The following is a 56,403-nucleotide window of genomic DNA, read 5'->3' on the forward strand; positions in this document are numbered from 1 at the left end:
CCGAGGGCGTCGAACGGCCCGAGCAGCTCGAGCTCCTCCGCGAGATGGGCTGCCCCCGGGGCCAGGGCTATCTCGTGTCGCGGCCGATGGCGCCGGGCGGCATCGAGGCGCTCATCCAGCTGAACCCGCGCGGCGAGGCGTCCATCCCGCTCCACGGCTCGGTGATCTCCGCCAGCTGACCGCACCTCACCTGCGAACCGCGCCGTGACCCGGGACGTACGGGTGACGTTCGCCGCCCGTACGTCCCGGCGCGTCGAGGTAGAAAATCTCTGTGCTGTCTCGAATGATCGAAAGTCATTGACGCCACCCCGCGGCTTCGGCACTCTGACCGCGTCCCCCAGTACGGAGGCTGCCGATGCCCGTGCGACGACGTACCCTCGTCGCGGCGATCGTGGCCCTGGCCGGTCTGACCACCGGACAGGCTTACGCCGCCCAGCAATCCAGTCCGGTCCCCACTCCCCGGCAACAGGCCTTCGCCGACGCGGCGAAGGCCTACCACGTTCCCGAGAAACTGCTGCTCGCCGTCTCCTACCTGGAGTCGCGGTGGGACGCCAACCAGGGCCGGCCGAGCGTCGGCGCGGGCTATGGCCCCATGCACCTGACCGACGGCACCCTGACCTCCGCCGGAGAGCACTTCTCCGGCGGCGGCGAGGACCCCCGTGGCGACGCCGCCCGCCCGGCGCTGCACCCGAAGGCGACCGCCGCCTCCGCCGCGAGCCCGGACGGGCAGACCCTCCAGCAGGCCGCCGGGCTCACCGGGACCGGCGCGAACACCCTGCGCACCGACCCCACCGCCAACATTCGCGGCGGCGCCGCGCTTCTCGCCCGCTACCAGCACGACCTCGGCAAGCCGCTCAGCGCCGACCCCGCCGCCTGGTACCAGGCGACGGTCCGCTACGGCGGCACGGCCTGGTTCGCGGGCCAGGTCTACGACGTGATGCGCACCGGCGAGTCCCGTACGACCGACGACGGCCAGCGGGTCACGCTCGCCGCCACGCCCGGGGTCAAGCCCGCCGGGGCGGGTGCCAACGCCCCGGAGACCGAGTGCCCGCCCGGCCTCGGCTGTGAGTGGGTGCCGGCGCCGTACCAGCAGCTCGACCCCAGCGACCCCACGAGCTACGGCAACCACGACCTGGGCGACCGGCCCAAGAGCCAGCGGATCCGCTACATCGTGATCCACGACACCGAGGGCTCCTGGGCGACGACGCTCAAGCTCGCCCAAGACCCGACGTACCTCGCGTGGCACTACACCGTACGGTCCGACGACGGGCACATCGCCCAGCACGTCAAGAACAAGGACGTCGGCTGGCACGCGGGCAACTGGGACGTCAACGCCCGCTCGATCGGCATCGAGCACGAGGGCTTCCTCGCCCAGGGCGGCAGCTGGTACACCGAGGCGATGTACCGCAGTTCCGCGGCGCTGGTCCGGTACCTGACCGGGAAGTACGACATCCCGGTCGACCGGGCGCACATCCTCGGCCACGACAACGTCCCCGGTATCACGCCCGCCAACGTGCAGGGCATGCACGAGGACCCGGGGCCGTACTGGGACTGGGCGCACTACTTCAGGCTGCTGGGCCACCCGCTCCACGCCACCGCGGGGCCGCGCTCGGGCATGGTCACGATCCTGCCGGACTATGACAAGAACGTCGTGCCGTACACCGGCTGCGACGACAGCGCGCCGAGCGCCCCGTGCCCGGCGCACGGCGGCGGATCGATCATGCTCCGCACCGCGCCCAGCGACGACGCGCCGCTCGTGAAGGACATCGGCAAGCACCCGCCGAACGGCGACGCGACGATGAGCGTGTACGACCACAGCGCACGCGCCGCGACCGGCCAGACCTACGCCGTGGCGGGCCGTCAGGGCGACTGGACGGCGATCTGGTACCTCGGCCAGAAGGCGTGGTTCCACAACCCGAAGAAGCAGCCGACCGCCGTCGGGGCCCACGGCTTCGTCGTCACGCCCAAGCCGGGCGCCGCGTCGGTGCCGATCTACGGGCGCGCCTACCCGGAGGCGGAGGCCTACCCGGCGAACATCCCGGCGCAGAGCCTGGTGCCGATGCAGTACACCTTCGCCGCCGGCCAGCGCTACGCCGTGGCCGACACGGTGCGCGGGGAGTACGACTACTCCACGACCTTCGACGTGTCCACGCATGCCATCGTGCGCGGCAAGCTGAAGTACTACGAGATCCAGTTCGGTCACCGCGTCTACTTCGTGAAGACCGGCGACGTCGTGCTCAAGCGCGTGTCCTGAGTGCCCTGCCGCCCGCCGTGATCGCTCGATCACGGCGGGCGGTCTCGTATGGTGAGATTTGTCGTCCACTAATTTGACGTGGGGCGGCAAGTTCGCCATGGTTGGGAGCGTGAAACGCAACCTGATTCTCGTACTTGGTCGGCGCGCAGGCTGACCAAGTTCGACCGCTTGCGCGCTCCCCTCGATCGCCACCCGGCGCGGGGGGTTTTTTGTTGGCCATGACCCCTGGGCTCGTGACACGTCGTCAGCACGCGATCACCGAGCCCGAGCCCTCAGGAGCACAAGGACTTGCGATGACCGAACGGATGACCGGAGCCCAGGCGCTCGTCAGAGCCCTGGAGCAGGTCGGTGTCGACACTGTGTTCGGAATCCCGGGAGGCACGATCCTCCCGGCGTACGACCCCCTCTTCGACTCCCGGCAGGTACGCCACATCCTTGTCCGCCACGAGCAGGGCGCAGGCCACGCCGCGCAAGGATACGCCCAGGCCACCGGCAAGGTCGGCGTGTGCATGGCGACGAGCGGTCCGGGCGCGACGAACCTCGTCACCCCGATCGCGGACGCGTACATGGACTCGGTGCCGATCGTCGCGATCACCGGGCAGGTGACGAGAGGCGCGATCGGCACGGACGCCTTCCAGGAGGCCGACATCGGCGGCATCACGATGCCGATCACCAAGCACAACTTCCTGGTCACCGACCCCGCGGACATCGGGCGTACCATCGCCGAGGCGTTCCACATCGCTTCGACGGGGCGGCCCGGCCCGGTGCTGGTCGACATCCCCAAGGACGTGTTGCAGGACGAGGTCGACTTCGTCTGGCCGCAGCCGATGCAGCTCCCGGGCTACCGGCCGGCGATCCGCCCGCACGCCAAGCAGATCCGCGAGGCCGCGCGGCTGCTGACCTCGGCGAAGCGGCCGGTCCTGTACGTCGGCGGCGGTGTGATCAAGGCCAGGGCCGCCGACGAGCTGCGCACGCTCGCCGAGCTGACCGGAGCCCCGGTCGTCACGACCCTGATGGCCAAGGGCGCCCTGCCCGACAGCCATCCGCTGCACATGGGCATGCCGGGCATGCACGGCAGCGTCGGCGCGGTCGGGGCCCTCCAGCAGTCCGACCTGCTCGTCGCGCTGGGCGCGCGTTTCGACGACCGGGTGACCGGCCGGATCGACACCTTCGCCCCCGACGCGAAGGTCGTGCACGCCGACATCGACCCGGCGGAGATCTCCAAGAACCGCCACGCCGACGTGCCCATCGTCGGCGACTGCCGCGACGTGCTCACCGACCTGATCACCGCGGTGCGCAACGAGCACGCCGCCGGCCGCAAGGGCGACCACGAGGACTGGTGGCGCCAGCTCAGCGCGTGGCGCGAGACGTACCCGCTGGGTTACGAGACGCCGGCCGACGGGTCGCTGGCACCGCAGCAGGTCATCCAGCGCATCGGGCAGATCGCCGGCCCGGACGCTTTGTACGTCGCGGGCGTGGGCCAGCACCAGATGTGGACCGCCCAGTTCATCGGCTACGAGCGGCCGGGCGCGTTCATCAACTCCGGCGGACTGGGCACCATGGGCTTCGCGGTGCCGGCCGCGATGGGCGTCAAGCAGGGCCGGCCGGACACCACGGTCTGGGCGATCGACGGCGACGGCTGCTTCCAGATGACCAACCAGGAGCTCGCCACCTGTGCCATCGAGGGCATCCCGATCAAGGTCGCCGTGATCAACAACGGTAACCTCGGGATGATCCGGCAGTGGCAGACGTTGTTCTACAACGAGCGATACTCCAACTCCGACCTGCAGTCCCGGCGGATCCCGGACTTCGTCAGGCTGGCTGAGGCGTACGGCTGCGTCGGGCTGCGCTGCGACAACGCGGCCGACGTGGACGCCACGATCAACAAGGCCATGGAGATCAACGACGTGCCGGTTGTGATCGACTTCATCGTGCACCACGACGCGATGGTCTGGCCGATGGTCGCCGCGGGCACGAGCAACGACGACATCAAGATCGCCCGAGACCTGGCGCCGGACTGGGGGAGCGATGACTGAGCGCCGCGGAGAGGATGAAAGATGAGCAGGCACACGCTTTCGGTGCTGGTGGAGAACACGCCGGGCATCCTGGCGCGCGTGGCGTCGCTGTTCTCCCGCCGTAGCTTCAACATCGACTCGCTGACCGTCGGTACGACCGAGCACCCGGAGATCTCCCGGATGACGATCGTCGTCAACGTCGAGGATCGTCCGCTCGAACAGGTGACCAAGCAGCTCAACAAGCTGATCAACGTCATCAAGATCGTCGAGCTCGACCCGGCCGCATCGGTCCAGCGCGAGCTCGTCCTGATCAAGGTCCGCGCCGACCACGAGACCCGTTCCCAGGTGCTGGAGACCGTCGAGCTGTTCCGTGCCCGGGTCGTCGACGTGGCCCCGGACGCGGTGACGATCGAGGCGACTGGTAGCAAGGACAAGCTCGAAGCCCTGATCCGGGTGCTGGAGCCCTTCGGCATCAAGGAACTCGTGCAGTCGGGCATGGTCGCCATCGGCCGGGGCGCCCGTTCCATCACCGACCGCTCGCTGCGCGCCATCGAGCGCAGTGCGTGAGCGATCCGTTTTTTCAGAGAGGTAAGGCAATTGGCTGAGATCTTCTACGACAAGGACGCCGACCTGAGCGTCATCCAGGACCGCCACGTGGCGGTGCTCGGATACGGCAGCCAGGGGCACGCGCACGCGCTCTCGCTGCGCGACTCCGGCGTCGACGTCCGCGTCGGCCTGCCGAAGGACTCCAAGAGCCGCGAGAAGGCCGAGAACGACGGCCTGCGCGTGGTCACGCCGGAAGAGGCGTGTGAGGAGGCCAACGTCACGATGGTGCTCATCCCCGACCACCTGCAGCGCGAGCTGTACGCCTCGGCGATCGCGCCGTCGCTGGTCGAGGGCGACGCGCTGTTCTTCGGCCACGGCCTCAACATCCGCTACGGCCTCATCGAGCCGCCCGAGGGCGTCGACATCTGCATGGTCGCCCCGAAGGGCCCGGGCCACCTGGTCCGCCGCCAGTACAACGAGGGCCGCGGCGTACCGGTGCTCGTCGCCGTCGAGCGCGACGCCAGCGGCAACGCCTGGCCGCTCACCCTCTCCTACGCCAAGGCCATCGGCGGCACCCGTCCGGGCGCCCTCAAGACGACCTTCACCGAGGAGACCGAGACCGACCTGTTCGGCGAGCAGGCCGTGCTCTGCGGCGGCGTGTCCGAGCTGATCAAGGCCGGGTTCCAGACGCTCGTCGAGGCCGGCTACCAGCCGGAGGCGGCCTACTTCGAGTGCCTGCACGAGATGAAGCTGATCGTCGACCTGATGTACGAGGGCGGCCTGTCCAAGATGCGCTGGTCGATCTCGGACACCGCCGAGTTCGGCGACTACACCCGCGGCCCGCGCATCGTCACCGACGCCACCCGCGAGGAGATGCGCAAGATCCTCGGCGAGATCAAGGACGGCACCTTCGCGAAGGAGCTCGTGGAGGAGTTCGACGGCGGCCGCAAGAACTTCCTCAAGCGCCGCGAGGAGGAGCAGAACTCGCCGATCGAGCAGACCGGCGCCAAGCTCCGCCCGATGATGTCCTGGCTCCAGGACGACTGATCTCTTCCTAAGAGATCAAACGCTGAGAGCCGCCACGGGCCCGTCAGGCGATCCCTCGACGGGCCCCGGTGCGGCCTCACGGGCCCCCGTCTCGCCGGTTGTGACGCCGGGCCAGGAGCAGGACGCAGGTGACGGCGGCGAGCGCCATGGTGGCCAGTCCTGAGCCGCCGAGCGTCGCCCGCGGGCCGATCGTCGTGACGAGCGGTCCGCCGATCGCCGTGCCGAGCGGCGATGCGGTGAGCAGCGCCGCGCTGCGGGTCGCGAGCATCGTGGCCAGGTGCTGCGGCGGCGACTTCGCCTGCATGAGTGTCACCGAGAGCGCTACGAACGGTCCGTAGATGGCGCCGCCGAGCGTGAAACACGCGACCGTGACGGCCGTCGGCGCGTCGAACCCGAACGGCAGCAGCGACAGCCCCCAGCCGGCGACGATGGCGACCGTCACCGGCCAGAGCGGCAGCCGCCGCAGCGCGCCCGCCGTGAGTCCGCCGAGCAGCGCGCTCGCGCCGAACAGCGTCCAGTACAGGCCGAGCAGCGTGCCCGGTGCGTGCAGGTCGTCGGTGACGTGGAGCGGCAGCGCGACCTCGACCGGGCCGTACAGCAGGTTGAAGAACCAGGTGAGCGTCAGCAGCCCGAGCAGCTCGGGATGGGACCGCAGCAACGCCGGCCCTCCGCGTGCGGCCGCCCGGTCGACGGGGGAGACCTCCCCTGACTGCGGCAGCCGGGTACGCGCGACCAGCACCGCGAGGAACAGGTAGGTGAGCGCGTCCAGGCCGATCACGAGCGCCGAGCCGACGTATGTCACCAGCACACCGGCGATCGCCGGCCCGGCGATCGTGGCGGCGAAGTTCAGCGAGCTGACCAGGGTGTTCGCGGCGAGTCGCTGCTCGGCGGGCAGCAGTTCGGCCAGCAGCGTGTACTTGCCCGCGCTGCCCCACGCGTGCAGCAGCGACGACACCGCGAGCAGCACGACGTACAGCGGCGGCGTGAGCAGCCCGGCGAGCCAGGCGAGCGGCACGCCGCCGAGGAACACGGCGCGCACGACGTTGTCCGCGAGCAGCAGTCGCCTGGCCGGCACCCGGCGCAGGCGGGGGCCGAACACCAGCGCGCCGACCACCCCGGGCAACGTGTACGCGGCCACCGCGCCGGCGAGCCACAGTCCCGCCGTCGCCCGCGGCGCGAGTTCGATGGCGAGCCACGCCACCGCGACGAAGCTCATCCCGTCCCCGAGGTAGGACACCGCGAAGCCGAGGAGCAGCCGCCGCAGGACCCTGTTGCCGAGAACCGGCCGGTAGGCGGAGGGCACGATGCGCCGGAGCGCCGACGGCACCTCCCGGCGATGCGTCCGAGCCGGTGACCGGCGACCATGGACGTGATCCGTCACCACGGGGTGAGCCGGATCACCGGAGATCTCCGGCCGGTTTCGGTTCGATGCCCGGCGTGGCGGGGCCGGGCGGCGGTTACGCGATGCCACGCCTGTTACGGCCGGTGCTGGAGGGTGATGTCCATGGTGGTCACACTATTTGCGGATCGATGACCGGCGCTTCTCGATTCCTGTCCGGGCCTGGGCCGAGCAGGTCCCACCGGTTACCGGCGACGTCGAGGAACACGGCGACCCGTCCGTACGGCTCGGTGCGTGGCGAGGTCACGAACTCCACCCCGGCGGCGACCATCCGCCCGTACATGGCGTCGAAGTCGTCCACGCGGAGGAAGAACCCCACCCGGCCGGCGACCTGGTTCCCGACGGCCAGGGACTGCCGTTCGCCGTCCGCGCGCGCCAGCAGGATGCCCGTCTCGGCCCCTGGCGGCCGGACGACGACCCACCGTTTCGGACGGCCGTCGTTCGTCAGCGACGGTGAGTCCTCGACCAGCTCGAAGCCGAGCAGGTCGACGAAGAACTCGATGGCCGGGTCGTAGTCGTCCACGACCAACGCGACAAGATCGACTCGCACGCTGCCCGAGCATACGAACCGGCCCACGGACGCGCGAGTCTCCGCTTCCCGCCGGCCCCGGTCACGAGCCGGCCGGGAGGGCGGTCAGAACGGCCATGTCCAGGGTGAGGGGCGGCCGCCGGTCTCGGCCGGGTCCTGTGAAGGGCACCCTCACCAGCCTCCTGCCGGTTCAAGGTGACCCTCACAATCCGCAGGCCCCGCACGGCCTGGGCCGGCGCGGCTCAGTGGCCGAGGAAGATGGGGTTGGTGAGGGCGGCCATGGAGCCGTCCGGGTGGCGGACCTCGGCGCGGACGTACGGTGACACGCGGGGCGTCGTGTGCCAGGTGGCCGTGCCGACCGGGCCCTCGAACACCTGGCCCTCGTCGGTGAACAGGCGGATCACGCCCGCCGCCACGCCCTCCGACCGTACGGACACCTCGACCTGGTCGCCCGGTGCGGCGTCGAGACGCTCGCCGACGCCCGCCGTGCGCGACCCGGCGGTGGCCGTGAACGACAGCGAGACCGCCGACGACTCCGTGACGTACAGCCGCCCGGCCTTCACCGCGGACAGGATCGCGCCGCGTTCGAGGTCGTCGGCGAGGACGACGTTCTGCGGCAGGCCGATGACCTGGCCCTCCTTGTGGGAGTCGCTGTCGCCGACCGCCGGGATCCAGCGGTGCCCCGCCACCAGCAGGCCGTTCCACATCTGCAGCGCGGCCTCGTCGTCGAGCGTCCACGGACCGTTCCAGACCTCGATCGCGTCCACCTGGTCGTAGCCGAACTTCCACTGGCAGCCGACGAACGGGCAGAACGGGTGGGCGGCCACGGCCAGCGCGCCGTGCCGGTGGATCTCCTTGAGGAAACGCGGGATCACGCCGTCGACCGCGCGGTACCGCCAGTCGATCCAGGTGCCCGGCGGCAGCCCGAGCGCCGTGTAGTGGCCGTTGCGGGTGGTGATCTCCTCGCCGTCGATGATGAGCAGGTCGTCGCGTGCGTGGTGACCCCAGATGCCGGCCGCGCTGGAGGTGTTGTGCTCGGTGGAGACGATGAAGTCCAGTCCGGCCGTACGGGCACCGGCCACGATCTGCTCGGGCAGCCAGGCGCCGTCGGAGTGCACGGAGTGCAGGTGCATGTCGCCGCGGTACCAGGCGCGGCCCCGGCCGGCCGCACGCGTCGGGGCGTGCGAGGGCACGAACGCCGGCCCCGGCTCGCCGAACCGCAGCGTCACCGTCACCGTCCAGTTCATGCCCTGAGGGGCGACCGTGTACGGCCCGAGGGCCACGCGCCACTCGCCGGGGCGTACGCGACCGGGGAGGTAGCCGGGCGTCGCCTCGGAACGGCTGATCGCGAACGAGTCGCGCGCCCCGCCGGACCAGCCGCGAAAGCCCGTCTCGTCGAACGCTCCGAGGTCCAGGGCGTTGCCGGGCACGCCCGCGGGCGGCTCGGGCCGGTCGTAGGTGTAGGACACCGCGATCTCGCGGACCCCGGGCGGCACCCGTACCGGGACGTACACCCAGTCGGGCGCTCCCGGCTCGAACCGGCCCGAGATCGTACGGGTCTGCTCCGCACCGGCCTCGGCGCCGGCGAAGTGCACCGGATCCAGCGTCATGGCCGCTCCCGTGGCCCCGGTGACCAGCAGGAACCTTCTCCGGTTCAGCTCGGCGGACATGAGATCTCCCCTCGGCCGACAGAGTCGATCTTCATTGCCCGGCGCGGCGCCGAGAAGGCGAGCGGCCGGGATCGGCCACCCGCCGGCGCCAAGAGAGACCGGCCCGGCGAACGCCGCGCCGCGTACGGGGCCGGTGATCAGGCAGCCGGCGCCGAGCACGCGCTCGGCCACGAGCGCCGGCCCCACCGCGCCCCACGGCCGCGTTGATCAGGCCCCTACGACGCGCTCAACGCCGTACGACGGTGGCGTTCATCTCGGTGAGGAAGCCCTCGGTCTCCTCGTCGCCGATGTGGGCGAAGACCGGGATGTTGCTCGGCGGCAGGTCCTCCATCGTCGACTGGAGCAGCTCGTTGGCCAGCTGCGGGTCGGCGCCCTCCTCGACCATGACGTGGAGCATGATCCCCTCGACACCGCTGGGCATGCGTACGTCGGAGATCCACACCCGCTCGACCGCGGGGAAGTCGCCGAGCCGCGCGGCGATGCCCTCCTGGAGGCTGGGCACCAGCTCGTGCTCGCTCGGACGGAACGCCACCTCGACGTCCTCTTCCACGCTCATGCCCTGGGCGATCAGGTACCCCTGCACGTCGCTGAACGGAATGAGCGCCGCGTCCTCGCCCTCCGGGTCGACCACGAGGGCCTCGACGTCGCCCGTACGGGCGATCTCCAGAAGCAACGCGGCGTCGGCCTGCTGGAACGTCTCGGTCTCGGGCTTTTCTGAGTACTTGTCGGGAGAGGTGAACGCGGCCAGCACCACGCTCTCGTCCTCGAGCTGCCCGACCAGGACCGAGCCGTCGGGGTTGGTCACGATGAGCACCCCGCCGTCGACCAGCGCGCGCAGGATCTCCTCGGGTTCTCCGCGCTGCGCGAGGACGTCGGCCAGCTTCGGGTTTCCATTCGCCATGCGCCCGACATTAGTGCGTACGCGGCACCTCCCGCGGCCATACGGGCACGGGTTCCGGACGCACCCTTACCCGGCCGTGGAAACGGCGCCGTCGGCCGCTTGTGGTTACGCGCATTGCGCTCTTGACGCCCGCCGTCGGAGAGTCGGTAATCGACCCCCGTCGCCGGGGAGAGCACCGTCCGTCCCGAAGATCATCGTCCGTCACCTGCAGCACCGTTCGTCACGTACAGCGTTCGTCACGCACAAAGGGGGGCCCACCTTGAGCAAGCCCGTCGTCCTCGTCGCCGAGGAGCTGTCACCCGCCGGCATCGCCCTGCTCGAGCCCGACTTCGAGGTCCGCCGCACCGACGGCGCCGATCGCGAACGGCTGCTGGCGGCCGTCGCGGACGTCGACGCGGTCATCGTGCGGAGCGCGAGCCGCATCGACGCGGAGGTGCTCGCGGCGGCGCGGCGGCTGCGGGTGGTCGCGCGGGCGGGCGTCGGCCTGGACAACGTCGACGTCGAGGCGGCGACCCAGGCCGGTGTCATGGTCGTCAACGCTCCGACCTCGAACATCGTCACGGCCGCCGAGCACGCGATCGCGCTGCTGCTGGCCACGGCCCGCAACGTCCCGCAGGCGCACGCCTCGCTGAAGCGGGGGGAGTGGCAGCGCTCGCGGTACACCGGCGTCGAGCTGCGGGACAAGACGCTCGGCGTGCTCGGCCTCGGCCGCATCGGCGTGCTCGTCGCCCAGCGGCTCGCCGCGTTCGACATGAACGTCATCGCCTACGACCCGTACATCCAGGCGCCACGTGCCGCCCAGCTCGGCGTACGGCTCGTGTCGCTGGAGGAGCTCCTGCGCGACAGCGACTTCATCACCGTTCACCTGCCCAGGACGCAGGAGACGGTCGGGCTGATCGGCGACCGCGAGCTGCGGATGGTCAAGCCGTCCGTACGCATCGTCAACGCCGCACGCGGTGGCATCGTCGACGAGGACGCCCTCGACCTGGCGCTCAAGGAGAAGCGGGTCGCGGGGGCGGGCATCGATGTGTTCCGCGACGAGCCGTGCACCGACAGCCCGCTGTTCCACCACGACAACGTCGTGGTCACCCCGCATCTGGGCGCGAGCACGCACGAGGCGCAGGAGCGGGCCGGCACCCAGGTCGCCCGGTCGGTACGCCTGGCGCTGTCGGGGGAGTTCGTGCCGGACGCGGTCAACGTACGCGGCGGCGTCGTGGCCGAGGAGGTCAAGCCGGGCCTGCCCCTCACCGAGAAGCTCGGCCGCGTCTTCACCGCGCTCGCGGGCGGCGTGCCGGCGCGGCTGGAGGTCGAGGTGCGCGGCGAGATCGCCCGGTACGACGTGAAGGTGCTGGAGCTGGCGGCGCTCAAGGGCGCGTTCACCGACATCGTCGAGGACTCGGTGACGTACGTGAACGCGCCGCTGCTGTCGCGCGACCGTGGCGTGGAGGTGACGCTCACCGCCGGCGAGGACAGCCCCGACTGGCGGAACCTCATCACGGTCCGGGGCACGATGGCCGACGGCGCGGTCGTCTCGGTGTCCGGCACGCTGACCGGGCCCAAGCACGCCGAACGCCTCGTGGCGGTGAACGGCTACGCGATGGAGATCGCGCCGACCGCGCACATGGGCTTCTTCACCTATACCGACCGTCCCGGCATCGTCGGCGTGGTGGGCCGGCTGCTGGGCGACGCGGGCATCAACATCGCGGGCATGCAGGTCGGCCGGAACGCCAAGGGCGGCAAGGCGCTCATCGCGCTGTCCGTCGACTCGGCGCTCGGCCCGGATCTGACCGAGGCGATCGCGGCCGAGATCGGCGCCGACCAGGGACGCCGGGTCGACCTCGACGCATAAGCCTCCTACCAGGCATTTTGCGTCCCTCGTCTCGCATAGTGGGATTTCTGACCGTGAGTCGAGACTTCCCCGCGGACCGCGGGTAACGTGATAGTGACCATGCGGCACTACGTGTTCATCCTTCGCGGCCGCGGCGGGGTCTGATCTTGTCGATGGGCCGGCGACCCGCCGCGGAGACAGCCGCTGGTCAGCAGCCCTGTCCGCACTGGTGCCGACATCCACGAAAGACGCATTCATGGACTCCATGTACGTGCTGAAGCCTGCCGAAGACGCCGCCGAAGAGGCCGCCCGCGCGATCCAGATCGCCCTGGATCGCCGTGACAACGGCGGCGCGGCCGCCAAGTAACCACCGAACGGCGCTCCGCCGGCACGACGCCGGTGGGGTGCCGTTCGCGCGCCCCGGTCAGCCCTGAACGCCCGGGGCGGACGCGAGCCTGCGCGCGGCCTCGATCACGGTTTGGCGGCGGCGTGCCAAGGCGTCCTGGTCGGTCTGCTCGTCCAGGACGATGCGGCACGTCCTGGGCACCGCGAAGTTCCAGGCGATCAGTCCCATGACGGTGAAGAGCAGGTCCTGGGCGGCGCGGACGCGTGTCTCCTCGGGAAGGTGGCGGACCGCCCCTCCCTCCGCGAGGTGGTGGACCTTCTCGCGGAAGCCGGCGCGGAACTCCTGCTCGCTCTCGGGTTCGTCGCCCGCCTCCAGCGCCTCCCAGAGCAGCAGCCTGATCAGCTCCGGGTGTTCCCGGTACCAGTCGAAGATCTGCCCGACCGACTCGGCCATCGCGTCGGGATCGATGGAGATGGAGACGCGGATTTCCTCCAGCTTCGCCCGCAGGATGGCGGCGAAGAGCTTCTCCTTGCTCCCGTAGTACAGGTAGATGGCCTGCTTGTTGGCCTTGGCGGCGGCCGCGATCCGATCGACCCTCGCCCCCGCGAGCCCGTGCTCGGCGAACTCGGCGGTGGCGGCTTCGAAGATGCGCCGCCTGGTGTCCTCCGCGTCGTAGGCCATGAACGAAATTAAACCATCCGGTTGACTCCTCGCCGTCCAGGAGGCAGTATCGGGGCTCAGCAATAAAACAACCAGATGGTTTATTCAGGAAGGTCCTCCTGTGAGCACTGCGACTCCCATCCCCGTTCGTTCGCCGCTGACGAGCGCCCTGTCCGGCACGACCGCCGTCCTCGTCGGCGGAAGCTCGGGCATCGGCCTGGCGGCGGGCCTCCTGCTGCGTTCGGTCGGCGCCCGCGTCGTGCTCGTCGGACGCGACCCCGACCGGCTGGAGGCCGCCGTCTCCCGGGTACGCGGCGCCGGCCCGGCCGAAGGCTCCGACGACTCCGTGCTGGGCGTTCGCGGCGACGGGGGAGACGAGCGGACCCTCGCCGAGGCCTTCGACAGGGCGGGGCACGTCGACCACATGTTCATCACGGCGGGCGGCATCGGCGGCGCCGGTCCTCTGGCCGGGCTGTCGGCCGATGACGTCCGTACGACCCTCGGCTCCCGCGGCTGGGCGCCCTTCGCCGCCGCCCGCGCGGCGGCGGCCGGGCTTCCCGCGGGCGGCTCGCTCACGTTCAGCTCGGGGATCCTCGTGGTCCGCCCCGGGCCCGGAATGGCCGTTCCGCTGTCGCTCGCCGGTGCCGTGGAGACCCTCACCAAGGCCTTCGCCGTGGAGCTCGCCCCCGCGCGGCTACGCGTGAACGCCGTCCGCTACGGCCGGATCGACACCCCGCTCCTGCGCTTGCTGCCGGGGCTGGACTCCGACGACGCGGTCGCCGCCGCCGGAGCGACCGTGCCCCTCGGCCGCTTCGGCGCCGCCGAGGAGGCCGCCGCCACGGCCCTGTTCCTCATGGCCAACAACCACATCACCGGTCAGGTCATCACCGTCGACGGCGGCGAGACCCTCGTCTGACCCCGACGGCGGTCGCGCCTGGAGAGGCGCCGTACGGTCGCTGTCCGAAAACGCGCGCATGTTGGCGTTTCCGACACTCGTCGCCCGCCGTCGCCGTCGACAGCATGGTCGGCATGCACGGCACAGCGCGCGTCATCTCCGTCTCCCGGCGTCCGGCGTCACACCGCGCGTGGTGGCCGGCCGGCCTCGCCGTCGTGGCGGCCGGCTGGGGAGCGCAGCAGTTCACTCCGCTCCTGCTGATGTACCAGGCCCGCCTGCACCTCAGCGCCACCACCGTCCAGGCCGTCTTTGGGCTCTACGTCGCGGGCCTGATCCCCGGGCTGCTGCTGGGCGGTCCCGTCTCGGACCGGTTCGGCCGCCGGCGCGTCATGGCTCCCGTCCTCGGCCTGTCCGTCGTCGCCACGGCGCTGCTCGTGCTGGGCGGGGGATCGGTCGGCCCGCTGTACGCCGGGCGCCTGCTCACCGGAGTGGCCGGCGGTGCGGCGTTCAGCGCCGGCGCGGCCTGGATCAAGGAACTGTCGGCCCTCGGGCCGTCCGGCGGCGCCGGTCACGCCCCCCGGCGTCTCACCGTCGCGATGAGCGCCGGTTTCGGGCTCGGGCCGCTGGTCGCGGGCGTCCTGGCGCAGTGGGCGCCCGCGCCGGCCGCCCTGCCGTACGTGCCGCATCTGGCCCTGGCCGCCGCGGCCCTCGTGGCGGTGCTGCGCGCGGCCGAGACGCGGCCCGGAGACCGGAGCCCGGCGTCACGAGGGCTGTCAGGTCCACGAGGGCCGCGCCTGCCTGAGCTGCGCGAACGCCGGTTTCGTCTCGTGGTGGTGCCGCTGGCGCCGTGGGTGTTCGGTTCCGCGTCCGTGGCGCTGGCGTACCTCCCGGAGGTGGTCCGGCCCCGGCTCGGCGGGCACGCGCTCGTGTTCAGCGCCGTGGTGATCCTGCTGACCGCCTTCGCGGGCATCCTCGCCCAGCCGCCGGCGCGCCGCATGGACGGCGCCTCCGTACGCCTGCTCGCCACCTCGCTCTCCCTGGTCGTCGGCGGCCTGCTCGTGGCGGCCCTGGCCGCCGCCGTCGTACGGCCGTCGCTCGTGGTCGTGGCCGCGCTCGTGCTCGGCGCCGGGTACGGCTGCTGCCAGGTGTACGGCCTCAGCGAGGTGCAGCGCATGGCCCGCCCCGAGCACCTCGCCGGGCTCACGGCGGCGTACCAGGCGGTCTCCTACATCGGCCTGGCGCTGCCGTTCCCGCTCGCCGCCGCCGGACGCCTCGCGTCGCCGGGCGTGCTGCTGCTGGTCGTGGCGGGGCTCGCCGCCCTCACGCTGGCGTGGACGGCCCCGCGAGCCCGTCCCGGAACGTCCGCCGATAGGCGTCGGGCGGGACGCCGACCGCGCGGTTGAAGTGGCGCCGCAGCGTGGCCGCCGTGCCCATCCCGGTGCGGGCGGCGATCGACTCGACGCTGTCGTCGGTGGTCTCCAGGAGCTCCTGGGCGCGGTGGATCCGCTGGGTGAGCAGCCACCGCAGCGGCGTGGTACCGGTGGCGGCGTTGAAGTGCCGGGCCAGGTTGCGCGAGCTCATGTTCGCCTCGCGGGCCAGGTCCTCGACGGTCAGCGGCCGGTCCAGCCGCGCGAGCACCCACGGCAGCAGGTTCGCCAGCGGACGGCCGCGCCCGCCCGTGTCGACCGGAGCGCGAATGAACTGGGCCTGCCCGCCGGCCCGGTGCGGGGGAACGACGAGCCGCCGGGCCAGGTCGTTGGCGACCGCGACGCCGTGGTCGAGCCGGACCAGGTGCAGGCACAGGTCCATCCCGGCGGCCTTTCCCGCGGAGGTGAGGACGTCGCCCTCGTCGACGTAGAGGACGTTCGGGTCGACCGTCACGTGGGGATACCGGGCGGCGAGCAGTTCGGCGTGCAGCCAATGCGTCGTCGCCCGGCGCCCGTCGAGCAGGCCGGCCGCCGCCAGCACGAACGCTCCCGTGCAGATGGAGACGATCCGCGCGCCCGCGTCGTGGGCCGCCCGTACCGCGGCGACGAGGTCGGCGGGCGGGTCGCCGGAGACGTCACGGCACGCGGGCACGATCACCGTGTCGGCGGCGGCGAGCCCGTCCAGCCCCTGCGACGCCTCGGCCCGGAACCAGCCGCCGAACCGCACGTCGCCCGCGCCGCAGACCGTGAAGTCGTACCAGCGGCCGGTGATCCCGCGGTCGACGCCGAAGACCTCGCAGACCGCGGCCACCTCGAACATCGTGATGCCGTCGTGGACCGCGAGCGCGACCGAACTCATGTCCGAAAGTGTACGCACCGCACCGAAACCGACGCAGCGCTCGACGGTCGCGCTCGCCTCACGTACCCATGGTCGCGCTCACCTAGGTCAGCCGGTGGCTGTGCACGTTGGGCACGGCACCTCGGCGTACCGGATGGGGGAGCGGTCGGCGTCGCACTCGATCTGGGCGACCACGCCGGCGCCGAAGCAGTCGGTGCACATGCCGACGCCGGCCATCATGCGGCGTACGGCGAGCTGTCTTCGGGTCGGAGGAAGGCCGCGGACCACGTCGTCCACCTCGTGCTCCTCACAGTCGATGTGGACGTGCCCCGACCCGTGGCACTGCGGGCACTCGCCCACCCGCAGCGCCTGCGGCGGCCGTCCGTCGAGCGTGACGAGCTCGCCGACCTCCAGGCACATGTCGCAGGGGGCCAGCACGCCCCCGAACGGCCCGTCGTCCTTGCTCACGATCGCCCACCGAACCCCTGATCGCGCCCCATGCCGCACCTCCCCGTTCAGCGTCCACAGCGGGGTTTCGCGCGTCAAGCCCCCAGCCGCGTGGCAAGGTGCGGAGGGACGGCGGCTCACGGTGCTTTGGCGAACGCGATACCGAGCGGTGCGGCGTCGATCGGCTTGGTTCCGGTGCCGCCCACGACCGTGGCGATGACCTTGCCGGAGGCCACGTCGATGACCGAGACGCTGCCGGAGAACCCGTTGCCGACCCACGCCTCGGACCCGTCCGGCGTCACCGCGACCGACTCGGGCAGCTTCCCGACGCCGATCTCACCGGTGATCTTCCGGCTCGCGGTGTCGACCACCGCCACGGTGTTGTCGTTCATCTGCGTCACATAGGCACGGGTGCCGTCGGGTGTCACGTCGACCGCCCACGGCTGGTTCCCGGCCGTGATCCGCTGCCGCGTACGGCCGGTGTTCGCGTCGATCACCGCGACCTTCCCGGCCATCGGCTCCGTCACGTACAGGGTCTTGCGCGCCGGATCGACCGCGATGCCCTGCGGTCCCGCGCTGTCGCGGAAGGTGTCGATCACCCGGTTCTTCTTCACGTCGATGACGGCGATGCGATCGTCACAGGTCACGTACGCGCGGGCACCGTCCCGGCTGAACGCGACCTGCCTGGGCGCCGTCCCCACCCGGATCCGCCGGACCACCGCGTCGGTCGTGGTGTCGATCACGGCGATCGTGTCGGCGCCGCCCTTTCCGCTGTCGCCGCCGGTCACGGCCACGTACACCTTCGTGCCGTCGGGCGAGACCGCGACGTCCTTCGGGTACGGGCCGACGTGGACGGTCCGCTCGGCATGGCTGACGGCGTCGACCACGAGCACGTCGTACTGGCCGGTGTCGGCGACGTACACCTTCTTGCCGTCCGGCGTCGCGGCCACCCCCTGGGCGGCGTCGGTCTTGATGTCCGTGGCCAGGATCGTGTGGGCGGCCACGTCGACGGTGGACACGTTGTAGCCGCCGGCCAGCGCGACGTAGGCCAGGTAGCCGCCTGCGGCGCGCTTGACGCCGGGGGATGACGGCACCTCCCACTTGGGTCCGCCGGGAGCGCTGTTCGACGGGCTCGGCCTCGCCTGCGGAGACGATGACCCGGTCAGCCCGAGGGCGGCACTCGCCGGCACGGCCAGCAGGACAAGGCCCGCCGCACCCCCCGCCGCGAGGAGCCGCCGCCGTGAGATCTGCTTCAGCACGGTCGAAAGTCCCTTCTCGTCTGCCGGTTCAGCCGCGCGGCCGTGGCCGTGGGCCCTTTTCCTGCCGGGGCGGTGTCTGCGTCCCGCCGGGGAACTGCGGCGAGGGCAGGGTCGCGATCTCCTCCACCGCCTGCCTCAGCCGCCGCTTCGTGTGCGGCAGCCGCGGCGGGCGAGCATGCGATGCCATCCCCAGCGCCGAGGTCAGGTCGCCGAACGCGGACCGGCGCCACGCGCTCAGGTTCGGGATCCCCACGCCGGTGAGCTGTTCGAGGAAGCGCAGCGTGGACGTGTGGTCGAAGGGCTCGCGGGCGACCCACCCGCCGACGGTCCAGGGCGACACGATGACGCATGGCACCCGGAAACCGCCGCCGATCGGCACTCCCTGCACGTACTCGTCCGGCGTCCCCGGCGGAGGCGCCGGAGGCGGGACATGGTCGAACAGCCCGTCGTTCTCGTCGTAGTTGAGGATGAAGACCGTCTTGCGCCACACGTCCGGGTTGGACGCGATGGCGTCGATCTTGCTGGCCACGAAGTCGGCCCCGGCCGCGGGCGTGTAGTCGGGGTGCTCGGACTGGTAACTGGTCGGGATTATCCACGACACCGTCGGCAGCCGGTCGTGCGCCGCGTCGTACTCGAACTGCCCGGCCGAATAAGTGCGCAAGCCATTACGGAAGAGCGGAGACTGCGCGCCCGCGTTCTGGAATGAGGCGAAATACTCCAGCACATTACAGCCGTAGTTGTCCACCTCCTGATAGACCTTCCAGTCGATTCCCGCTTCGGTCAGCGCCTCCGGATAGGTCTTCCATTGATAGGCGATCGGATCCTTGTTGCTGGTGACCGGGCCGCCCTGCGTGCCGTCCGGATCGATGGTTCCGCTCATCAGGTAGAGGCGGTTCGGCCAGGTCGGTCCCATCAGCGAACAATGGTAGGCGTCGCAGATGGTGAACGATTCGGCCAGTGCGAACTGAAAGGGGATGTCCTCGCGCGTGTAGTAGCCCATGACATAGGGGCCGTTGGCGCCGTCGGCGGCCCGGTGCGCGGGCAGCCACTGGTCCATCTTCCCGTTGTTCCACGCCCGGTGCTGCACCGACCACGCGTGGCTGGTCGACGGGATCGCCTGGGCGCTGGTCGTACGGGTGTCCAGGTGGAAGGGCAGCAGGTAGCCGGCGGGATTCTCCACGTCGGGCTGGTAGAAGACCGACCTCCCGGTGTCCAGCGTGATCGCGTCCGGATCGGAGAAGCCGCGAACCCCGGGGAGGGTTCCGAAGTAATGATCGAACGAACGGTTCTCCTGCATGAGAATGACGACATGCTCGATGTCGTGGAGTTTTCCGTTCACGTGTGCGGGCGTTTCGGCGACGGCACGTCGCACATTGGGTGGCAGAAATTCCGCTGCGAACGCCGCCGCAGCCGTGGCGCCCGCGGCACTGAACAGGCGGCGACGGGTCAAATCAGGCATCTAACACGCTCCCGACCCGCGGGCGCCCTGAAGATACCAGGTAAATGGCAGATGCGGATGCCCGACTTGACGCGATGAGTCAATGGACGGTGATGATCATCTGTCGGGACATTAATGCGATATAGGGCCTGAAGAATAGGGTTATGGCCGGAGGCGGACAGCCTCGGAGTAAGACTCGTCCGTGCTGTTGACGAGCCGACGGCGATGTGCCATACGTGTATGGCGAAGGATTAATTGCACTCGCGGCATCGGGAAAACCGGCCCCGAAACCGACCGAGCCGGCCCTGAAACCGGCCGCGTCGGCGGATCGAGGCTCAGAGCGCCTCGACGGCGAGGGCGATGGCGCCGATGAGCGGGGCGTCGTCGAGGAAGCGCGCCGCCTCGACCGGCGGCGGGAACGGCACCGCCCGCATGACCGCGCTCTGGATGGCGGGCAGGAAGGCGTTCGCCATGCCCCCGCCGACGACGACACGCTCGGGGTCGAGGAAGGTGGCCAGGTTGGCCACGGTCATGCCGAGCGTGGCGGCGGCGTCGTCCAGGAGGTTGGCGATGGCGGGTTCGTCCCGGCCGGCGGCCAGGTCGACGGCGGTCACGGAGCGGCGCAGGAGGGTCGTGCCGCGCGCGGCCAGGCCGCTGCCGGAGGTGTACTCCTCCAGCGGCGCGTGGCCGTGGGCGTACCCGGGCTCACCCGGCTCCCGCAGCAGATAGCCGATCTCGCCCGCCGCGCCGTGCATGCCGGGCACGACGCGGCCCCCGACGATGAGGGCGGCGCCGGTGCCGGTGCCGAGGTTGACGTACAGGCCGACGTCCGTGCCCCGGAGCGCGCCCCAGTCGAGTTCGGCGGTGGCGGCCGCGTTGACGTCGTTCTCGATCCCGAGGGCGGTCACCCCGAGGCCGTCGCGCAGGATCGCGGGCAGCGGCAGGTCGTCCCAGCCGCGTACGTTGGGCGCCAGGCGCACCCGCCCGTCGCGTACGACGCCGAAGGTGGAGATCCCGGCCGCCCGGAGGCGGCCGGGGGTCGCGTCCGTCAACCCGTGGGCCGCCTCGAGCGTCCGCCGCAGGACCTCGTCGGCGCCGTCCGCGGCGCGGGTCTCGATGCGGGTGGACCGCAGCCGTTCACCGGTCGTTGTGGCGGTGGCCAGAGCGACCTTGGTGCCCCCGAAGTCGATGCCGAGGACGAAACCGGCCGATTCGTCATACGTCATGGACCGCCTCCTCGGCGTTGGGTAGGAACGACTCCTTGATCTCCTTGGGGCCGAACGGCCAGGTCCGCTCGGCGCGCGCCCAGATCAGGAAGGCCGCGACACCGGCCGCGAGCCACGCGATGGACAGCTCGATCGGCCGGGAGCCCGCGGACTTGTAGATGTAGAGCCAGCCGATCAGCGCGATGATGCCGGGCAGCGGGTAGAGCCACATCCTGTACGGCCGGGGCAGGGTCGGCTGCCGCCGGCGCAGCACGGTCACGGCCACGATCTGGGCCACCGACTGGATGAGCACGAACACCGCGGTGAGCATGCTGATCACGTCGGTCAGCGTGAAGAGACTGCCGAGCGCCGTGATGATCCCCATCGCGAACAGGCCGGCGGTCGGGAAGTTCAGGCGGGGGTGCAGCCGCCCGAACCAGGACAGGAACACCTTGTCGCGCGCGGCGTTGTAGGGCACGCGCGAGCCGCCGAGCAGCCCGGCGAACACGGAGGCGAACGCGGTGACGATGATCCCGACCGTGAAGACCTGCGCGGCGCCCTTGCCCCACGCCTTCTCCAGCACCAGCGAGGCCACCGAGCTGGAGTGCTGGGCCTGCTGCCACGGAACGACGCCGAGCACACCCACCTGGAGCAGGAAGTACAGCCCCATGATCCCGAGGATGGAGATGACGATCGCCCGCGGGATCACCCGGCCCGGGTCCTTGACCTCGGCGCCGAGGTAGGCGGCCGTGTTGTAGCCGAGGTAGTCGTAGATGGCGAGGACCAGGCCCGCCCCCAGGCCGGTGAAGAACTTCGAACCGCCGTTCTCGGGGAAGGTGAAGGCCAGGTGCGGGCTGAAGTGCGTGAAGGCGGCGAAGATCACGCCGAGCACGGAGGCGAGCATCACCACGAAGAAGAACGAGGTCAGCTTGCCGATGTCGCCGATGCGCCGGTACAGCGCGACGACCACGAGCACCACGACGCCGAGGCCGACCAGGTGACCCTTGCCGGACAGGCCGTCGCCGTGGATGAGTGAGGGCCACAGATACCCGGCGTACTGCACGAGGCCGATCACGCCCGTCGACATGATCAGCGGGATGAACAGCACCGCGGACCAGACGAACAGGAAGGGCATGAGCCGCCCGGTGCGGTACTGGAAGGCCTCGCGCAGGTAGAGGTAGGTGCCGCCCGCGCCCGGCATGGCCGCGCCCAGCTCGGCCCAGACCAGGCCGTCGACGATCGCGATGACCGCGCCGACCACCCAGCCGAACATCGCCTGGGGCCCCTCCATCGTGCTGATCATGAGGGGGATGGTGACGAACGGCCCCACGCCGCACATCTGTGTCATGTTGACGGTCGTCGCCTGGAACAGCCCGAGGCGCCGTTCGAACGACGGCGCGGTGGGACTCGCCATGGATGCTCTCCGTTCACCGGGGGTCGCCATACCCAGGGAAGATGACTCCCCTAAAGGTAAGGGAGACTTCCTAACGAAGAAACAGGATCAGGGTCCCGCAAGCTGGATCGTTCCGTGATATGCCAGCTTGTGGAGATCGGCGTGGGAGGGGACACGTGTCGACCGAGGCTGGTGTGACGGGGACTGGTGGGATCGGGACCGGCGGGCCGGGGAACGGCGGGCCGGGAAGCGGTGGGCCGGGGAACGGTGGGCCGGGGAACGTCAATCCCACCGCGAACACCACGAGTGTGTTGCGGATCATGAACGAGCGGGCCGTGTACGACCGGATCCGCGTGCTCGGCCCGGTGTCGCGGCCTCAGCTCGCCGCCGCGACCGGCCTGTCCAAGCCGACGATCTCCCTGGCCCTGGCCGACCTGGAGCGCGCCGGACTCGTGCTGTCCGTGGGCCATCGCACCGGAAACGCCGGACGCGCCGCGGCGCTCTATGAGATCCGTCCCGAGGCCGGCTGGGTGATCGGTCTCGACGTCGGGCGCGAGTGGATCCGCGCCGCCCTCGTCGACCTGAGCGGCGAGATCGCCGTACGGGAGGACGTCCCGGCCCGCGCCGGCGGCGCCACCGCGCTGATCGACCGGCTCGGCCGCATCGTCGACGACCTCGCCGCGGCGGCCGGCGGCGAGATCACCAACATCGTCCTCGCCACGCCCGGCGTACACGACGTCGAGAACCGCCGTCTCCAGCTGGCGCCGAACCTGCCCGGCTGGGACCGTCCCGGCGTCATCGGACGGCTGGCGGAGCGACTCCCGGCGCCGTTCGCGATCGAGAACGACATCGCGCTGGCCGCCCTGGGGGAGCAGGGGTACGGCCTCGGCGCCGGGCTGCGGCACTTCGTGTACGTGTCGATCGGCACCGGCATCGGCATGGGGATCATCGTGGACGGCGAGCTGTACCGCGGCGCCCGGGGCGCGGCCGGGGAGATCGCGTTCCTGCCGATGGGCGAGACCGACCCGCTCGCGAGCGCCCCCGGCACCCGCCGCCACGGCATGCTCGAATCGGTCGCCTCCGGCCCCGGCGTGGTCGCGACGGCCCAGCGGCTCGGCATGTCCGGGCGGATCACCGCCAAGCGGGTCTTCGACGAGGCGCGCGACGGCGACGAGGTCGCGGTGAACGCGGTCGTGCACGAGGCCGACCACGTCGCCCACGCCCTGGCCGGAGTGGTCGCGCTGCTCGACCCGGAGCTGATCGTGCTGGGCGGCGGCATCGGCGGCCACGGCGCGGACGTCCTCCTCGGCGCGGTCCGAGAGCGGCTGGAGACGATGACGCCGCTGGGTCCGCCGCGGATCGAGGTGTCGCCCCTGGGTGACGACGCGGTGGTGCTGGGCGCCCTGGCGACCGGCCTGGCCACGGCCCGCGCCATCGTCTTCGACCGGGCGATCGCGGGCGACCGGCCCGCTTGATACCGGTTCATGGTGTGAGACGAGTGTTCAGGCACTGAGACGCTCCGCTAAGGTACCTCCATGGCTTCTCGCAGCATCAGGCTCGCCGTGGTCCCAGGTGACGGCATCGGCCCCGAGGTCGTGGCCGAGGGCCTCAAGGTCCTCGACGCCCTCGGCCTCACGATCGAGCAGACGGTGTACGAACTCGGCGCCGCCTACTGGCACAAGACCGGTGAGGTGCTGCCCGACGCGACCCTCGAGGAGATTCGCGGCCACGACGCGATCCTGCTGGGCGCGGTCGGCGACCCGAGCGTGCCGAGCGGCGTCCTGGAGCGCGGCCTGCTGCTCAAGCTGCGATTCGAGCTCGACCACTACATCAACCTGCGCCCGGTGCGGCTCTACCCGGGCGTCGGCACGCCGCTGGCCGGCGTGCGGCCCGAAGACATCGACATGATGGTCGTGCGCGAGGGCACCGAGGGCCTGTACGCCGGTGCCGGCGGCGTCCTCCGCAAGGGCACCCCGCACGAGATCGCGACCCAGGAGAGCATCAACACCGCCTTCGGCGTCGAGCGGACCGTCCGCTACGCCTTCGAGCTCGCCGCCCGCCGCCCGCGCAAGAAGCTCACCCTCGTCCACAAGAACAATGTCCTGGTCTATGCGGGTGACCTGTGGGCGCGTACGGTCGATGCCATGGCCAAGGAGTTCCCCGAGGTCGACGTCGACTACTGCCACGTCGACGCCGCGACCATGTACTTCGTGAGCCAGCCGGCACGTTTCGACGTCATCGTCACGGACAACCTGTTCGGCGACATCATCACCGACCTGGGCGCGGCGGTGGCGGGCGGCATCGGCCTGGCCGCCAGCGGTAACCTCAACCCCTCCGGTGCCGCGCCGAGCATGTTCGAGCCGGTGCACGGCAGTGCGCCCGACATCGCCGGGCAGGGCAAGGCCGACCCGACCGCCACGATCCTGTCCGTCGCGCTGCTGCTCGACCACCTCGGCCTGGCCGACGAGGCCCGCCGGGTCGAGCAGGCCGTCGCCGACGACATCATCGAGCGCCAGGGTGCCTGGGCCGCGCGCTCGACCCGCGAGGCCGGCGACGACATCGCCGAGCGAGTAGCCGGCTAGGGCGCGCCTTCCTTTCGGACATCTCCGGGCGCGCCCCACGGCGCGCCCGTTTCGCGCTGCCGTGACGAAGGAGATAGTAGGACGTCAAAATAAGAAAAGATGGGCAAGGGCGGCACGGGGCCGCGCCGCGAGAGGACCTCCAGATGAGCAACACCTTCGACATCCGGCTCTCCCAGAACCGTACGCCGGCCGAGGAACGGCAACGGATCCTCGACAACCCGGGCTTCGGCCGGTTCTTCACGGACCACATGATCACGATCCAGTGGACCGAAGAGGAGGGCTGGCACGACGCGCGCCTGGAGCCGTACGGCCCCTTGACGCTCGACCCGGCGACGGCCGTGTTCCACTACGGTCAGGAGCTGTTCGAGGGCCTCAAGGCGTACCGCCAGGCCGACGGCTCGATCGTGACCTTCCGGCCGTACGCCAACGCGGCCCGCTTCAACACCTCGTGTGAGCGGATGGCGATGCCGCCGCTGCCCGAGGAGCTGTTCGTCCGCTCGCTGGAGCTGCTTGTCGACACCGACCGCGACTGGGTTCCCGCCGATGCGGACTCCAGCCTCTACCTGCGCCCCTTCCTGATCGCCACGCAGCGCGGGCTCGGCGTGAACAGCCCGTCGTCCTCCTTCATGTTCGTCGTCATCGCCTCGCCCTCCGGCGCGTACTTCACCGGCGGCATCAAGCCGGTCTCGGTCTGGCTCTCGGAGGACTACACGCGCGCCGCTCCCGGCGGCACCGGAGCGGCCAAGTGCGGCGGCAACTACGCCGGAGCGTTCGTCGCCCAGGCCCAGGCGGTGCGTGAGGGCTGCGACCAGGTGGTCTGGCTCGACGCCAACGAGCACCGCTGGGTCGAGGAGATGGGCGGCATGAACCTCTTCTTCGTGTACGGCTCAGGGGCGGACGCCCGCATCATGACGCCGGCCCTCACCGGCACGCTGCTCCCCGGCATCACCCGCGACTCGCTGCTGCAACTCGCCCCCGACCTGGGCATCCCCGCCGAGGAGGGCCGCATCTCCACTGACGAGTGGCGCGAGGGCAGCGCCTCGGGCGAGCTGACCGAGGTCTTCGCGTGCGGCACCGCCGCGGTGATCACCCCCGTCGGACGCGTGAAGAGCACGAGCGGTGAGTGGCTGGTCGGCTCGGGCGAGCCGGGCCCGGTGACCATGCGCCTGCGCGAGGAGCTCGTCGGCATGCAGCACGGCGAGCGCCCCGACACGTACGGCTGGATCCACAAGACGGCCTGAGGCCGGCCACCGGACGACCTGAGGCCCGCCCCGAGAGCCGACCGGGCGGCCTCAGGTCAGCGGTGTCGAGGGTGAGGCTCCAGGGGGCGCGCGGGTCGAGCGGATGAGCTGGAGCAGGAGACGGAAGATGATGCCCGCGTGAGCCGTGGTGGGGTGCCTCTCCCACCATGATCCGGTCATCGATGACCTGCTCGAATCTCACGTCATCTCAGAATGTGGAACGCCAGGTGTCACTTGCCGTACACATGTGGCAGACTCGGTTGCACCATGCGCTACGGCCTTCTCATTATCGGCTGGCGCGTCGGCTGATAGCACCACATCGCCGGCGCGCAGACCTCTCACGTCCGTGAGGGGTCATTTTGCTTTTCGGAGCAGTGCGCCTCTCGTATCCCAAAGGACTCGATACCCCATGCATGACGACGGCTTCCACGTCTACGACACCACGCTTCGTGACGGGGCCCAGCAGGAGGGCCTCAACCTCTCTGTGGCCGACAAGATCGCCATCGCACGTCATCTCGACGAGCTGGGTGTCGGTTTCATCGAGGGCGGCTGGCCCGGCGCCAACCCCAAGGACACCGAGTTCTTCCGGCACGCCCGGACCGAACTCGATCTCAAGCACGCGCAGCTCGCCGCGTTCGGCGCGACCCGCCGGGCCGGCGCGAAGGCCGCGGACGACCCACTCGTGGCCGCGCTGCGCGAGTCCGGCGCGCCGGTCGTGACCCTTGTCGCCAAGAGTCACGACCGGCACGTCGAGCTGGCCCTCCGTACGACCCTGGAGGAGAACCTCGCGATGATCCGCGACACGGTCTCCCACCTGCGTGCGGAGGGCCAGAGGGTCTTCCTCGACGCCGAGCACTTCTTCGACGGCTACCGGTCCAACCCGGCGTACGCCCTGGAGGTCGTACGGACGGCGGCCGAGGCCGGCGCGGACGTGGTCGCACTGTGCGACACCAACGGGGGGATGCTCCCGGACGAGCTGGCCGACGTGGTCGGCGCCGTCGCCGAGTCCGGTGCGCGCCTCGGCGTCCACTGCCACGACGACAGCGGCTGTGCGGTCGCCAACACGCTGGCGGCGGTGAGCGCGGGAGTGACGCATGTGCAGGGATGCGCCAACGGGTACGGCGAGCGCAGCGGGAACGCCAACCTGTTCACCGTGGTCGGGAACCTCCAGCTCAAGCGGGGGTACGACCTCGGCGTCCGGCTCGGAGAGATGACGCGTGTGGCGCACGCGGTGTCGGAGGTGACGAACGTCGCGCCGTCGTCGCAGCAGCCGTACGTCGGGACCTCGGCGTTCGCGCACAAGGCCGGGCTGCACGCCTCGGCGGTCAAGGTCGACCCGATGCTGTACCAGCACATCGACCCCGAACTCGTCGGCAACGACATGCGGATGCTGATCTCCAGCATGGCCGGCCGGGCGTCGGTGGAGCTCAAGGGCCGGGAGCTGGGGTATGAGCTGTCCGGTGAGAAGGCCAAGCAGGTCGTCGGGCGGGTCAAGGAGCTGGAGGCCTCCGGGTACACCTTCGAGGCCGCGGACGCGTCCTTCGAACTGCTGCTGCGCGAGGAGGTCGAGGGGGCCCGGACCCGGTTCTTCACCGTGGAGTCGTGGCGGACCATCGTCGAGCGCCGCACCGACGGCTCGCTGATGAGCGAGGCCACCGTCAAGCTGTACGCCAAGGGGGAGCGGATCGTCGCCACCGGCGAGGGGAACGGCCCGGTCAACGCCCTCGACCGCGCGCTGCGGCTGGCGCTCGAACGCATCTACCCCGAGCTGTCCGCACTGGAGCTCGTCGACTACAAGGTCCGCATCCTGGAGGGTACGCACGGTACGGAGGCGCGTACGCGGGTGCTCATCGAGTCGAGTGACTCGACCGGGGAGTGGGGCACCGTCGGCGTGCAGGACGACGTGATCGCCGCGTCCTGGGACGCCCTGGAGGAGTCGGTGACGTACTGCCTCCTGCGTGCCGGCCACTCACCGGCCTGAGTACGGGTTCCGCCGCGGCCGGCGTGATCAGTCCTTGGGCGTGGCGCGTTCGACGACCTCGAAGGACCACAGCTCGGAGCCGGTCGCCGCGGGGCCTCCGTGCCCGTGTCCGTGGCCGTGGCCTTCGGGGGCGTCGCGTTCGGCATCGGCACGTGCCTGTTCGTGGCCCTTCTGGAACGACTGGCTTTCGGTCCAGCGCTGGAAGTCCTCCTCGCTCCGCCAGCGTGTGTACACCAGGTAGCGGTCGTTGCCGCCGGCGGGGCGGAGCAGGGCGAACTCCTCGAAGCCTTCGGCGTTCTCCACGAGACCGGCCCGCCCGGCGAACCGGCGCTCCAGCTCGGCGCGCATGGGCTCCGGAACGGTCAGGACGTTGATCTTCACGACGCTCATGAGGGCATTGTCGCGCGCTCCGTCTCCGCTGCGGATGAGGGGTGTCTTGTGCGGTGGTTATGAAGAGCCAATGAAGAGAAAATGTCCAATTTGGGGGTCGTCGGGGTGTTTCGGTGGTGGAACACGTGCGTCTGCACGTGCAGGTCGGCGCGGATGTGAGTTTCCTCAGCGAAGGATGCTAAATAAGTGGCGGGGCGGAAATGTCTGACGGCAGACTCTTCCTCCTGTGGCGCTGGGGGCGTCGCGAGTACTTGCTTTCGTTGATCCGGGGGATGTGTCGGAGTTGCAGACTTCTCAGCACTGGTTGCGGTACGACCGCGATATCGAGCTTCTTTTGATCGCCGAGGCCAGCCGGCGGCTGACGACGCGCTCCGGCGACCAGGAGGCGATGGAGTCCGTCATGGCCCTGCTGGAGCGCCAGCAGCACGTGGCCGCCTGCCGGGCCCTTGACCGCCCCATCGAGGCCTGAGAGGCACTGCACGTACTCCGATCGCCGCCGGGGCGCCCCCGCTCAACCGTCCGCTCGTGAGGTGAAACCGTCCGCGCCGTGTCGCCGTCGAAGTCCGGAGATGTCGGTAGAGACCGGAAGACGGTGACACGGTGACGAACACTCCGGGCGACCCGGAAGCCCCCTGGGTCCGGCCGGACCACGAATCCTCCAGCGGACACGAGACCGACGCGCCGGCGACCGGAGGAGCGCCACCGGCCCCGGCGGGTGGGTGGCCGGGGAACGCCGCGCCGACGCAGGAGATGCCGGTCGGCGAGACCGTCGCCGCCGCACCGGCCGGCGGTGGCTCCGCCCAGCCGGAGGACGAGCCGCGTACCCGCGAGGTGCCCGCCCCGCCGGAGACCGCCGGGGCACCGCCCGACCTGCCGATGCTCACCCGCGAACTGCCCGTACCCGGCCACGACCTTCCCGAGGCGGCGAGAGCCGTTCCCGAGGCCGCGAGTGACCTCCCCGAGACGCCGAGCAGCCGGTCCGGCCCCTGGGACGCGGTCGTGGCCCCGTTCACGACCCCGGAGACGCAGCACGACCAGTCGGCGCCCCGGTACGGCGGGCGTACCGGGGTGTCACGCGGCGAGCCGCCCGTCGAGTACCTGCCGTCCGCCCAACATCCACCGTCCGGCGAGCACCTCCCGCCCGGCGGACCGCTGCCGTCCGGTGAGCACCTCCCGCCCGGCGTGCGGTCGCCGTCCGGTGCGCAGCCGTCGCCCGGTGGGCATCTACCATCGTCCGGCGGGGGCGGGTGGACTCAGCAGGACTCCGCCGACCATGGGAACGGTCCCGGCTCGGCCGCGGGGTCCCCGGGCCGCCCTGCCGCCCGTCCTCTCGGCGGAGGCCCGGCCGGCATGGCCATGGCCGGTACGCCGCGCGGTCCGCACGCCGGACCGCCGGGAGGTCCGCCCGGCGGCCCCGTGGGCGATCCTCCGTCCGGGACGGGACCGCGCCGTACGACGATGGCGTTCGTCGCGGCCGGCGCCGCGGTCGTGGTCGCCGGGGTCATCGCGTTGGCGTTCGGGCGGCTCGGCGGCGCCTCTCATCCCCAGGCCGGGTGCGCGGGCGAGTTCTGTCCGCGCGAGACGAGCAGCAAGGCCGCCGCGCCTCGGTTCCGCTACCGCACCGTCGAACGTGACACCGGCTACTTCGAGGGCACCGTCACGCTCGTCAACCGCGGCGCGACGCCCCTGCGTTCGTGGACGCTGACGTTCACCTATCCCGGCGCCGACGTCCACAACGCGTGGGAGGTCGTCCTGCGGCAGACGGGGCAGAACGTCGCGATCGTCAACGCCGCGACCGCCGAGCCGATCGCCCCCGGCGACGAGTTCGAGGTGCGGTTCGGCGGCTCGGGGCGTCCGGGTATGCCCACGAACTGCCGTTTCAACGGCACGCCCTGCGCCTTCGTACGGTGACCGCGGTCATCCACAACCGGCCCACTGTTGCGACGTCGGCCTCCCGGGCTCGATAGCCTCAGTCTCGTGCGTATCGCGAGGTTCACCAAAGACGGCGACCTGTCCTTCGGGGTGGTCGAGGACGACGACACCATCGCCACCGTGGCCGCCCATCCCTTCGGCGAGATCCAGTTCACGGGGGAGCGCCAGCCGCTGGCCGACGTACGGCTGACGGCGCCGATCCTTCCCAACAAGGTGATCGCGGTCGGCCGCAACTACGCCGAGCACGCCAAGGAGATGGGCAACGAGGCGCCGGCGGAGCCGTTGATCTTCATGAAGCCGTCCACGTCCGTGATCGGGCAGCGGGAGGCGATCGTCTATCCGTCGCTGTCCGAGCGCGTCGACTACGAGGGCGAGCTCGCCGTGGTCGTCGGACGCCTGTGCCGTGACGTGCCGGCGGAGCGGGCCGCCGAGGTCATCCTCGGCTACACCTGCGCCAACGACGTGACAGCGCGCGACCTGCAAAAGAAGGACGGCCAGTGGACGCGGGCGAAGGGCTTCGACACGTTCTGCCCGCTCGGCCCGTGGATCGAGACCGAGCTCGACCCGTCCGACCTCGCCATCACCACGACCGTCAACGGCGAGACCCGTCAGGCCTCCCGTACGGACAAGCTGCTGCATCGCATCCCCGAGCTGATCGAGTACATCACTCAGGTGATGACCTTGCTCCCCGGAGACGTCATCCTCACCGGCACGCCCGAAGGCGTCGGCCCGCTGGAGGTCGATGATGAGGTCTCCGTCACCATCGAGAACATCGGCACGCTCACCAACCGGGTGATCTCACGTGATTAACGACAAGCCCCGCGTGCGCTTCGCGCCCTCGCCGACCGGCATGTTCCACGTCGGCGGCGCGCGATCGGCGCTGCACAACTGGCTGTACGCCCGCCAGCACGGCGGCACTCTCGTGCTGCGCATCGAGGACACCGACGCCTCCCGCAACCGTCCCGAGTGGACCGAGGGGATCATCCGGGCGCTCGCGTGGCTCGGCATCGACGAAAACCAGTACGAGGGCCCGTTCTTCCAGTCGGCCAACGCCGACGAGCATCGGAAGGCCGTGGAGCGTCTCCGCGTCGCCGGCCGCGCGTACTTCTGCGACTGCACCCGCGACGACGTGATCGCCCGCACCGGCGACTCCTACAAGGGCTACGACGGGCACTGCCGCGACCGTGGCCTGCAGGCCGCGCCGGGCCGGGCGCTGCGCTTCCGCACCCCCGACGAGGGCACGACGGTCGTCATCGACCTGATCCGTGGCAAGCCCGCGTTCGAGAACGCCACGATCGAGGACTTCGTCATCGCCCGCGGCGACGGTTCGGTGCTGTTCATGCTGGCGAACGTCGTGGACGACATGACCCAGGGCATCACCCACGTGATCCGCGCGGAGGAGCACCTGTCCAACACCCCCAAGCAGCAGATGCTGTGGGAGGCGCTGGGCGCGCAGCCGCCGATCTGGGCGCATGTTCCCGTGGTCGTCAACGAGAAGCGGCAGAAGCTCTCCAAGCGCCGCGACAAGGTCGCGCTGGAGGACTACCAGGCCGAGGGCTACCTCGCCGAGGCGATGCGCAACTACCTGATGCTGCTGGGCTGGGCCCCGTCGGGCGACCGCGAGATCGTGCCGTGGAGCGTGATCGAGGAGGAGTTCCGGCTCGAAGAGGTCAACCCGTCGCCGGCGTTCTTCGACGTCAAGAAGCTGCGCGCGTTCAACGGCGAATACATCCGCGCCCTGCCGCTCGCCGACTTCATCGCGCGCTGCCGTCCGTGGCTGGTCGCCCCGCACGCCCCGTGGACGCCGGAGCAGTACGACGAGGACGTCTTCGCCGCTCTCGCCCCGCTCGCCCAGACCCGCGTCGCGGTCATGTCCGAGATCACGGCCATCGTGGACTTCGCGTTCCTGGATGAGCCCGAGATCGACGAGGCATCGTGGAACAAGGCGATGAAGGAGCCCGCCGCCGCGATCCTCGCCGCCGCCATCGAGACCTACACCGACGCGCCCTGGACGGCCGAAGAGCTGAAGTCCCGCACGGAGGCGGTCGGCGTCGCCCACGGCCTGAAACTCGGCAAGACCCAGGCCCCGATCCGCGTCGCGGTCACCGGCCGCACGGTCGGCCTCCCGCTGTTCGAGTCCCTGCAGGTCCTCGGCCGAGACCGCACCCTAGCCCGCCTCCGAAAGGCCGCCACCGCCCTGTCCTGAGCCCCGCTCCCAACGCGCTCAACGCGGCGAGCGCGCTCAACGCGGCCAACGCGGCGGTCCTCAGTTCGTGTGAGGGGCCCTCTCACCTGGACCTGGCATGGTGAGAGCGCCCCTCACAGCCGCGAGCCACTCGCGTCCTGAGCGTCGGGCGCGTCTGGGTGCGGTTCGCCGTGTTCAGGTTCGGGGGCCGAGGGTGGCCGGTTTGCGGGCGGTGGCTGCGCGGTGCGTCGCGGTGAGCGCTGCCAGCACGACCGCCACCCGCATCAGCGCCGAGCTCAGGGAGAAGATGCCTTCCGCCAGGCCCTGCCGGCGGACGATGCCGACCATCCCTACACCGATGTAATGGGTGCGCGGCGGGTGCCCCAGCCACCGCTGCGCCACCGGCCACAGCTGCCACGCCAGCGGCAGGATCAGCACCACGCCGGACACGCCCGCCGACGCCGCCGCGACAGTGGTCATGCCCTCACGGGCGGCCCAGCGGGTGTGCACGTCGATCAGCACCGTGACCGCCGCGGCGGCCAGCGCGACGAATGCCGGGCGCGTCGATTCGGTCCAGCCCGACGGCCCTCCCTTGGCCAGGAGACATTCGCCTGCCCAGTACGCGGCGATCGCGAAGACCGACGTGACCGCGATCATGGCCGGTGCTCCCGGTCGAACCGGTGAGGGTCGTTCCCGATGCCGCGCCGTTCCGGCGAGGCCCGCCGCTACCACGGCGCCGAGGGCGATGGCGGCCATGCACAGCCAGTCGCTGATCGTCAACAGCACCGGAGCCGGCCGTATCCGCGCCTGCGCGATCGGCGCTGTCAGCGCCTGACGCACCCAGGAGCCCAGCGAAAGCCATTCGGACAAGGGAAGGAGGGAGACCGTCGCCAGCAGGTGCGCCGCGAGCGGGAGGCTCGCCGCCGTCATCGCGCGACCGGGGTGGCCACGCATGATGAAGACGACGGTGGCGGCCGCCGAAGCGGTGATCACCAGAGGGACGGGTAAGCGGTCCCACTGCCCGAGCAGGGGAGGGAACTCCTGTTTCCGCAGCGCGTGCGCGGCCGCGCAGACGAGGCCGGTGGCCGCCGTGACCAACTGCGCCCACGCGAAGATCGAGGGCACACTGGGGCGGCGGCGCGTCAGCGTGGAGCGTATGTGCACGAGCTTCTTCTTCCAGGGGGTCGTCGGACGCCATCTGCGTCAGCGCCGAAGCCGCTGATGACGGCCATGCTGTCGCGCCCGCCGGCCCGCGGGGGCGAATGTCGGTAAGTCGTGATCTTGATGTCCGACGGGCGCCCGCCCGGCGGGACGCCCTGGACTGACGGTGTGCAGGGGTCTTAGGGGACTGGAGCGGTAGACGGGCCATACGGGACCGGCGGTGTCGACGGAACCTTGGGGCCAGTCGGGGTGGACGGATGATCTGGACACGCTGCCTGCCGCCTGCGTACGGTGGCGCGGAAAGCGCTTTCCCTCACGCTGAAGAGGTCATTGATGACCACACGCACCCTTGGCGTCATCATGAACGGCGTCACCGGCCGGATGGGGCATCGTCAGCATCTCGTGCGGTCGGTGCTGGCGATCAACGAGCAGGGAGGGGTGCCGCTCGGTGACGGCGGCCGTGTCCTGCTGCGGCCCATCCTCGTCGGGCGGACCCCCGCCAAGCTGCGCGCCCTCGCCGAGGAGCACGGGATCGAGGACTGGACGGCCTCGCTCCCCGAGGCCCTCGCCGACCCGGACGCCGAGATCTACTTCGACACCCAGGTCACCCAGGCGCGTGTCCCGGCGGTCACGCAGGCGATCGAGGCCGGCAAGCACGTCTACGTCGAGAAGCCGACCGCCGAGGATCTCACCGGCGCGCTCCGGCTGGCCCGGCTCGCGCGGGAGAAGGGCGTCAAGAACGGCGTCGTACAGGACAAGCTCTTCCTCCCCGGCCTGCGCAAGCTCAAGAGGCTCGTCGACGGCGGCTTCTTCGGCCGGATCCTGTCGGTACGCGGGGAGTTCGGCTACTGGGTGTTCGAGGGCGACTGGCAGCCGGCCCAGCGCCCGTCGTGGAACTACCGCGCCGAGGATGGCGGCGGGATCGCCCTCGACATGTTCCCGCACTGGACGTACGTCCTGGAAGGCCTCTTCGGCCGGATCGACGCGGTGACCGCACGCGCCGTGACGCACATCGCGGAACGCACCGACGAGGAGGGCAAGCCGTACACCGCGACCGCGGACGACGCGGCGTACGGCATCTTCGAGCTCGACGGCGGGGCCATCGCACAGATCAACTCCTCCTGGTGCGTACGGGTGAACCGCGACGAGCTGCTGGAGTTCCAGGTCGACGGAACGCACGGCAGCGCCGTGGCCGGCCTGCGCAACTGCCGGGTCCAGCACCGCGGCACGACGCCGAAGCCCGTCTGGAACCCCGACCTGCCCGCGAACCACGGCTTCCGCGACCAGTGGCAGGAGGTTCCGGACAACGAGGACTTCGACAACGCGTTCAAGGTCCAGTGGGAGATGTTCGTCCGGCACGTCGTCGAGGACGCGCCGTTCCCGCACGACTTCGGCGCCGGGGCCCGTGGGGTGTACGTCGCGGAGGCGGGCCTGCGATCCTCGGCGGAGGGCCGCCGAATCGAACTGGAGACGCTCGATGATCACACGTGAGAACCGGGTCCTGCGCCGGCCGGGTCGTCGCTTCCTCCTTCTCCCCGCACCGGGAGGGGCGCTGGAGCCGTACGAGCTGAAGGGCCCGTACGCCTGGCCACGGGCGGAGGGCCTGCCCACCTCACGCGTCGCGTACGCGGCCGCGCACGTCGTCGCCGACCCGCTGGCGGAGCCGGCGCCGGCGAGCCTCGACTGGGACACCACGCTGGCCTACCGCCGCCATCTGTGGTCCTGCGGCCTGCGCGTGGCCGACGCGATGGACACCGCCCAGCGCGGCGCGGGCCTCGACTGGGACACGACCCGTGAGCTCGTCCGCCGCAGCGCGGCCGAGGCGAAGGCCTTCGGCGACCCGTACGACCTGCTCGCCTGCGGCGCCGGCACCGACCACGCGCCGGAGGCCGACTCGCCGGCGGCGATCGCGGACGCGTACGAGGAACAGGTCGCGGTGGTCGAGCAGACCGGCGCCCGCGTGATCCTCATGGCCAGCCGGCAGCTCGCCGCCGCCGCCCGCGGCCCGGAGGACTACCACGAGGTGTACGGGAGGCTGCTGCGGCAGACGTCGCGGCCGGTGATCCTGCACTGGCTGGGGGAGATGTTCGACCCGAGGCTGGCCGGATACTGGGGGAGCGGTGACGCCGATGAGGCCACGTCGTCGTTCCTGGACCTGGTGAAGGCGCACGCCCCGGCCATCGACGGCGTGAAGGTGTCCCTCCTCGACCCCGGACGCGAGACGCGGCTGCGGGAGGCGCTCCCCGAGGGCGTACGGCTCTACACCGGCGACGACCTCGACTATCCCTCGCTGATCAAGGACGGCAGCGACGCGCTGCTCGGCGTCTTCGACGCGATCGCCCCGGCGGCGTCCGCGGCCCTGGCCGCCCTCGACCGGGGCGAGACCGGCGACTACGACGACATCTTGAACCGCACGCTGCCGCTGGCCCGCAAGATCTTCGAGCCGCCGACCTACCACTACAAGACCGGCCTGGTCTTCCTCGCCTGGCTGGCCGGCCACCAGGACGCGTTCGTGATGGTGGGCGGCGCGCAGAGCGCCCGGTCGGTTCTGCACCTGACCGACGTGTTCCGGCTCGCGGACCAGGCCGGCCTGCTGCCCGACCCGGACCTTGCCGTACGCCGGATGCGGTCCTTCCTCACCACCGCCGGAGTACTGTGAACCGCCTGTCGCTGAACCAGTGGACGACGCGGCGCTGGTCGGTCGCCGAGGCCGTGGACGGCTGCGTACGCCACGGCCTGGAGGCGATCGGCCTGTGGCGCGAGCACGTCGCCGACCACGGCCTGGAGGCGACCACCGCGCTCGTACGCTCCGCGGGCCTGCGCGTCTCGTCCCTGTGCCGCGGCGGCTTCTTCAGCGGGCCGGACTGGCGCGAGCAGAACCACCGGGCCATCGACGAGGCGGCGGTCCTGGAGGCGGCCTGCCTCGTCCTGGTGCCGGGCGGGCTGCCCGCCGGGTCCCGCGACCTCGCCGGGGCCCGCGACCAGGTGGCCGGCGCGCTGGCCGAGCTGGTGCCGTACGCGGCCGAGCGCGGCGTACGGCTGGCCGTGGAGCCGCTGCACCCGATGTACTGCGCGGACCGGTCGGTGGTGTCGACGCTCGCTCAGGCGCTCGACCTCGCGCCGCCGGAGGTCGGGGTGGTGGTCGACTGCTTCCACGTCTGGTGGGACCCGGAGGTGTTCGCCTCGATCGCCCGCGCGGGATCACGGATCGCGAGTTTCCAGGTGTGCGACTTCCTCGACCCGCTGCCGTCGGACGTCCTGCTGGGCCGGGCGATGATGGGCGACGGGGTGATCGACTTCCGCCCGCTGCGCGCCGCCGTCGAGGCCGCCGGATACACCGGCGACATCGAGGTGGAGATCTTCAACGCCGACGTGTGGGCCGCCGACCCGGACGAGGTCGTCGCGACGATGAAGAAGCGGTACGCCGAACTGGTGCTGGGCTAGGCGCCGCGCGCGGTGAGCGTACGGGCGACGAGGGCGGCCAGCAGCACCGGGACGATGAGGTAGGCGGTGCGCAGCCCGGTCAGGTCGGCGAGATGGGCCAGCACGAACGGCGCGCCGCCGATCGCCACGCCGGAGGCGAGCGCGGCGCGCGCGGCGGCCCGGTCGGGCGCGTGCGGCCAGGCGGCGACCGTACGGCTGACGGTCGTGGGGTAGAGGAGGGCGACCCCGAGCCCGGTCACCGCGAGCCCGGCACCGGCCAGCGGCAGGGTGGGCGCGGCCCAGAAGAGGACGAACCCGGCCGCGGCCACGGCCGCGCACACGAGCATGAGCGGCCGATCGCGGGGGAGCCGCCGCGTGATGGGCACCGCCAGCGACCGCCCGGTCGCCATGCCGACCAGGAACAGGTCGGCCACCGCCGGCGCCAGGCCGTCGGACGCGTGGTGCCACTCGGTGACCGCCGAGGCCGCCCAGAACACCATGCAGAACTCCACGCTCACCGCGAAGAGCACCTCGACCCAGGGCCCGATGAGCCGGCGCACGTCGGCGCGCGGCGCGTCGTGCGCGGGTGCCTCGGCCGCCGGCAACGGGACCCGCCAGGCGGGCACCAGCACGAGGACGAGCATGAGGAGCGGCACCACGAGATACCCGGCCCGCCAGCCCATCCCGGTCGCGAGCGCCCCGGCCACCATGAGAGGAGCGAGCACGGAGGCCGCACTCGCCAGCCCGTTCGCCTCCCCGACCGCCGCCGCGGGCGCGTGCGGGTGGAGAGCGGACAGCAGCGCGGGGATCAGCTGGATGAGCAGCGCCCCGCCGACCCCGATGAGCAGCGCGCCGAGGAGCGTGAGCGCCTGCTGCGAGGTCGCCAGGAGCAGCCCACCGGCGATCATCCCGCCGATGGACAGCCGCAGCGTCACCGCCCGGCCGACCCACCCGACCAGCACACCCCCGAACACCCCGACGATGAGCAGCCCGACCGCGAAGAGGGTGGGGTAGAAGGCGACCTGGTCCCGGCCGACCCGAAGATCCTTCTGAAGGGGCACGAGGATGGCACCGAGCCCGTTGAGGAGGAAGCCGAAACAGCTGAGGACGGCGTACAGCAGCCAGGTCGCACTGCCCCGCGACAAACCCCCCGAACGTTCCACAGGGGGGAGAGTAGCCCGAGTGGCGACCACCGCGGCGCTTCCGGCGGTCCCACGGGACGTATGAGACGCCCGCCGCCGTGCGTTCGCGAGGAGTGGTGAATGTCCGCTAAACTCGCTGAGGCGCTACGGACCAGGGGTTCGCGGCCCGTGGGGTATGGTGTAATCGGCAGCACGACTGATTCTGGTTCAGTTAGTCTAGGTTCGAGTCCTGGTACCCCAGCACAGCGTCTGACCTGCGGCGGGAGTCTCTGACGAGACCCCGCTTTCGTCGTCTCTGGGCCTGCTGGGGAACGAAGAGGGAACAGCGCGCCGTAGGCGTGCGATGCTTCGCCTCAGGAGCCCAAAAGATCGCGGCGCCGAGTTACCGATCCGGACGCCGGTTCCGCACCGCCCTGCCCCTGTCGCACGTCCTTGTCCCAGCCGGAAACCGAGCGCGGATGGCATCAACGGCAGAGACCAGCGGCCCTGCCTCCAGGGCGGCTCATCCACGCCGAAGGCGGCACGCAAGTCCTGTGGATCAGCGACGGCCCGGCACCCGATCGCCTATGGGCGGCCATCCGCGCCGAACACGACTACACCGGATTGTGGCCGCTGCTGCTCGGCGCGTTGAACTCCTCCAAGGAGGGCGATTTCCGGCCCTGGTGCTCCGGGGAACTCTCCCTGCGGGCGATCTCCCCGCCCGGCCGGCACGACCCGGCCGCCCTGCTCGCCGAATGGTGGGAGGACAACGCCCAAGACCTCGACGACGAAGAGGACGAGGGACCGCTCACCGCGCCGTACGGGCAGCGCCGGCCCGGCCGGGCGCCCGCGCCCGCGTTCACCGGCGACCCCGACATCGCCGCCGACACCTACGCCGAGATGCTGCCCGACTGCGACCCTTCCATGCGCCTGGGGCTCGTGGCTGCCGCGAGCGGCGCAGACGCGCTTGCCGTCTGCGGGTGGACCGGCCCGCCGAACTTCACCAACGACACCGGCGAGATCGCCGCCGTCGGCAAAAGCGCTTCGGCGTACGCGTCGTCGGCGTCGGGTTCGCCGACCTGTATCTCACCGTCGCCGCGCCCCCGACGACCTTCGATGCCTTTGCGTGCGAAATAAGCCCCGCCCGGTATTCCCCGGGCGGGGCATGGCACGGCCGGATCACATCACGGTCCGCGGTAATCGACGGTTACCGCGTTGCGGTGGCCAGTGCCGCGCGGATGGCGTCCTCGCCGACCGGCCGGCCCTTCTCGTTCGAGTACGGCCCGTACGGGGTCCCCCACACCGGCGTGCCCGTTGCCTGCCGCCAGCCATCGGCCAGCCGTCCCGCGTCCACCACGCCGTACCCGATGGATTCGATGAATTCGGTCACCGCCGCCTTCGCCGGCGCGGAGTCCCCGGCGATCGGCAGGTACGAGCGGTCGGTCGCCCCCGCCGGGCGGGCGAGTGCCAGCAGGTGCTTGAAGAAGATGTTGTTGAAGGCCTTCACGAGCATGGCCCCCGGGATGTAGCGCAGCAGCAGCTCGCTCGAGGTGATCGACTTGCTCTCGAGGTCGGGGATGTGCCCGTCACGCTCGGGGCCGTAGTTACATGTGTCGATGACGGTCTTCCCGGCCAGTGGCGCGGCAGGCAGGTTGGGGAAAGCCTTGACCGGCACCGTGACCACGACGATCTCACCGGCCGCCGCGGCCTCCCCGCTGGTCGCCGCGGACGCCCGCGGCCCCAGTTCCGCGGCCGTGTCCGCGAGGGTTTCGGGACCGCGCGAGTTGCTGAGCACGACCTGATGCCCAGCCCCGACGGCGAGTCGCGCGATGGTGGTGCCGATGGCGCCGCTTCCGACGAATCCCACAGTTGTCATATTCTCCGCCTCCCTCCTTGTCATTTGCCAGACTCGTTGCGATTCGGGTCCCTGCCATCAGCTGGCGGGGAAGTAGTGGCCGTTGTCCAAATCGGCGAGCAGGCTGGGCTGGGTGGGTTCCCAGCCGAGGGTCTGGCGGGTGATGAGGTTGGACGCCGGGTAGGTCTGCGTGACGATGTTCGCGAGGGACCCGAAGTATCCCGGCACCATCAGTTCGTCCGCGGGAATGCTCACGGCGGGTAGGCCGAGGCGGCTGCCAATGGCCTCGGCGATCTCGCGGAGCGGGATGGCCCCGTCCGCAACCGCGTGCCAGTATTTGCCGGCCGGCCCCTTCTCCAGCGCCAAGCGGAACAAGGAGGCGACATCGCGGGCGTGCACGGCGTTCCACAGGTTCGTGCCGTCTCCGGGGTAGCCGACGAAGCCCTTCTCCTTCGCGAGCGCGATCAGCTGTACGAGGAAGCCGGCGCGATCGGTCGTGCTGTGCGCGATGTTGGCGAACCGCACGACCGAAGATCGCACTCCCCGCTCGGCGAGGCCCACGACGGCGGTTTCCACGACGTTGCGCGCCCGCAGGGTGCCTTTGTGCTCATCGCCGGCGGGAAGGGCCGGGTCCTCCTCAGTGGCCGGTCGGCCCAGGTGCTGCCCGGGCGAGCCAATGCTTCCCGCCGCGACCAACGACTTTCCGGTTCCCGCGAGTGCCTCGCCGTAGGCGAGCATGATGGGGAGCTCCGCGGCGGCCACGGCGTCGATCCCGCCGGAGGGAAGCAGGTCTTGCCTGTGCGCGACGTGGATGACGCCGTCGGAGTCGGCGGCTGCCTCCTTGAGCCCGTCGAGGTCCTGGATGTCGCCGCGACGCACCTTGGCGCCGAGCGCGGACAGTGCCGCCGCGGACTCGTCCGACCGGGCCAGGCCGGTGACCTCGTGCCCGGCGGCGATGAGCTCGGGGACGATGTATGAACCGGAATGGCCGGTCCCGCCGGTTACGAAAACGCGCATGCTGCTGTTCCTTGCGAGAGGAGGTGGAAGGCTGCTTTTCGCGTCGCAGATCGGCGTACGTGATGTGACGCGAGAAGTGGTGGTGCGGGCGTGCTCAGCCGGCGAGGTTGACGCCAAGGGAGAAGTTGAAGTTCCCCACGCCGTGGCGGGCCAGGCTGATCATCACCAGGCCCGCCCCTTCCAGCCAGCGCGCTACCTCCAGGCCGCCGGCATCCAGCGGGCGCAGCCCGAGGGTCTCGATCAACGCCGAGACGTTCGCCTTGGCCCGCGCGTCGTCGCCGGCGAGAAGCACGTCCAGCCGGCCGCCCTGGGCCAGGATGTGGCCGAAGACGGTGTTGAACGCCTTCACGACCTGCGCGCTCGCCGGTGCGGCCTTGGCGATCTCCTGTGCACCAGAGGTGTCGTCGGGGGTGACCAGCCCGGTGGCGTCGGGGTTAGAGGTGTTGGTGATGTCGATGATGACCTTGCCGGCGAGCGCGTCTCCGTACTGGGCGACGACCGGCACGGCGCTGGCGTAGGGCACGGCGAGGATGACGAGGTCGCCGGCCGGGGGGGTGCCGAATGTCCCGGCCGTGGCGCCGCCGCCAAGCTCGGCGGCCAGGTTTTTCGCCTTGACCGCGTCGCGGCCGATGACCTCGACGGCGTTGCCGCCCTCGACCGCGCGGGTGGCTATGGCGCGGGTCATGGTCCCCAGGCCGATAATGCTGATGCTGCTCATCGGTGTTCCTGCTTTCCGGGTCTGGACCCTGCTGTCTATTTCCAGTGGCGAATTCTTGGACCGAATTCACATCGGCGCCCTGAGCACCTGTTTTCAGGCTGCCATTGGGTCTGAGTGGGTGTCCAAGACCTCTTGAAGCTGCGGTGATACCTTGAAGGCATCACCAGGCTGGGAGGGTCCATGGATCTGGATCTGCGCAAACTGCGTTACTTCGTCACCGTGGCCGACCGGCTGCATTTCGGCCGCGCCGCCGATGAGCTTCACATCGCACAGCCGGTGCTCAGTCGGCAGATCCGCGCGCTCGAACAGGATCTCGGTGCCTCGCTGTTCACCAGGAATCGCCACGGCGTAGAGCTGACAGACGCGGGCCGGCAACTGCTGGCCGACGCAGGTCCGCTGCTCGCCTCAACCCACGCGGTCCGCCGCCGGGTGTCCGCGGCCGCCAGGGGCAAGCGGCGGCTGATGGTCGGTTTCCGGGCCGGTATCGCAGTCATCCCGGCGGCCCGTTCGTTCGAGGACCGGCACCCGGACGTGGTCGTGGACGTGCAGCGGATCGAAGGGGACGAGCAGGCCGCGATGCTGCTCGACGGCCGCATCGACGTCGGCTATGTGCGGCTGCCCATCGACGAGACCGGTCTGCGCGTCATCCCGCTGTACACCGAGCCGCGGGTAGCGGTACTGCCCGCCGGACACCGGTTTGCCGGCAAGGAGGAGGTCACCGAGGCCGACCTGGCCGGCGAACCGCTGGTCTGGCACGGTGACCCGAGCACGCAGCCCACCAAGCGCCCGCTCCCCAATGCCGGGTACCCGGTGCGCGGGGTGGACGAGACCCTCGAGCAGGTCGCGGCCGGGCGGGGCATCTCCTTCCTGGCCCGTTCGGCGTCTGTGTTCTACTCGCATCCGGACGTCGTCTATGTGCCCATCCCGGATCTGGCGCCCGACCAGGTGTGCCTCGCGGTGGCGGCATCGCACACCTCGTCGGTCGTAGATGACTTCGTGACTGCGGCTCAGTCGACGGCCGAGGTCACGGCAGAATGTGGGAACTATGAGATGTGGCAGCTTGGAGGCGATGGCGTCTCAAGGCGCGCTTGAGTAGTTCGACTGCCCCCGCTCATCATGCGCTGGAGACTGAAACGGCCTGACGGAGTGGTGCTGTCGCGGCTGACCTCTGAGCCGGTTCCGTCGTGTTGGCTGCCCGCCTGTTGGCCTTCGGCCCAGGGCGCTGACGCGCCGCCGGTTCGAACAGACGGCTGATCGCATAAGTCCGTCTGGCCTTCAGTGGGCGGGCGGCCGGTTTCGTCAAAGCCGGGCCAGGTGCCGGGCGGCTGGTGCCGCGTCCAGCGGGTGCGGCCGCGCCACCGGCAGTGCGTCCAGCCCGGCCGCGGAGTGCCACGTTAACTTGACACTTCCTCCGGCTGCCGGTCATCGCCGGCCGTGGCGGGGATGGCGTTGTCGATGAGGACGGCGGCGATGGCGGCGGCGGTGGGGAAGGCGTCGGCGTTGAGGACCCGGGTGCGTGCCGCGGCGCCGTCGATGAGCAGTGCGAGTTGCTCGCCGAGCTGTTCAGGGTCGGCGGCGCCGGCTTCGCGGGCGGTGTCGGCGAGCCGCGCGGCGACGGCTTTCTTGTAGTCGCGTGCGTACTGGGACGCGGGGTGCTGGGGGTCGTGGAGTTCGACGGCGGCGGCGATGTAGGGGCACAGAGGGGTGGTGGGAGGGACGTCGAAGGCGGCGAGGAGCCGTTCGCGGGGCGTGAGGTCGGTGCGGTCGAACACGCCGGACAGAACGGAGGGGTCGAACCGGCGCAGGTACTCGGCGACGAGTTCGTCCTTGCCGGTGAAGTGCTGGTAGGCCGTGCGCTTGGACACCTCGGCCGCCGCGCAGAGCTCGTTCATGCCGGTGCGGTTGATGCCCTGCTCGCGGAACAGCTGCTGGGACGCACTGAGGATGCGCTCGCGGGCGCCCCGGCCGCGGCGGCGGCCCGTGGGGCCTTTACCCAACTCCGTCATGGGTCCATCGTACCGAAGCTGGGTAACGGTCGGTGTACATATTTGCGTCCCGGCCGCCCGCCCCGTACCGTAAGCACACAGGGCGGTGTACATAACGACGTCGCCCCAGGTGCGCACGGCACCACCCACCTAAAGGAGCGACTATGGGAAAGCTTGACGGCAAGGTAGCGGTCATCACCGGCGGCACCACCGGCATGGCGCTGGCCGGCGCGAAGCTGTTCGTCGATGAGGGAGCGCACGTCTTCATCACCGGCCGCCGCCAGCAGGCCCTGGACGAGGCCGTGAAGCAGATCGGCCGCAACGTCACCGGCGTCCAGGGCGACGCCGCCGACCTGGACGACCTGGACCGCCTGTACGACACCGTCAAGCGGGAGAAGGGAAGTCTCGATGTGCTGTGGGCCAGCGCAGGCGGGGGTGAGCCCGCCCCGCTCGGCGAGATCACCGAGGCCCAGTTCGACACCTGGTTCGGGCTCAACGCCCGCGGCACCCTGTTCACCGTCCAGAAGGCCCTCCCGCTCTTCAACGACGGCGGCTCCATCCTCATGACCGGCTCCAACGCCTCCCTCGGCGCCTTCCCCGGCTGGAGCGTCTACGCCGGCAGCAAGGCCGTCCAGCAGGCCTGGGCCCGCGTCTGGCTCAACGAGCTCAAGGACCGCCGCATCCGCGTCAACGTCCTGACCCCCGGCCAGGTCGCCACCGCCAAGCAGGAAGAACTCTTCGACGAGGCCACCAAGCGCCAGTTCGAGTCCCTCATCCCCCGCGGCCAGATGGGCCGGCCCGACGAGATCGCCACCGCCGCCCTCTTCCTCGCCTCCGACGACTCCAGCTACGTCAACGGCATGGAACTCGTCGCCGACGGCGGCACCACCGCCATCTGAACCGAACAACGCACAACCAGGCAGGACATCTCATGAGCAGCATCAGCATCATCGGCACGGGGAACATGGCCCGCACCATCGGCGCGCGGGCGGTAGCGGGCGGCAACACCGTCGAGGTCATGGGCCGCGATCAGTCCAAGGCCGCTGACCTGGCCAAGGCTCTCGGCGGCGGCGCCACGACGGGAGAATGGGGCACCGCCCCGGCTGGGGACATCGTCATCGTGGCCCTGTTGTACGACGGTGTCGTGCCGGTCGTCGCCCAGTACGGAGACGCTCTCGCGGGCAAGGTCATCGTCGACATCAGCAACCCCTTCAATTCCACGTTCGACGGGCTGGCCCACCGCGAGGAGACCTCGATCGCGCAGGAAGTCGCCAAGGCGGCCCCGGCCAGCGCCAGCGTGGTGAAGGCGTTCAACACCATCTTCCGTCATGTCCTGGAGAAGGGCCGGCCCGACGTCTTCATCGCCGGCGACAATGCGCAGGCCAAGGCAAGCGTGGAGGCGTTCATCGAGAGCCTCGGGCTGCGCCCGCTGGACGTCGGCGGCCTGAAAATGGCGCACTGGCTGGAAGGAGCGGGCGTGGTCACGGTGGGCCTCGCCAACCACGGGATGAGGAACCTGGACTTCTCCCTCGGCATCACCGAACTTCCCGGCTGAGACTGCTCCCGCTCCGGTGGCCGGGCATCAGGGCTCGATCAGTCCCGCGCGGATGGCGTAACGCGTGAGTTGCAGGCGGTCCTTCATGCCGAGTTTCTGCAGCATGTTGGCGCGGTGCCGCTCGACGGTCTTCACGCTGATGACGAGTATGTCGGCGATCTCCTTCGAAGAGTGACCTTCGGCGACGAGCTTGAGGATCTCCTCTTCGCGTGGAGTGAGCGCGTTGCCCGGTGTTCGGCCCTGCTGGTGCTGCTCCAGGTACTTGCGGATGAGAGCGGCGATCGCGCCGGGATAAAGGAACGGCTCGCCGCGCATCGCCGCCCGGCACGCCTCGACGAGGTCGCGGTCGGCAACGGACTTGAGGACGTATCCGGCGGCGCCGGCCTTGAGCGCCTCGAAGAAGTACTGCTCGTTGTCGTACATGGTGAGAATCAGCACGCGCAGTTCGGGACGCGACCGGAACATCTCACGTGCCGCCTGCAGACCGGTCAGCCGTGGCATCGCCACGTCCAGGATGGCCAGATCGATCTCCCGGGTACGCGCCATCTCGATCGCCTCGGCTCCGTCACCGGCCTCGGCGACGACGCGCAGATCGGGTTCGCCCTCCAGGATGAGACGGACTCCGCGCCGTACCAGCGTGTGGTCATCGGCGAGCAGGATGCGGATCGTCTTCGTTTCCGGCATCGTCACTGTCTCCTGTCGGGAACGGGCACGTACAGGCGCACCTGTGTACCGGCCGGCCGGCCGGGCTCGATCGTCAGCCGGCCGCCCACCAGCAGCGCGCGTTCTCGCATGCCCCGGATCCCCGATCCCTCCGTGTACCGGCCGAGGCCGCGCCCGTCGTCGGCGACGCACAGCAGCACGGAGTCACAGGCGGGACTCGCCTCGAGCGTGAGATCGACATTCGATGCGTCCGCGTGCCGAGCGGCGTTGGTCAGGCTCTCCTGCGCGACCCGGTACAGCACCAGTTCGATCTGAGGGTCGAGGTCCGTCAGATCGGTACGGAGATGGCGTCGTACGGTGAGCCCGGTATGCATGCTGAACTGGGTGGTCAGCTCCGTGAGCGCGCTGACCAGGCCGAGGTCTTCCAGCACGCCGGGCCGGAGCCGGCGGGCCACCCGGCGGACCTCGTTCAGGCTGTCACGTGTCGTCTCCTGGGCGTGCCGCAGGTCGGCGCGCAACGGCTCGGGGGCCAGGTCCGCCGCGTGCCCCAGTTCGAGCAGGACCGCCGTCAGGCTCTGACCGATCTCATCGTGGAGTTCCTGGGCGACCCGCTGCCGTTCGGACTCCTGCGCCGACAGGGCACGGGCGCTGCTGGCGCTCCGCTCGGCCTCGAGCCGGCCGATCATCTCGTTGAAGGTCCGGATGAGGGCGGCGACCTCGCTGCTGCCCGTGACGGGCAAACGCTGACCGGGACGAAGCAGGTCGATCGTGGTCATCAGCTGCGTCAACCGCCCCAGGGGAGACAGCCCCACGCGTAGCAGCAGAGCGTTCGCGGCCAGCATGACCACCAGCCCGGCCACCAGCACCACCGCCTCGGTCAGACGCACGGGAGCCGACACCGTCCACGGCCCCACCATCAGCAAGATGGTCGCGACCCCGCCCACCAGCGCGTTCAGCCACAGCAGCCGCCAGAACAACGGCATGGCGCCACCTCCCTCGATCTGGTCATACGCCCCCAGCCCATCACCATCGTCTCCGCCGCCGCGCCGTCGGCGTTCACCTACAGGGCCGGCACAGGCGGAGATGGGTGCCGGCCCCCATAGGTTCCGGCCCCGGCGGATCCCATGGTGGAGGTCAGGGAACGTTCGCCCGGCGGCCGCAGCCGGCCGTCGAGTACGGAAAGGGACACAGATCGCGATGACCACGGACGCAGCACGCCACGACATCGGACGGCAGCGCCACGAGGACGCCACATCCCGGGAGTCCCGCCGGCGGCTCGAGCACGAACGCGAGGTGCGGCTCTCCCAGGTCGCCGCGATCGAGAGGACTCCACAGTACGTGACCGACGAGGTGATGCTCGCTCAGCTGGACACCGCGCGAAGCGCCCTGGAAGAGGTCGAGGCCGCGCTGCGGCGCATGAACGACGGCACGTACGGGCTGTGCGACGCATGCCAGGCGCCCATACCGGCCGGGCGGCTGGAGATCCTGCCCCATGCCCGATTCTGCGTCACCTGCCAGCGCCGTCGGCGATGAACGACGCCCCCGAACGGATCCGGGACCGCGCCGTGTGAAGGAGACAGCCAGATGTCCGGCAGCTCACCATCGTCCGCGACGTCGGACGGGCCTCTCGCGGTCCTGGATCTGGGCAGCAGCCGAGCCCGGGCGATGATCTGCGGCAACGGTGCCGTCGTCGACCACCCCGCCCGGGTGCCGATCGTCGCCCAACGTCACCGGCAGTTCGAGACAGCCGACTGGTGCCATCCGGTCCGTCACGGAATCGTGGTGGATGAGGCCGGATGCACGCGGCTCATCCGCCGCCTCCTGCGTGACGCCGCTTCCGGTCTGCGGGAGACACTCAGTCCGCGGGAGATACTCATCGGCACTCCGGTCGCCGCGACCGCGCTGCAGCGACAGGCCGCGACCGACGCCGTGCGCGCCGCCGCCGGTTGCCCGGTGCGGACCATGGACGGGCCGCTGGCCACGGCGGCCGGCTGCGGATTCCCCCTCTGCGACCCGGGCCCACGGCTCCTGATGGACATCGGCGCCGAGATCGTCGAAGTGGTCGCGATCCGCGAAGCCCGCGTCGCCTATGCCTGGTCCCTGGAGTACCGCCCCGAGCCCGACGCCGGCGGCCTGCCGGCCCACGTCAGCGACCGCCTCGCGTCCGCGGTCACCGACATCATCGACTGTCTTCCCGGCCGGCAACGCTCGGCCGTCCGGCGGCAGGGACTGACGCTCACCGGCGGCGGCGCGCGGAACGGCCGCCTCGCAGCCCGGCTGACCGCGGAACTCCGCCTCACCGTCAGCGCGGCGCCCGACCCCGCCTGGGCCACGATCCGCGGTCTGGCCCGCGTGTTTCCCGTCCTCGCGGTCCAGTCTCCCGGGCAACACCGAGAACGAGGGTTCGACGCCGCCACGGGACAAGGCCGGAGAGCCGGTGGAAGCCATTTCCAGTACCTCGCGGTGACGGACGCGGGCCGGCCCACCGCGACCCGCGAGGGTACCGGGCTTGAGTAGGGCGACCATCAGGTTTCGGTTGTCCACCCCAGCCCGGCGTCCCGCTGCCCGCATCCACCGACACCCGAATGCCTCCGCTGTGGCGGGCCTAAGATCGGCGGCATGAGCGTGTCGCTGCCGCTGCGGGACCGGAAGATCGACATCGTCTTCGCGGTGCTGTTCTCGGTCTTCACGGTGACGTCACTGATCAGCGATCTGCTGCCGACCGTGGGCGTGGACTTCTCGCGGCCGACCGGCAACTTCTTCGTCGACTCCAACTACTGGTACGCCCATGACGCCGACCCGCTGTTCATGCACCCGCCCGACTGGATGCGGATCGTCACCGGGCTCTCGGCGTTCGTCTACATGCCGTTCTACGTGGTCCTCGTGTTCGCCCTGGTGACCGGGAAGAACTGGATCCAGCTGCCGGCGGTGGTGTACGCCACGATGATCGTCACGCTGACCGGGATCGTCGTGTTCGGCGTCGAGTTCTTCGGCGACCCGGCCATGCGCACCGGCGATCCGGCGAAGTTCCTCGCGTTCAACCTGCCTTACGTCCTGGTGCCGCTCCTGCTGCTGATCCGGATGCGCGCGCCGATGCCGTTCAGGCGTCGTTTCTAGTGCCGTGTCAGTCAACGTTTGCCTCGTTGGAGAGGAGGTTGGCTGATCCTCGCTGGGGCGAGCGACTCCCCACCTTGGGTGGTGGGGCGGGCCACGGCCGGCCAGGGGACCCCGGGTGCGGTGCCGTGATGGGGGGACCGTCGGGGGTCATGCCGGGATGGTCCGGCACCGGGGAGGTGCCGTCCGGCTCGACGGTGCGTGATCACCACCGGGAACGTGTTCGTGTTGGTGGTGATGGTGCCGCCCGGGCCGCGCCGGGCGATGTTGGCGCCGCCGACCAGGTCGCGGTGCCCGTTGAACCCGCAACGGATGCAGGTGAAGTTCCGATCCTTGGGTTTGGGAACCCGCTGATGGCAGGTGGGGCAGGTCGAGGACGTGCCCCGCTCATCCACCAGCACCAGGCCGATCCCGGCCTGTTCGGCCTTGTCGGCCAGACACCGGAGCAGATATCCGATCCGCCAGTCGCGGACCCGCTGGTTGTGCCGCCGCCCGCTGCGAGGGTCAGGACGCCGCGCGGGTCCCCGACCACGAGTGTGCCGACCCTGCGTACGGTCGCCCACGTGATGACCTGACGGGCGGCCTCGTGCTGGGCCTGGCGTACTCGCCGCCGGTGGCGGGCCTCGATCTTGCGTTGCCGGGCCCCGTACTTTTGCCATCGCCGCGACCCCACCTGACCCGGTTTCGGTGCCCGCCGTGCCACCGTACGCCGCCGGTGTTTGGTGTCGCGCAGGTGGAGGTGGGTTTCGGCGCGGATCGCCCGCCCCGACACCACCAGCCCTTCCCCGTCCGGGCCCGCCACCGCGAACGGGTGGATCACTCCCGGGTCGACTCCCGCGACCCGCCCGGGATCCGGCTGCTGTCCTGACGGATAGGCGGTGATGGGGACTTCGGCGGTGACATCGACGAACAACCGGCCGCCCTCGGCCATCAACGTCACCGACCGCACCTGCCCAGCCTCGTAGGGGACCGGCCGGTCCAACCGCACCCACAACGGCGCACTCCCACGACCGGTCGGGAGCCGCAACCGCCGCCCATCGAGGGTGAATGTGCCGTGGTAGTAACGCACCGGCATCAACCGGCGTTTCCGCCGCGGGTGTCGTGCCGTTTTCTCACCGTCTTTACGGCGTTCGGCGGTGGCGAACCAGGCGTCGCTGTAGCGCCGCAGCACCGACCGCGCCCCGACCGAGTCCAACTCCCCGAACGTGCCCGGACCCGCCGCCGACAACTCCCGGCACAACGCCTGATAACCCACAATCGCCGACAGCCCCCGCTGCCGCCGGTTCATGTCCAGCACACACGCCCACACGTCCCCTGCCGCGACCAGCAGCCCGAAACACCGGCGCCGCTGCTCGGCCGAGACCCGCATACCTACGCGGGCGGTCCGCATGACCGCCCGCCCACCATCATCACGTCGAGGCACCAGACGATTACAGCAAGCGCCTACGACAAAAGCCGGCGTGCTTCCGGTGCCGGCTCCGCGGCGGCGGGCACCGCTCATGGAGCAGCTGTTCAGGTCGCATAGCATCCAGGAATTCGGTCGTGGCCGCCGGGCGGGGGCGTACCGGAGACGGAGGGATGCGCCATGCCTTTGACGGTTCGCCAGCTCGCCGCGCGCGCCGACCTGCGGCTGCGGGTGGTGGCCGGGGAGGCGGGCCTGGACCGCGCGATCAGCTGGGTCCACTCCAGCGAGGTCGGCGATCCCACGCCCTGGCTGGAGGCCGGCGCCTTCCTGCTCACCACCGCCACGGGCCATCGGGAGCCGGGGCGGCTCGCCGACCTCGCCCGCAGGCTCGTCGCGATCGACGCCGCCGGCATCGGGCTCGCGGTCGGCGTGGCCTTCGACAAGGTGCCGGCGGAGCTGCGGGAGGCCGCGGACGCCGCGTCGATCTGCGTGGTGGAGGTCCCGTACGAGACGCCGTTCGTCGCGATCTCGCAGGCCGTCGCCGGCCGGATCGCCGAGGAGCGGCAGGCCACGCTCCAGCGTGCCCTGCGCGCCCACCACCTGCTGACGCGGGCCGCGCTGGAGCAGGGGGCGGTACGCGGGGTGCCGTCCGTACTGGCGCGGACGCTCGGCGGGTGGGCCGCGATCGTCGGCCGGGACGGCCGTCCCCTGTCGGTTTCACCGCCGGCCGCGGCGGCCGAGGCGGAGGCGCGCGTGCCCGAGGTGCGTCGCGCACTGGGACGGGGGATCCGCTCGCTGGCCTCCTCGGAGCCGTCGGGCCAGCTGGTCGGGCAGGCGCTCGGGGTACGCGGCGCCGAGCACGGGCACCTCGTCGTGTACCGGGACCACGCTCTGGAGGGGCCCGAGCAGGCGGTCGTGGCGGCGGCGGCCTCCCTGGTCACCTATGAGCTGGAGCACGCCCGGATCGCGGCGGCCCGCGCGTCGCGCGTGGACGAGCCGATCCTGCGCGAGCTGCTGCGCGACGGCCTCGACGCCGGCGCGGCGGCACGCCACGTCCGCTCGTGGGGACTCGACCCGGCCGACCTCGCCGTCCTGGCGGTCGTCCCCGCCCCGGGCGAGGCCGACGGCCTGCTGGACCGGGTCCGCGCCGCGCTGGGCGCCGCCGGGGCCCGCGCGGTGGCCACCACCGACGCGCGGCGACGGGTGCTGGTGCTCGCCTCCGACGCCGACACCGCGTGCGCCGCCCTGGCCGACGCCACGCTGCCGGGATGGGTCGGGGTCGGTGCGCCGGCGGCCGCCGGCGCGCTGGCGCCGTCGCGCCGGCAGGCCGAGCAGGCGGCGCACATCGGGTCCCAGGAGGACCGGCGGATCGCGCGCATCGAGGACTTCGACGGGATGTCGCTGCTGCTGGCACCGGGCGGCGACGTCGGCGCCGACGTCCTCGTACGCCGCCTGCTGCACCCCCTCCTGGAGGTCGAGCGCGACCGGGGGATCCCGCTGATCGAGTCGCTGCGGGAGTTCCTGGATCACAACGGGTCGTGGGGTGAGGCGTCGGCGGCGCTGGGCGTGCACCGCCACACTCTGCGGGCCCGGATGGACACCGTGGAGCGCGTGCTGGGCCGCAGCCTCGACTCGTCCTACCTGCGCCTCGAGCTCTCCCTGGCGCTACGGGCTCACTCGCTCGCCACCGACGCCGGCTGAACCGGCCGGCCCATCCCCAGGTCCCGCGGGGACGAGGCGGGCACGAACGCGCCGACGGCCAGGAAGACCACCAGGCTCGCGAGCCCGCCGTACATCACCGGCTCGTTGGCGTACAGGCCGTCGACCACCATGAACGCGACACAGCCCGCGGCTCCCGCGATCATCGATGCGAGGGCCGCGGTACGGGAGGCCCGCGCCCAGAACAGCGCGCCCATCGCCGGCACGAACAGCGCGGCGGCCAGGAGGTCGGCGGCGACCGTGACCGTGCCGACGACGCTGCCGGAGGCGAACGAGACCAGGAGCGCGACCACGCAGACCGCGGCGAGCGCGACCCGGTTGGCGCGCACCGAGGCGGCCCGGTCGCCGCGCAGCGGGCGGTACACGTCGTTGGTCAGCACGGTCGACGCCCCGATCAGCAGGCCGCTCGCGCACGACATCGTCGCCGCCAGGGCCGCGGCGATGACCAGCCCGAAGACGCCCACCGGGAGCACCTCGCGGGAGAGCTCGGCGTACGCGTTGTCGGGGTTGGCCAGTACCGGGAGGATCACCCGCGCGGCGGTGCCGATCAGCGCGCCGGCCAGGCCGTACAGCGCGCAGTAGACGCCGGAGGCGATGCTGCCGTAGAAGGCGACCTTCTCGCTCCGCGCGGTGAAGAGCCGCTGCCAGTTGCCCTGGTCGATCATGAAGCCGAAGAAGAAGAGCAGGAAGTAGGCCAGGATCGTGCCGACCCCGATGCCGACCGGCGAGAAGAACGAGTGGGGGAGCCGGGCCTGCATGTGGCCGAAGCCGCCCGCCCGGTGGACCGACAGCGGCAGCAGGATCAGGAAGATGCCGACCGTCTTGATCACGAACTGGATGACGTCGGTGAGGGTGATCGACCACATGCCGCCGGCGACGCTGTAGAGCGTGATCACCGCCCAGCCGGCCAGCGCCGCCACCGTCGGGGACAGGCCGAAGACGACGTTGAGCACCGTGCCGATGGCCACGATCTGGCTTACGCCGACCATGAGCGAGTAGAACACGACGATCACCGACGCGACGTGGCGCGCGGAGATCCCGAACCGCCGCCCGATCAGGTCCGGGACCGTGTAGATGCCGTTGCGCAGCAGCTTCTTCGACAGCAGCAGCCCGATCGCGGTGATGCCGCACGCCAGCGCCAGCACCAGGGCCATGCCGGAGACCCCGTACTGGTAGCCCAGGCTCACGCCGCCGACGGTGGAGGCGCCGCCCAGCACCACCGTGCTCATCGCGCTCGTGTACATGAACGGGCCGAGGCGGCGGCCGGCCACGGTGAAGTCCTCGGCGTCGCGGCTGCGGCGCATGCCCGCGTACCCGGCGCCGAGCATGACCACGAAATACAGGACGATGACCAGCTTGTCCGTCATGAGGACCTCTCAGAGACAGTACGCGACGTTATCCGGCGAGCCGGCCATGGATGACGTGGTGGGCGATCAGGTAGGCGGCGAGGTTGGCGGTCTGGTCCCGTACGTCGGTGAGCGGGTTGACCTCGGTCAGCACCAGGGCGTCCGCGTACGGGGCGAGCGACTGCACCGCCTCCAGCGCCTGGTGGGAGGTGAGCCCGCCCGGCTCGTGCGCTCCGGCGCCCGGCGCGTGTGCCGGGTCGATGGTGTCGATGTCGAACGCCAGCAGCACCCGGTCGGCGCCGGACACGTGCTCCACCACGTCCGCGGCCACCGCCGCGGCGCCCCGCCGGTGCACCTCGGCCGCGGGGATGTTGCGCAGCCCGCGGCTCTCGCGGAACCGCAGCGAGGAGGGGAAGTTGAAGTGCCGCGAGCCGATCTGGACCGACCGGGCCACCTCCACGTTGGGCAGTTCGCAGGAGCGCCGCATCCCCGAGGAGTGGCTGTACCGGCCCTGGTGCTCGTTCTCGTCGAGCAGGTCGAGGTGCGCGTCGAAGTGGACGATCGCCACCGTCCCGTCCGTCGCCTCGGCCAGGCCGCGCGCCGCCGGGTACAGCAGCGAGTCGTCGCCGCCCAGCAGGATGGGGGACCGGCCCGCGCGTACGGAACCGGCGACCGCCTCGGCGGCCGACGCCAGGGTCGCCTCCAGGTCATGGCCGATCACGTGGACGTCGCCCCGGTCCTCCAGCAGGTCGTCCGGGAACGGGTGGACGGTCGCGTGGTCGAGGCAGTACACCTCGCCGTTCTCCCGGCGCTGCAGGATCCACTCCATCGCCTGCCGGACGCGCGCCGGCGCGTACCTGCTTCCCGGCCAGCCGAGCGTCGAGCCGCCGTCGAACGGGGCGCCGAGCAGGTCGTATCGGCGAGGGGGGCGTGCGGCGGGCAGAGACATCGGGGGCTCCTGGCGGACCGGTCGGCGACGTGATTCGACGGATTCCGACACTGTCGAGCACGACGCGCCGCTCCGCACCGGCCCGGATGTCCGGCGGGTGGATGCTTCGCTGGACACCTTGTCCAGTCGGGCGGTGCCGTTTTGTCTGCCGGAAGGCTCACGAAAAATGCAGATTTTGGCGAAACTCGGGCACGCGGTATTCGGGGCGATAAAGCTTTTTCTCAGGGAGTTATCGGCTTCGCCGTCATACAGCGAGAAGGTCGCATTGTGGAAACGTCATGCTCGGGTCGAGCGCGTACTCCGCGGGGTATGACTCCTCGCCCACGGCTAAGGTCGTTCGGGCTGGTCAGCGGCGCACGGCCTAGCCGGGACGCCGGCTCTTGTCCGGCTGGTTCGTCGGTGTCACGGTTCTGATCCGAGGCCCGGAGCGGAGGCGATGCGGAACCCGCCTGGTCCTTCACTCCTCGGGGGCACCGATGGCACGCAGGTGGTCGATGGTGGCGGACTTGCCGCGTTCGATGTGCTCGTGCATCGCCGTGGCCGCCGTCTCTGCCTGCCGTGCCATCAGCGCGGAGGTGATCGACTCGTGGTCGGCCAACGACCGGTGGCGGCGATGGATGAACCAGATGGCCTGGTAGGGGACTCCGGTCCAGAGCCTGTCGATGAAGTCATCGAGGAATGAGGAGTGGGCGGCCTCGTACACCGCGCGGTGCCAGAGGGCGTTCAGGTCGACGATCACGCCGTGCTCGCCGTCGGCCTTCATCGCCGCGGCGCGGAACTCCTCATGGAGGTCGCGGATCTCCGCGATCTCCGCGTCGGTAGCCCGCTCCGCGGCGAGCTTGGTGGCCAACGGTTCGAGGGTCTGACGCAGCAGGTAGATCTCCTCGGCGCGGGGGATGGAGTAGCGGGTGACCACGTGCCCGTGGTGTGGCCGGTACTCGACCAGCCCGTGGGCCTGCAACATCCGGAGGGCCTCCCGGACCGGGGTGAGGCTCATCTGCATCTCGTCGGAGAGAGTCTGAAGCGTCAGCTTCGCCCCGCCCGGCAGCTGACCGCGCTCGATCTGCCGGCGGATGGCGGTGAACGCCTCCTCAGATTTGGTCATCGAATCGCGGGGAGTGCGACCGTTTTTGTTCGCCATCGGAAGCTCCCCTCGGTCGACTACCTCTCGTGGTCACCCCGACCCTACTGGCAAGTCGATGGGAGTGACCGGTCCGGCACCGGTCAGCACAGCCCGGACATTTTCCACCGCCAACTCGGCCATCCGGGTCCGGGTCTCCACCGTCGCCGATCCCAGATGCGGGGCGAGCACGACGTTGTCGAGTTCGCGCAGGTCCGGATGTACCTCAGGTTCGTGCTCGTAGACGTCGAGGGCCGCGCCCGCGATCGTCCCGTCGGCGAGGGCCCGGGCAAGCGCGGTCTCGTCGACGATCGGACCGCGGGCGGTATTGACGAGGAAGGAACCGGGCTTCATGGCGGCGAGGGCGTCCGCGTCGATGAGGTGATGGGTCTCGGCGGTCAGCGGACAGTGCAGGGACACGATGTCGCTGGTCGCGAGAAGCTCGGGAAGTGTGAGCGGCGCCCCGTCCGGCGGATCGGTGTGCGGCCGGCGAGCGAGGTAGGCGACCTCCATCCCGAATGCCGCCGCGCGGGTCGCGACGGCCCGCCCGATGCGGCCCATGCCGACGATGCCGATCCGCTTGCCCTGCAAGCCGGCGCCGAGCATGAAGGAGATGTCCCAGGACCAGGCGGTCCCGGACCGGATGAGCCGATCGCCTTCCGCGACCCTTCGCGTAACCGTGAGCAGGAGGGCCATCGTCAGATCCGCCGTGGCGTCGATGAGCACGCCCGGGGTGTTCGTGGCGAGCACGCCTCGGTGAGCGAAGGCGGTCAGGTCGAGGTTGTCGTAGCCGACGGCCGTGTTCGCGACGATTCGCAGTGACGGGCCTGCGGCGTCGAGCACG

52 protein-coding genes, 1 tRNA gene and 1 pseudogene (2 of these 54 running past the window's edge) are annotated in these 56,403 nt (G+C 70.8%); 28 read left to right on the forward strand and 26 right to left on the reverse strand.

All coding sequences use genetic code 11. The features are described 5' to 3' along the window. The 5 genes from OG417_RS16220 to ilvC form a co-directional block, all read left to right on the forward strand. On the forward strand, positions 1-179 hold the 3' end of the coding sequence (locus OG417_RS16220) for a putative bifunctional diguanylate cyclase/phosphodiesterase (protein ID WP_329256244.1). The gene continues 2,539 nt to the left of window position 1, outside the view; 179 of the gene's 2,718 nt are visible here — the last part of the coding sequence; its start codon lies beyond the left edge, outside the window; it ends in the stop codon at positions 177-179. Positions 180-355: 176 nt separating this feature from the next. After that, positions 356-2,254: an N-acetylmuramoyl-L-alanine amidase gene (locus OG417_RS16225; protein ID WP_329256247.1), complete on the forward strand. Its 1,899-nt coding sequence runs from the start codon at positions 356-358 to the stop codon at positions 2,252-2,254. 293 nt (positions 2,255-2,547) lie between these two features. After that, complete coding sequence (locus OG417_RS16230; protein ID WP_329256249.1) at positions 2,548-4,290, forward strand: acetolactate synthase large subunit; 1,743 nt, start codon at positions 2,548-2,550, stop codon at positions 4,288-4,290. 21 nt (positions 4,291-4,311) lie between these two features. Beyond that, positions 4,312-4,836, forward strand: a complete 525-nt coding sequence (gene ilvN / locus OG417_RS16235) for an acetolactate synthase small subunit (protein WP_329256251.1) — start codon at positions 4,312-4,314, stop codon at positions 4,834-4,836. A gap of 39 nt (positions 4,837-4,875) precedes the next feature. After that, positions 4,876-5,862 (forward strand): ketol-acid reductoisomerase, encoded by a 987-nt coding sequence (gene ilvC, locus OG417_RS16240; RefSeq protein WP_329262332.1) that lies wholly within the window; start codon positions 4,876-4,878, stop codon positions 5,860-5,862. A 76-nt stretch (positions 5,863-5,938) separates the two neighbouring features. Here the strand turns inward: ilvC and OG417_RS16245 are convergent, their stop codons facing one another. The 4 genes from OG417_RS16245 to OG417_RS16260 form a co-directional block, all read right to left on the reverse strand. Next, complete coding sequence (locus tag OG417_RS16245; protein ID WP_329256254.1) at positions 5,939-7,189, reverse strand: MFS transporter; 1,251 nt, start codon at positions 7,187-7,189, stop codon at positions 5,939-5,941. A gap of 184 nt (positions 7,190-7,373) precedes the next feature. Next, positions 7,374-7,811: a VOC family protein gene (locus tag OG417_RS16250; protein ID WP_329256256.1), complete on the reverse strand. Its 438-nt coding sequence runs from the start codon at positions 7,809-7,811 to the stop codon at positions 7,374-7,376. 221 nt (positions 7,812-8,032) lie between these two features. Beyond that, positions 8,033-9,460: a CehA/McbA family metallohydrolase gene (locus OG417_RS16255; RefSeq protein WP_329256258.1), complete on the reverse strand. Its 1,428-nt coding sequence runs from the start codon at positions 9,458-9,460 to the stop codon at positions 8,033-8,035. A gap of 226 nt (positions 9,461-9,686) precedes the next feature. Then, positions 9,687-10,361 (reverse strand): SseB family protein, encoded by a 675-nt coding sequence (locus tag OG417_RS16260; RefSeq protein ID WP_329256260.1) that lies wholly within the window; start codon positions 10,359-10,361, stop codon positions 9,687-9,689. A 259-nt stretch (positions 10,362-10,620) separates the two neighbouring features. Here OG417_RS16260 and serA point away from each other — a divergent pair, with 259 nt between their 5' ends. After that, positions 10,621-12,210: a phosphoglycerate dehydrogenase gene (serA, locus tag OG417_RS16265; RefSeq protein WP_329256262.1), complete on the forward strand. Its 1,590-nt coding sequence runs from the start codon at positions 10,621-10,623 to the stop codon at positions 12,208-12,210. 403 nt (positions 12,211-12,613) lie between these two features. On the opposite strand, the gene OG417_RS16270 is transcribed toward serA, so the two are convergent. Further along, positions 12,614-13,216: a TetR family transcriptional regulator gene (locus OG417_RS16270; RefSeq protein ID WP_329256264.1), complete on the reverse strand. Its 603-nt coding sequence runs from the start codon at positions 13,214-13,216 to the stop codon at positions 12,614-12,616. 100 nt (positions 13,217-13,316) lie between these two features. Between OG417_RS16270 and OG417_RS16275 the strand changes: the two genes are divergently transcribed. Both OG417_RS16275 and OG417_RS16280 read left to right on the forward strand, forming a co-directional pair. Continuing rightward, on the forward strand, positions 13,317-14,111 hold the full coding sequence (locus OG417_RS16275) for an SDR family oxidoreductase (protein ID WP_329256266.1): 795 nt from the start codon (positions 13,317-13,319) through the stop codon (positions 14,109-14,111). 113 nt (positions 14,112-14,224) lie between these two features. Then, positions 14,225-15,493 carry an MFS transporter gene (locus tag OG417_RS16280; protein WP_329256267.1) on the forward strand — a complete coding sequence of 423 codons (1,269 nt, stop codon included), beginning with the start codon at positions 14,225-14,227 and terminating at the stop codon, positions 15,491-15,493. On the opposite strand, the gene OG417_RS16285 is transcribed toward OG417_RS16280, so the two are convergent. The 6 genes from OG417_RS16285 to OG417_RS16310 all read right to left on the reverse strand — a co-directional run bounded on the left by OG417_RS16285 (position 15,411) and on the right by OG417_RS16310 (position 22,118). Then, a complete protein-coding gene (locus OG417_RS16285) occupies positions 15,411-16,376 on the reverse strand; it encodes a helix-turn-helix domain-containing protein (RefSeq protein ID WP_329256269.1) in 966 nt (321 codons plus the stop codon). The two genes, OG417_RS16280 and OG417_RS16285, sit on opposite strands and share 83 nt — an antisense overlap. Before the next feature lie 87 nt (positions 16,377-16,463). Next, positions 16,464-16,823: a hypothetical protein gene (locus tag OG417_RS16290; protein ID WP_329256271.1), complete on the reverse strand. Its 360-nt coding sequence runs from the start codon at positions 16,821-16,823 to the stop codon at positions 16,464-16,466. Positions 16,824-16,939: 116 nt separating this feature from the next. Next, a complete protein-coding gene (locus OG417_RS16295; RefSeq protein ID WP_329256273.1) occupies positions 16,940-18,061 on the reverse strand; it encodes a YncE family protein in 1,122 nt (373 codons plus the stop codon). A gap of 28 nt (positions 18,062-18,089) precedes the next feature. Further along, positions 18,090-19,400 (reverse strand): alkaline phosphatase family protein, encoded by a 1,311-nt coding sequence (locus OG417_RS16300; protein WP_329256275.1) that lies wholly within the window; start codon positions 19,398-19,400, stop codon positions 18,090-18,092. Positions 19,401-19,834: 434 nt separating this feature from the next. Next, the gene (locus OG417_RS16305; protein ID WP_329256277.1) at positions 19,835-20,725 is read right to left on the reverse strand and encodes an ROK family protein; all 891 of its coding nucleotides are present in this window, start codon (positions 20,723-20,725) and stop codon (positions 19,835-19,837) included. Continuing rightward, on the reverse strand, positions 20,715-22,118 hold the full coding sequence (locus tag OG417_RS16310; protein ID WP_329256279.1) for an APC family permease: 1,404 nt from the start codon (positions 22,116-22,118) through the stop codon (positions 20,715-20,717). The genes OG417_RS16305 and OG417_RS16310 overlap by 11 nt, the downstream gene beginning before the upstream one ends. A gap of 299 nt (positions 22,119-22,417) precedes the next feature. Between OG417_RS16310 and OG417_RS16315 the strand changes: the two genes are divergently transcribed. The 4 genes from OG417_RS16315 (at position 22,418) to cimA (ending at position 27,901) form a co-directional block, all read left to right on the forward strand. Next, entirely contained in the window at positions 22,418-23,572 is a 1,155-nt protein-coding gene (locus OG417_RS16315) for an ROK family transcriptional regulator (protein WP_329256281.1), read from the forward strand. Between the two features lie 60 nt (positions 23,573-23,632). After that, positions 23,633-24,679: a 3-isopropylmalate dehydrogenase gene (locus OG417_RS16320; protein ID WP_329256283.1), complete on the forward strand. Its 1,047-nt coding sequence runs from the start codon at positions 23,633-23,635 to the stop codon at positions 24,677-24,679. A 143-nt stretch (positions 24,680-24,822) separates the two neighbouring features. Then, the gene (locus OG417_RS16325; RefSeq protein WP_329256285.1) at positions 24,823-25,920 is read left to right on the forward strand and encodes a branched-chain amino acid aminotransferase; all 1,098 of its coding nucleotides are present in this window, start codon (positions 24,823-24,825) and stop codon (positions 25,918-25,920) included. A gap of 409 nt (positions 25,921-26,329) precedes the next feature. Beyond that, the gene (gene cimA / locus OG417_RS16330) at positions 26,330-27,901 is read left to right on the forward strand and encodes a citramalate synthase (RefSeq protein ID WP_329256287.1); all 1,572 of its coding nucleotides are present in this window, start codon (positions 26,330-26,332) and stop codon (positions 27,899-27,901) included. Positions 27,902-27,928: 27 nt separating this feature from the next. Here cimA and OG417_RS16335 read toward each other — a convergent pair whose 3' ends face one another. Next, positions 27,929-28,291: an antibiotic biosynthesis monooxygenase family protein gene (locus OG417_RS16335; protein ID WP_329256289.1), complete on the reverse strand. Its 363-nt coding sequence runs from the start codon at positions 28,289-28,291 to the stop codon at positions 27,929-27,931. A 283-nt stretch (positions 28,292-28,574) separates the two neighbouring features. Between OG417_RS16335 and OG417_RS16340 the strand changes: the two genes are divergently transcribed. The 4 genes from OG417_RS16340 (at position 28,575) to gltX (ending at position 32,429) form a co-directional block, all read left to right on the forward strand. Then, complete coding sequence (locus OG417_RS16340; protein WP_329256291.1) at positions 28,575-28,760, forward strand: hypothetical protein; 186 nt, start codon at positions 28,575-28,577, stop codon at positions 28,758-28,760. 131 nt (positions 28,761-28,891) lie between these two features. Then, complete coding sequence (locus tag OG417_RS16345; protein ID WP_329256293.1) at positions 28,892-30,202, forward strand: cellulose binding domain-containing protein; 1,311 nt, start codon at positions 28,892-28,894, stop codon at positions 30,200-30,202. Between the two features lie 66 nt (positions 30,203-30,268). Next, positions 30,269-31,033 carry a fumarylacetoacetate hydrolase family protein gene (locus tag OG417_RS16350; RefSeq protein WP_329256295.1) on the forward strand — a complete coding sequence of 255 codons (765 nt, stop codon included), beginning with the start codon at positions 30,269-30,271 and terminating at the stop codon, positions 31,031-31,033. Next, positions 31,026-32,429 carry a glutamate--tRNA ligase gene (gltX, locus tag OG417_RS16355; RefSeq protein ID WP_442875692.1) on the forward strand — a complete coding sequence of 468 codons (1,404 nt, stop codon included), beginning with the start codon at positions 31,026-31,028 and terminating at the stop codon, positions 32,427-32,429. Before OG417_RS16350 ends, gltX begins: the two co-directional genes overlap by 8 nt. A 174-nt stretch (positions 32,430-32,603) precedes the next feature. On the opposite strand, the gene OG417_RS16360 is transcribed toward gltX, so the two are convergent. After that, a complete protein-coding gene (locus tag OG417_RS16360) occupies positions 32,604-33,572 on the reverse strand; it encodes a hypothetical protein (protein ID WP_329256298.1) in 969 nt (322 codons plus the stop codon). Between the two features lie 330 nt (positions 33,573-33,902). On the opposite strand from OG417_RS16360, the gene OG417_RS16365 reads away from it, so the two are divergent. From OG417_RS16365 to OG417_RS16375, 3 genes are read left to right on the forward strand one after another with little or no spacing between them, the layout of a single operon-like run. Beyond that, positions 33,903-35,060 carry a Gfo/Idh/MocA family protein gene (locus OG417_RS16365; RefSeq protein WP_329256300.1) on the forward strand — a complete coding sequence of 386 codons (1,158 nt, stop codon included), beginning with the start codon at positions 33,903-33,905 and terminating at the stop codon, positions 35,058-35,060. Continuing rightward, positions 35,047-36,228 (forward strand): dihydrodipicolinate synthase family protein, encoded by a 1,182-nt coding sequence (locus tag OG417_RS16370; protein ID WP_329256302.1) that lies wholly within the window; start codon positions 35,047-35,049, stop codon positions 36,226-36,228. Before OG417_RS16365 ends, OG417_RS16370 begins: the two co-directional genes overlap by 14 nt. Further along, the gene (locus OG417_RS16375; RefSeq protein ID WP_329256304.1) at positions 36,225-37,013 is read left to right on the forward strand and encodes a sugar phosphate isomerase/epimerase family protein; all 789 of its coding nucleotides are present in this window, start codon (positions 36,225-36,227) and stop codon (positions 37,011-37,013) included. The genes OG417_RS16370 and OG417_RS16375 overlap by 4 nt, the downstream gene beginning before the upstream one ends. Here OG417_RS16375 and OG417_RS16380 read toward each other — a convergent pair. After that, entirely contained in the window at positions 37,010-38,155 is a 1,146-nt protein-coding gene (locus tag OG417_RS16380; protein ID WP_329256306.1) for an MFS transporter, read from the reverse strand. The genes OG417_RS16375 and OG417_RS16380 overlap by 4 nt on opposite strands. Before the next feature lie 148 nt (positions 38,156-38,303). On the opposite strand from OG417_RS16380, the gene OG417_RS16385 reads away from it, so the two are divergent. Then, positions 38,304-38,375, forward strand: a tRNA-Gln gene (locus tag OG417_RS16385). A gap of 191 nt (positions 38,376-38,566) precedes the next feature. Next, positions 38,567-39,250, forward strand: a complete 684-nt coding sequence (locus tag OG417_RS16390; protein ID WP_329256308.1) for a hypothetical protein — start codon at positions 38,567-38,569, stop codon at positions 39,248-39,250. Positions 39,251-39,320: 70 nt separating this feature from the next. Here OG417_RS16390 and OG417_RS16395 read toward each other — a convergent pair whose 3' ends face one another. From OG417_RS16395 to OG417_RS16405, 3 genes are all read right to left on the reverse strand, one after another. Next, a complete protein-coding gene (locus OG417_RS16395) occupies positions 39,321-39,989 on the reverse strand; it encodes an NADPH-dependent F420 reductase (protein ID WP_329256310.1) in 669 nt (222 codons plus the stop codon). Positions 39,990-40,046: 57 nt separating this feature from the next. Next, the gene (locus OG417_RS16400; protein WP_329256312.1) at positions 40,047-40,985 is read right to left on the reverse strand and encodes an SDR family oxidoreductase; all 939 of its coding nucleotides are present in this window, start codon (positions 40,983-40,985) and stop codon (positions 40,047-40,049) included. A 94-nt stretch (positions 40,986-41,079) separates the two neighbouring features. Further along, positions 41,080-41,703, reverse strand: a complete 624-nt coding sequence (locus tag OG417_RS16405) for an NADPH-dependent F420 reductase (RefSeq protein ID WP_329256314.1) — start codon at positions 41,701-41,703, stop codon at positions 41,080-41,082. Between the two features lie 180 nt (positions 41,704-41,883). Here OG417_RS16405 and OG417_RS16410 point away from each other — a divergent pair, with 180 nt between their 5' ends. After that, positions 41,884-42,795, forward strand: a complete 912-nt coding sequence (locus tag OG417_RS16410; protein WP_329256316.1) for a LysR family transcriptional regulator — start codon at positions 41,884-41,886, stop codon at positions 42,793-42,795. A gap of 302 nt (positions 42,796-43,097) precedes the next feature. Here the strand turns inward: OG417_RS16410 and OG417_RS16415 are convergent, their stop codons facing one another. Then, on the reverse strand, positions 43,098-43,709 hold the full coding sequence (locus OG417_RS16415; RefSeq protein ID WP_329256318.1) for a TetR/AcrR family transcriptional regulator: 612 nt from the start codon (positions 43,707-43,709) through the stop codon (positions 43,098-43,100). Between the two features lie 143 nt (positions 43,710-43,852). On the opposite strand from OG417_RS16415, the gene OG417_RS16420 reads away from it, so the two are divergent. Both OG417_RS16420 and OG417_RS16425 read left to right on the forward strand, forming a co-directional pair. Then, complete coding sequence (locus tag OG417_RS16420; RefSeq protein ID WP_329256320.1) at positions 43,853-44,587, forward strand: SDR family NAD(P)-dependent oxidoreductase; 735 nt, start codon at positions 43,853-43,855, stop codon at positions 44,585-44,587. 32 nt (positions 44,588-44,619) lie between these two features. Then, positions 44,620-45,243, forward strand: coding sequence for an NADPH-dependent F420 reductase (locus tag OG417_RS16425; protein WP_329256322.1), 624 nt, complete (start codon positions 44,620-44,622; stop codon positions 45,241-45,243). Positions 45,244-45,270: 27 nt separating this feature from the next. Here OG417_RS16425 and OG417_RS16430 read toward each other — a convergent pair whose 3' ends face one another. Together OG417_RS16430 and OG417_RS16435 are read right to left on the reverse strand one after the other, a co-directional pair. After that, positions 45,271-45,927, reverse strand: coding sequence for a response regulator transcription factor (locus tag OG417_RS16430; RefSeq protein ID WP_329256324.1), 657 nt, complete (start codon positions 45,925-45,927; stop codon positions 45,271-45,273). A 2-nt stretch (positions 45,928-45,929) separates the two neighbouring features. Further along, positions 45,930-46,889 carry a HAMP domain-containing sensor histidine kinase gene (locus OG417_RS16435; protein WP_329256326.1) on the reverse strand — a complete coding sequence of 320 codons (960 nt, stop codon included), beginning with the start codon at positions 46,887-46,889 and terminating at the stop codon, positions 45,930-45,932. A 214-nt stretch (positions 46,890-47,103) separates the two neighbouring features. On the opposite strand from OG417_RS16435, the gene OG417_RS16440 reads away from it, so the two are divergent. The 3 genes from OG417_RS16440 to OG417_RS16450 all read left to right on the forward strand — a co-directional run bounded on the left by OG417_RS16440 (position 47,104) and on the right by OG417_RS16450 (position 49,023). Then, complete coding sequence (locus OG417_RS16440) at positions 47,104-47,439, forward strand: TraR/DksA family transcriptional regulator (RefSeq protein WP_329256329.1); 336 nt, start codon at positions 47,104-47,106, stop codon at positions 47,437-47,439. Between the two features lie 51 nt (positions 47,440-47,490). Beyond that, positions 47,491-48,423, forward strand: coding sequence for a rod shape-determining protein (locus tag OG417_RS16445; protein ID WP_329256330.1), 933 nt, complete (start codon positions 47,491-47,493; stop codon positions 48,421-48,423). 102 nt (positions 48,424-48,525) lie between these two features. Next, a complete protein-coding gene (locus OG417_RS16450; RefSeq protein ID WP_329256331.1) occupies positions 48,526-49,023 on the forward strand; it encodes an EXPERA domain-containing protein in 498 nt (165 codons plus the stop codon). Between the two features lie 11 nt (positions 49,024-49,034). Here OG417_RS16450 and OG417_RS54330 read toward each other — a convergent pair whose 3' ends face one another. Together OG417_RS54330 and OG417_RS54335 are read right to left on the reverse strand one after the other, a co-directional pair. Continuing rightward, positions 49,035-49,583, reverse strand: coding sequence for a zinc ribbon domain-containing protein (locus tag OG417_RS54330; protein ID WP_442875693.1), 549 nt, complete (start codon positions 49,581-49,583; stop codon positions 49,035-49,037). Then, positions 49,544-50,548 (reverse strand): annotated as a pseudogene (locus OG417_RS54335) (RNA-guided endonuclease InsQ/TnpB family protein); the annotation flags it as partial. The gene OG417_RS54330 and the pseudogene OG417_RS54335, both read right to left, overlap by 40 nt. 57 nt (positions 50,549-50,605) lie before the next feature. Here OG417_RS54335 and OG417_RS16455 point away from each other — a divergent pair. Further along, positions 50,606-52,126 (forward strand): PucR family transcriptional regulator, encoded by a 1,521-nt coding sequence (locus tag OG417_RS16455; RefSeq protein ID WP_329256333.1) that lies wholly within the window; start codon positions 50,606-50,608, stop codon positions 52,124-52,126. Here OG417_RS16455 and OG417_RS16460 read toward each other — a convergent pair. From OG417_RS16460 to OG417_RS16475, 4 genes are all read right to left on the reverse strand, one after another. Continuing rightward, positions 52,099-53,511, reverse strand: coding sequence for a sodium:solute symporter (locus OG417_RS16460; RefSeq protein WP_329256335.1), 1,413 nt, complete (start codon positions 53,509-53,511; stop codon positions 52,099-52,101). The two genes, OG417_RS16455 and OG417_RS16460, sit on opposite strands and share 28 nt — an antisense overlap. Before the next feature lie 28 nt (positions 53,512-53,539). Continuing rightward, the gene (locus OG417_RS16465) at positions 53,540-54,439 is read right to left on the reverse strand and encodes an arginase family protein (protein ID WP_329256337.1); all 900 of its coding nucleotides are present in this window, start codon (positions 54,437-54,439) and stop codon (positions 53,540-53,542) included. 457 nt (positions 54,440-54,896) lie between these two features. Beyond that, positions 54,897-55,544, reverse strand: coding sequence for a GntR family transcriptional regulator (locus OG417_RS16470; RefSeq protein ID WP_329256339.1), 648 nt, complete (start codon positions 55,542-55,544; stop codon positions 54,897-54,899). 69 nt (positions 55,545-55,613) lie between these two features. Further along, positions 55,614-56,403, reverse strand: partial view of a 2-hydroxyacid dehydrogenase gene (locus tag OG417_RS16475; protein WP_329256341.1) — the 3' portion only. The gene runs 191 nt beyond the window's last position; only the last 790 of its 981 coding nucleotides appear in the window; its start codon lies off the right edge, out of view; its stop codon occupies positions 55,614-55,616.

The sequence above is a fragment of the Actinoallomurus sp. NBC_01490 genome (assembly GCF_036227085.1).
Taxonomy (GTDB): domain Bacteria; phylum Actinomycetota; class Actinomycetes; order Streptosporangiales; family Streptosporangiaceae; genus Actinoallomurus; species Actinoallomurus oryzae.

Coding starts and splice junctions, on each gene's coding strand:
- OG417_RS16225 (WP_329256247.1), top strand. CDS start 356: ATGCCCGTGCGACGACGTACCCTCGTCGCGGCGATCGTGGCCCTGGCC.
- OG417_RS16230 (WP_329256249.1), top strand. CDS start 2,548: ATGACCGAACGGATGACCGGAGCCCAGGCGCTCGTCAGAGCCCTGGAG.
- ilvN (WP_329256251.1), top strand. CDS start 4,312: ATGAGCAGGCACACGCTTTCGGTGCTGGTGGAGAACACGCCGGGCATC.
- OG417_RS16255 (WP_329256258.1), bottom strand. CDS start 9,460: ATGTCCGCCGAGCTGAACCGGAGAAGGTTCCTGCTGGTCACCGGGGCC.
- OG417_RS16260 (WP_329256260.1), bottom strand. CDS start 10,361: ATGGCGAATGGAAACCCGAAGCTGGCCGACGTCCTCGCGCAGCGCGGA.
- OG417_RS16270 (WP_329256264.1), bottom strand. CDS start 13,216: ATGGCCTACGACGCGGAGGACACCAGGCGGCGCATCTTCGAAGCCGCC.
- OG417_RS16280 (WP_329256267.1), top strand. CDS start 14,225: ATGCACGGCACAGCGCGCGTCATCTCCGTCTCCCGGCGTCCGGCGTCA.
- OG417_RS16285 (WP_329256269.1), bottom strand. CDS start 16,376: ATGAGTTCGGTCGCGCTCGCGGTCCACGACGGCATCACGATGTTCGAG.
- OG417_RS16305 (WP_329256277.1), bottom strand. CDS start 20,725: ATGACGTATGACGAATCGGCCGGTTTCGTCCTCGGCATCGACTTCGGG.
- OG417_RS16310 (WP_329256279.1), bottom strand. CDS start 22,118: ATGGCGAGTCCCACCGCGCCGTCGTTCGAACGGCGCCTCGGGCTGTTC.
- OG417_RS16315 (WP_329256281.1), top strand. CDS start 22,418: ATGAACGAGCGGGCCGTGTACGACCGGATCCGCGTGCTCGGCCCGGTG.
- OG417_RS16320 (WP_329256283.1), top strand. CDS start 23,633: ATGGCTTCTCGCAGCATCAGGCTCGCCGTGGTCCCAGGTGACGGCATC.
- OG417_RS16325 (WP_329256285.1), top strand. CDS start 24,823: ATGAGCAACACCTTCGACATCCGGCTCTCCCAGAACCGTACGCCGGCC.
- cimA (WP_329256287.1), top strand. CDS start 26,330: ATGCATGACGACGGCTTCCACGTCTACGACACCACGCTTCGTGACGGG.
- OG417_RS16335 (WP_329256289.1), bottom strand. CDS start 28,291: ATGAGCGTCGTGAAGATCAACGTCCTGACCGTTCCGGAGCCCATGCGC.
- OG417_RS16365 (WP_329256300.1), top strand. CDS start 33,903: ATGACCACACGCACCCTTGGCGTCATCATGAACGGCGTCACCGGCCGG.
- OG417_RS16370 (WP_329256302.1), top strand. CDS start 35,047: ATGATCACACGTGAGAACCGGGTCCTGCGCCGGCCGGGTCGTCGCTTC.
- OG417_RS16395 (WP_329256310.1), bottom strand. CDS start 39,989: ATGACAACTGTGGGATTCGTCGGAAGCGGCGCCATCGGCACCACCATC.
- OG417_RS16400 (WP_329256312.1), bottom strand. CDS start 40,985: ATGCGCGTTTTCGTAACCGGCGGGACCGGCCATTCCGGTTCATACATC.
- OG417_RS16405 (WP_329256314.1), bottom strand. CDS start 41,703: ATGAGCAGCATCAGCATTATCGGCCTGGGGACCATGACCCGCGCCATA.
- OG417_RS16410 (WP_329256316.1), top strand. CDS start 41,884: ATGGATCTGGATCTGCGCAAACTGCGTTACTTCGTCACCGTGGCCGAC.
- OG417_RS16415 (WP_329256318.1), bottom strand. CDS start 43,709: ATGACGGAGTTGGGTAAAGGCCCCACGGGCCGCCGCCGCGGCCGGGGC.
- OG417_RS16420 (WP_329256320.1), top strand. CDS start 43,853: ATGGGAAAGCTTGACGGCAAGGTAGCGGTCATCACCGGCGGCACCACC.
- OG417_RS16425 (WP_329256322.1), top strand. CDS start 44,620: ATGAGCAGCATCAGCATCATCGGCACGGGGAACATGGCCCGCACCATC.
- OG417_RS16430 (WP_329256324.1), bottom strand. CDS start 45,927: ATGCCGGAAACGAAGACGATCCGCATCCTGCTCGCCGATGACCACACG.
- OG417_RS16435 (WP_329256326.1), bottom strand. CDS start 46,889: ATGCCGTTGTTCTGGCGGCTGCTGTGGCTGAACGCGCTGGTGGGCGGG.
- OG417_RS16440 (WP_329256329.1), top strand. CDS start 47,104: ATGACCACGGACGCAGCACGCCACGACATCGGACGGCAGCGCCACGAG.
- OG417_RS16445 (WP_329256330.1), top strand. CDS start 47,491: ATGTCCGGCAGCTCACCATCGTCCGCGACGTCGGACGGGCCTCTCGCG.
- OG417_RS16450 (WP_329256331.1), top strand. CDS start 48,526: ATGAGCGTGTCGCTGCCGCTGCGGGACCGGAAGATCGACATCGTCTTC.
- OG417_RS16455 (WP_329256333.1), top strand. CDS start 50,606: ATGCCTTTGACGGTTCGCCAGCTCGCCGCGCGCGCCGACCTGCGGCTG.
- OG417_RS16460 (WP_329256335.1), bottom strand. CDS start 53,511: ATGACGGACAAGCTGGTCATCGTCCTGTATTTCGTGGTCATGCTCGGC.
- OG417_RS16465 (WP_329256337.1), bottom strand. CDS start 54,439: ATGTCTCTGCCCGCCGCACGCCCCCCTCGCCGATACGACCTGCTCGGC.
- OG417_RS16470 (WP_329256339.1), bottom strand. CDS start 55,544: ATGACCAAATCTGAGGAGGCGTTCACCGCCATCCGCCGGCAGATCGAG.